The sequence below is a fragment of the Streptomyces sp. NPDC020780 genome, from assembly GCF_044334475.1.
Taxonomy (GTDB): domain Bacteria; phylum Actinomycetota; class Actinomycetes; order Streptomycetales; family Streptomycetaceae; genus Streptomyces.
Window position 1 is genome coordinate 1 of record NZ_JBIRTB010000010.1, and the last position, 56,680, is coordinate 56,680.

Consider the following 56,680-nt stretch of genomic DNA (forward strand, 5'->3'; position numbering starts at 1 on the left):
AAGCAGGCCGGGGTATCAACATATCTGGCGTTGACTTTTGGCACGCTGTTGAGTTCTCAAGGAACGGACGCTTCCTTCGGTCCCGTTTCACCGGGGCCCTCCGGGCGCTTCCCTTCGTTCTTGCGTTTCCGACTCTATCAGACTCTTTCGTGTCCGATTCCCGGTCGAAGCGGGTGTGCTTTCCAGTTCTTCGCTTTCGCGTTTCCCTTTCCGGCGATTCCGACTCTACCAGAATCTCTTCGTTCCGTTTCCGGTTCGAATTCGATTCCAGCGACCTACGGAGGGTCTTTGCCTTCCGGCTGATTCGACTTTATCAGAAGCGATTCATCCGAACCTAATCGGCTGATTGCTTGAATGAGAAGAATCGATCGGCTCTGCCGGGGTCTTGCCCTCAGCACGAGCGAGATGAACTTAGCCGTTCCCGACTGGACGTGTCCAGTCCGTTGGAACCGTTAAAATCTACCTCCCCACGCGAACCGTGTCAACAGTTTTCTGTGGGCGAGGAGAGACTAGCAGCTCAGCGGCGCCCGACGCACATCCGTCACGGGCAGCGGGGGCCTGTCGGAAGCGGTCGGGCGTGTCAGGTCGCGGAGGGAAGGCGGGCGCTCTGTTCGTCCACGTCGACGTCCCCCGTCTCGCCGGCCCGGGCCGCCCGCCCTCCCAGGACGTAGACGTACCCGAGGAAGGCCGACTCGGCGACGATGCCGATAGTGATCCGGCCCCAGGTCGGCAGGCCGGACGGGGTGACGAAGCCTTCTATGACACCGGAGACGAACAGGACCAGTGCCAGACCGATGGCCATGCCCAGGGCAGCGCGGCCCTCCTGTGCCAGTGCGTCCCTGCGGGTCCGTGGCCCCGGGTCCACGACCGTCCAGCCGAGGCGGAGACCGGTCCCGGCCGCGACGAAGACGGCGGTGAGTTCGAGCAGGCCGTGCGGCAGGACGAGCCCGAGGAAGGTGTCCAGACGGCCCGCCGACGACATCAAGCCGATGCCCACACCGAGGTTGAGGACGTTGACGAAGAGGATCCAGATCACCGGAACACAGAGGAAGGCGCCCAGCACCAGGCACATCGCGGCTGCCTGGGCGTTGTTCGTCCAGACCTGGGCGGCGAACGAGGCAGCGGGATGACTGGAGTAGTAGGTCTCGTACTCCCCGCCGGGCCGCGTCATGCTGCGGAGGTCCTCGGGGGCACCGATCGCCGCCTGGACCTCCGGGTGCGTGCCGATCCACCAGCCGATGACGGCTGCCAGCAGGGTGGAGAGGACAGCCGTCGGGACCCACCAGTGGCGCGAGCGGTAGACGGCGGCGGGAAAACCCGTGCTCAGGAAGCGGGCCACGTCGCGCCACGAAGCGCGGCGGGTGCCCGTCACGGTGGCACGGGCCCGCGCCACCAGCTGCGTGAGACGGACGGTCAACGAGGGATCCGGGGCGCTGGACCGGATCAACGACAGATGCGTGGCGGTGCGCTGGTACAGGTCGACGAGTTCGTCCGCCTCCGCGCCGGTCAGACCGCGGCCGCGGTGCAGGAGGTGGTCGAGGCGGTCCCACTCGGCGCGGTGGGTGGTCACGAAGACGTCGAGATCCATGGTCGGCTGCTGCTCCAGGCATGGGTGTGTACGGGTCCGTACTACGGCGCGCTGCCGGTCAGCTTGGCAGACTGATGGTCAGAGGGGCAGGTAGGGCCGGCGATGGGTGGGGTGGCCATGGATGAGCTCGTGACCGGGGACGCGGTCGTACTGGGATTGCAGCCGGCCAGGCTGCCGAGCCGGGCGTTGGCGATCGCCATCGATCTCGCGGTGGTTCTGACCACGTTCGTACTCGTGTCGGTCGGTCTGGCGGTTGCGAGCCTGACGCTCGACGAGGCCGCGACTGCGGCGATCGCGGTCGCCGCGCTCCTGCTGGTGCTCGTGGGAGGGCCGGTCGCGGTCGAGACGCTCAGCCACGGCCGTTCCCTGGGGAAACTGGCCTGCGGGCTGCGCGTGGTGCGGGACGACGGCGGACCGATCAGGTTCCGGCACTCGCTCGTCCGGGGGGCGATGGGAGTCGTGGAGATCCTGGGGACGTTCGGCATCGTCGCCTGCGTCTCGTCCCTGGCGTCGGCACGTGGGCGGCGGCTAGGTGACGTGTTCGCGGGAACGATCGTCGTACGTGAGCGCGTACCGGCCGGGCGGGCCGCCGCCGTGCCCCCGCCCCCGCCGTGGCTCGTCGGCCGCTTCGCACAGCTGGACCTGTCGGCCGTCCCGGACGGCCTCTGGCTGGCGACACGGCAGTACCTGACGCGGATGCACGAGCTCGAAGCCGAAGTGGGGCGGTCGATGGCCGAGCGGCTGTCCTCGGATCTCGCGGCCCGTACGGGCGCCCCGGTGCCGCAGGGGGTGCCCGCGCCGGCCTACCTCGCGGCCGTGGTGAACGAGCGGCAGGCGCGGGATGTCCGGCGGGTGGTCGCCGCCGAGGGCCGCGGCGCACCCACGCCCGGGAGCGCGGCTGCGCCCGGTGGGATGCAGCCGGTACAGCGGACCGGGACCGTGCCCGCCGGCGTCCCTGCCGGTCGGGCCACGCCCTCCCCCGCCGCGTCGGCGGCTGCGACGGCCGGGCCGCCCGCGCACGCGCCGCAGGGCACGTCGGGCGGCTCCGTGAGCGCCGGGACCGGATTCGCCCCGCCTGCCTAACGCCCTGAGCCCGACGGCGGGGATTCCAGGTCTTCGAGCTCGATCCCAGGGGCCGCCAGGACCACGTCACCGGCGATGTGGACGGTGTGCCGATCGCCGGTGTCCAACGCGTCGACCTGGTACTCGTCCACGATCAGGGAGCCGTTGTCAGTGGCGTGCGCTTCACTCTTCACCAAGACCCACGACTGGTCGACGGTACGGGGGGCGAGCACCGGGTCGGTGAAGGTGACCAGCCGTACCCGGGTCGCGGGGGAATCGGGGGTGAGGCGCAGGAGCCGGGCTGTGGCGACGAAGAAGGCGGGGGATGTGCCGGAGAAGGTGTGGGCGCGGACGTTGCCCTCCGCGGCGTGGGCCCCGGTCGGATCGGTGCGCACCCAGGTGACCCCGTCGAGTGCGGCGCCGCGGACCTGCCAGCTCGCGGCGTGCAGTTCGAGGCGGATGGGGCGGCCGAGCTCGTCCAGGGCCAGATCGACGGAGCCCAGGTGGTCTCCGGTGGGGGCCGTGGTCCGGGAGACGTAGCGCCAGCCGGAAGGGCCGGGGGCGCACTGGAAGTGTTCTTCGCCGAGGGGGGTGTGGTCGTGGAGATCGTGGAGCGAATAACGGCCGCGGGGCATGGGGTCCTTCGGGTTCCTCGCGCTGTGCGGGTGCGATAACGGGGCAGGCCCCCGGCACGGGGGTGCGGGGGCCTGCGCTCGGATCTGCTGCTGTGAGGGCGCGCCGGCCGGTGGCCGGCGGGCGGCTCAGTAGCGGTAGAGGTCGGACTTGTACGGGCCGTCCACGGAGACACCGATGTAGTCGGCCTGCTCGGGCCGCAGGGTCGTGAGCTTCACGCCCAGCGCGTCGAGGTGGAGGCGGGCGACCTTCTCGTCCAGGTGCTTCGGCAGCACGTAGACGTCGGTGGGGTACTCCTCGGGCTTGGTGTACAGCTCGATCTGGGCCAGGGTCTGGTCCGCGAACGAGTTGGACATGACGAACGAGGGGTGACCGGTGGCGTTGCCGAGGTTCAGCAGTCGGCCCTCGGACAGCACGATGAGGACCTTGCCTTCGGGGAACGTCCAGGTGTGGACCTGAGGCTTGACCTCGTCCTTGACGATGCCGTCGATCTTGGCCAGACCGGCCATGTCGATCTCGTTGTCGAAGTGGCCGATGTTCCCGACGATGGCCTGGTGCTTCATCCGGGCCATGTCACTGGCCATGATGATGTCCTTGTTGCCCGTCGTCGTGATGAAGATGTCCGCGGTCTCCACGACGTCGTCGAGGGTGGTGACCTGGTATCCGTCCATCGCGGCCTGCAGGGCGCAGATCGGGTCGATCTCCGTGATGATCACCCGGGCGCCCTGTCCCCGAAGGGACTCCGCGCAGCCCTTGCCCACGTCGCCGTAACCGCAGACGACGGCGGTCTTGCCGCCCATCAGGACGTCGGTGGCGCGGTTGATGCCGTCGATCAGCGAGTGGCGGCAGCCGTACTTGTTGTCGAACTTCGACTTGGTGACCGCGTCGTTGACGTTGATCGCCGGGAAAAGGAGGGTGCCGTCGCGGTGCATCTCGTAGAGCCGGTGCACACCGGTGGTCGTCTCCTCGGTCACACCGCGGATCTCGGACGCCAGCTGGGTCCACTTCTGCGGGGACTCACCGAGGGTCCGGTTCAGCAGGGTGAGGATGTGGGCGTACTCCTCGCTGTCCGCGGTGGAGGGGTCCGGGGCCGAGCCGGCCTTCTCGAACTCGACGCCCTTGTGGACGAGGAGGGTGGCGTCGCCACCGTCGTCGAGGATCATGTTCGGGCCGCCGGTGGGGGTGTTGGGCCAGGTCAGAGCCTGCTCCGTGCACCACCAGTACTCCTCCAGGGACTCGCCCTTCCAGGCGAAGACCGGGACTCCGGCGGGCGCCTCCGGGGTGCCGTTCGGGCCGACCGCGATGGCGGCCGCGGCGTGGTCCTGCGTGGAGAAGATGTTGCAGGACGCCCAGCGGACCTCGGCGCCCAGGGCGACGAGGGTCTCGATGAGCACGGCGGTCTGCACCGTCATGTGCAGCGAGCCGGTGATGCGGGCGCCGGCCAGCGGCTGCGTGGCGGCGTACTCCTTGCGGATCGACATCAGGCCGGGCATCTCGTGCTCGGCGAGGGTGATCTCCTTGCGCCCGAAGGCGGCCAGGGAGAGGTCGGCGACCTTGAAGTCCTGGCGATTGGCGGCCGTCGTCATAACGGGCTGCTCCTCGTGATGGGTCGAGGGTGGGCTGGCTGGCTGCGGCGGCACGGGCATACGAATGCCCGGGCGATCACAGTGCAGTCCGTCGGAGGCCCTCTCTCCCTCGGCCGGCCCGCAACCGCGGACCGATCGACCGCCATCAGCAGCGACGTCTGGTACTGAGACGAATCTACACCGAACGGCCCAGCGAGCCCCAGCCCATCCGGGCATCGGGAAGCGTCGCGGGGCCGTCCGGGACTCATCTCCGACGGTCAGTGGCCGGATTCGGTCGGTTCGGTCGGTTCGGAAGACGAGGAAGGCGAGGAAGGAGCAGATGGAGCGGAAGCTGCCGAGGGGGCGGAAGGAGAGGCCGGGCCGGCCGATGCCGGTCCGCCGGGCGTCTTACCCGGGTTGCTCCCCGCAGCGGCCGCTTCCTCGTTGTAGATGTCGGGCTCGAGGTAGATGACCCGGGCGATCGGGACGGCCGCCCGGATGCGGGCCTCCGCGGCGTTGATGGCCTCTGCGACCTCGGCGGCGGACTCGTCGTGCCGCACCGCGATCTTGGCGGCGACCAGCAGTTCCTCCGGGCCGAGGTGGAGCGTCCGCATGTGGATGATGCGGGTGACGGTCTCCCCGTCGACCACGGCGGCCTTGATCTTCTCGACGTCCTCGACGCCGGCCGCCTCACCGAGCAGCAGCGACTTCGTCTCGGCGGCCAGCACGATGGCGATGACGATCAGCAGGACGCCGATGCAGAGGGTGCCGATGCCGTCCCACACGCCGTTGCCGGTGCCCAGGGCCAGGCCGACGCCCCCGAGGGCCAGCAGTAGACCGACGAGCGCGCCGAGGTCCTCGAGGAGGACCACCGGGAGCTCGGGGGCCTTGGCGCGGCGCACGAACTGCGTCCAGGAGAGCGCGCCGCGGGTCAGGTTGGACTCGGCGATGGCCGTACGGAAGGAGAAGCCCTCCGCGATGATCGCGAAGACGAGCACGCCGACCGGCCAGTACCAGGCCTCGATCTCGTGCGGGTGCTTGATCTTCTCGTAGCCCTCGTAGATGGCGAACATGCCACCGACCGAGAACAGCACGATCGAGACGAGGAAGGCGTAGATGTACCGCTCGCGCCCGTAACCGAAGGGGTGCTGGGGGGTCGCCTCGCGCTGCGCCTTCTTGCCGCCGAGCAGCAGGAGCCCCTGGTTGCCCGAGTCCGCGAGCGAGTGGACGCTCTCCGCGAGCATCGACGAGGAGCCACTGAACAGGAACGCCACGAATTTGGCCACCGCGATCGCGAGGTTGGCGGCGAGTGCCGCCACGATCGCCTTGGTTCCGCCTGACGCGCTCATGGGTGCCTGGTGTCCCTTCCTCGGTTGCTGCGGCACGGGCGCCGCGGTACGGCCCGACATTGTTGCAGCCGCTGGTGCGGACGGTACGTCAGACCACCACGGTTGCACGGAACAGTGTTCCGTTACCGGATACTTCGACCGGTTCGTCCGCCGGGACGAAGACCGATTCCCCAGCCGCGAGCGTCAACTCGCCCACCACCGGCGCGCCCGCCGTGCACAGCAGGATCTGCGCAGTGGCCGCAGTCAGGCCGACGGGAGCCCCGCCCGTGGGCAGGACGTAGCGCGAGAGACGGAACTCGTCGACGGGCGTCTCGTACAGCTCCTCCCCGGAGGGCGCAGCCTCGGGCCGCAGGATGCCGGGCTCGGTGGGCTCGAAGCGGACGATGCGCAGGAGTTCGGCCACGTCCACGTGCTTGGGGGTCAGGCCGCAGCGCAGCACGTTGTCGGAGTTGGCCATGATCTCGACCCCGAGGCCCCCCAGGTAGGCGTGGGGCACACCGGCTCCGAGGAACATCGCCTCCCCGGGCTGCAGCTGTACGTAGTTGAGGAGCATGGCCGCGATGACGCCCGGGTCGCCGGGGTAGTGGTGGGCGATCTGCGCGTACGGGGCGTGGGCACCGCCGAGCCGGCCGGCGGCCTCCGCCGCCTCGCCGACCGTGCCGGCCGTCTCCGCGGGGTCGGCCGTGAGGACGGCCGTCAGCACCTCTCGCAGCGCCGCCTCCTCGGGGCGGGCACGCAGCAGGTCGACGTACGGCTTCAGGGAGTCGACGCCGAGTGCGGCCATCACGTCCGCGGCCTCGGCCGGCCTGCGGAAGCCGCAGAGTCCGTCGAAGGGCGTGAGCGCGCAGATCAGCTCGGGCTTGTGATTGGCGTCCTTGTACGTGCGCTGCGGCGCGTCGATCGGGACGCCCCGGCGCTCTTCGTCGGCATACCCCGCCTGCGCCTGCGCGAGGTCGGGGTGGACCTGGAGGGAGAGCGGGGCTCCCGCCGCGAGCAGCTTGAGCAGGAAGGGGAGGCGTGGGCCGAAGGCGCGCACGGCCGCCGGGCCGAGTTCGCGTTCGGGATCGGCCGCGATGACCTCGGTGAGGGCCTGTTCCGCACCGGCATCCGAGGGGCGGGTGAGGCGGGAGGGTGCTCCCGGGTGGGCGCCCATCCACATCTCGGCCTGCGGTTCGCCGGTGGGGGCCTTGCCGAGCAGCTCAGGAAGGGCCGTGGTGGAGCCCCAGGCGTAGGGGCGCACGGTGTTGGAGAGCCGGTCCATGGAGATTCGTCCTCATCGGATGTGGGTGACAGGGCCGGAGGGTGCCCAGAGGGGTGCGTGGGAGGTACGGGCGGGGCGCAGGGCGCGGGTCGGGCACAGCAGCGGGAACGGCCAGGAGGTCCCGCACCGGCCGAAGGGCTCGGCGCGTGCCCTGGCCCCGGACGCGTACGGCGGTGACGGGGCTCGGAAGGAGCCCGTCACCGCCGGTTGTCGGAGGCGAGAGCGAGGTAGACGGCGGCGAAGTCGGTGATCGCGAGGAGCTCGGCGAGGGCTTCGAGCGCACCGCCCTCCTCGGGTTCGATCTCGCTGATGGCCGTGTCGTGGCCGAGGGCCAGCTCCCGTGCCGCAGGCGCCGCGGTGAGCCCACCGGCCGGCCGGTCGCGGAGCAGGACGACGCGGGCCCGCATCGCTTCGGGCTCGTCCACCCGGTCACGGAAGAAGTCGTCGGGGTCGGCCCCCGCCGCGAACGCTCCGGCGAGCAGGGCCCCGTGGGAGGGAAGCGCCTCGGGAAGCTCCGCCACGAGTGCCGGGCGGCCGGCCAGCTCGGCCAGTACCGCGGCGAAGCGGCGCCCGGCCGGTCCGGCGTTCTCACCCTCGGTCCAGACGAGCGGCAGGCTGTCGGCCAGTTCCGCGGCCAGGGTCTTGGCCGGGTTGCTGTACGTGGCGATGGCCGGGCCGCAGCGTTCGGCGGTGCGGTCGAGCCGGTCGGCGACCTTCTGCAGCTCGTCGGCGGAGGCGTCGACCAGGCCCACCCGGTCCAGCAGGGCCAGCAGCGGTGTGAGCAGGGCCCAGAGCGTTCCCGGGCCGGCGGCCGACGTCTCGGCGTCGTACTCCCCGTGCGGGGCGGCGGCCATCGGCACGACCAGTCCGTGGACGCCGTCGACGGCCTCGCGCAGCGGCGACCGGTCGGGGGCCACGGCGACGACCGTGCAGCCGCGGCGGTACGCCTGCTCGGCGAGGAGGGAGAGGCCGGGCTCCGATCCGTCCGCCGTGGCGATCAGCAGCAGGTCCACCGGCCCTGTCCAGCCGGGCAGCGCCCAGCGCAGGGCTCCGGCGGCGGCGGCGACCCCGGTGGGGCGGATCTGGGTGACGGGCGCGGCGGCGCCCGCGAGGGCGCCGATCAGGTCGGCGACACCACGTGCGGCGGTACCGGGGCCCGCGACGAGGACTGCGCGCGGCCGCCCTTCGGGAGCGAGGCTCCCGATGCCCGCCTCCGAGGCGTGCCGGGCGGCGGTGCGGACCCGGGCACCGGCCTCGGCCGCTCCGCGGAGCAGACCGCGCCGGTCTGCCCGGGCCAGGGCTTCCGGGGCGTCGAGCAACGACTCGTCGAGCATGGCGGTGGGCCTCCGATCACCGTGCTGATCAGGTACGGACGCGATACGCGCGTCCCGTCGTCAGGCGGGGCGGCGGGCCTCGTCGACGAGCAGGACCGGGATGCCGTCGCGTACCGGGTAGGCCAGGCCGCAGTCCGTGCCGGTGCAGACTAGCTCGGGGTCGTCGGCTGCGGACCGGTCGTCGAGCGCGGCGTGGCAGGCCGGGCAGGCGAGGATCTCCAGAAGGCCGGCTTCGAGCGGCATGGGGTGGGTCCCTTCGAGCATGCGGTGAGGATCGGCGCGGGCCGTGCGGGTCCACGCCGGTACGGATCGGGGGCGGACCGGTCGGGGTCCGCGCGCGGGGGCGTCGTCAGCCTACCGCCGGGCCGGGAGGGATGCGGCCCGGCAGGTCCTTGGCCGGCCGCGCATCCGCCGGTGAGGGCGGACGCGGGGCGGCTCGGCAGGCGGCTCCAGGGGCCGGCCGAGGGGACGGCGCCCCGGAGCTCCCGCCGGAGGGCGCTTCGGGGCGCGGCGTCCCTGGCCTGGACGACCTGCGGGCTGCCGTCCGCGCCGCTACGAGAACGCTGCCGCCACCATCCAGGAGCGCCTGCCGCTCGCACCGCCGAAACACCGCTCCCGCCACCCTCCGGGAGTGCCCGCGGCTCGCACCGCCACGGTGCGGGAGGCGAGCCCTCAGGCGCGGACCAGGGCCAGGACCTCGTCGCGTACCGCCGTCATCGACCTCGCGTCACGGGCCTCGACGTTCAGGCGCAGCAGCGGTTCCGTGTTCGAGGCACGGAGGTTGAACCACCAGTCGGTGCTCGTCACGGTGAGGCCGTCGAGGTCGTCGAGGGTCACGTCGTCGCGGCTCCCGTACGCCTCCCTGATCGCCGCCAGCCGCCCCGCCTGGTCGGCGACGGTGGAGTTGATCTCGCCGGAGCCCGCGTAGCGGTCGTAGCGGTCGACGAGCCCGGAGAGGGGCCCCTCCTGGCCACCGAGGGCGGCCAGGACGTGGAGGGCGGCCAGCATGCCCGTGTCGGCGTTCCAGAAGTCGCGGAAGTAGTAGTGGGCGGAGTGCTCACCGCCGAAGATCGCCCCGTGCTCGGCCATCTCCGCCTTGATGAAGGAGTGGCCGACACGGGTACGGACGGGCTTGCCGCCGTTCTCGCGCACGACCTCGGGGACCGACCAGGAGGTGATCAGGTTGTGGATGACCGTGCCCGTGCCGCCGTTGCGCGCGAGCTCCCGCGCGGCGACCAGGGCGGTGATCGCCGAGGGCGGGACGCCCTCGCCTCGCTCGTCGACGACGAAACAGCGGTCGGCGTCGCCGTCGAAGGCCAGGCCGAGGTCGGCGCCCTCGGCGAGCACGCGGGCCTGGAGGTCGACGATGTTCCTGGGGTCGAGCGGGTTGGCCTCGTGGTGGGGGAAGGTGCCGTCCAGTTCGAAGTACATCGGGACGAGGTCGAGCGGGAGGCCGGCGAACACGGTCGGGACGGTGTGTCCGCCCATGCCGTTGCCCGCGTCCACGACGACCTTGAGGGGGCGGATCCCGGCGAGGTCGACGAGGCCCCGCAGGTGCGCCGCGTAGTCGGCGAGGGTGTCGCGCTCGGTGACCGTGCCCGGGGCGGCGGCCGTCACGGGGGCGCCGTGCTGCGACCAGTCCTCGACGAGCGTGCGGATCTCGGTCAGGCCGGTGTCCTGGCCGACGGGGGCGGCTCCGGCGCGGCACATCTTGATGCCGTTGTACTGCGCCGGGTTGTGCGAGGCCGTGAACATCGCCCCGGGCAGGTCCAGCGCTCCTGAGGCGTAGTACAGCTGGTCGGTCGAGCAGAGCCCGATGAGGGTCACGTCGGCTCCGCGTGCCGTCGCGCCGCGGGCGAAGGCGCCGGCCAGACCGGGCGAGGAGGGCCGCATGTCGTGGCCGATGACGATAGCGTCCGCGTCGGTGACCTGGACGAAGGCAGCGCCGAACAGTTCGGCGAGCGACTCGTCCCACTGGTCGGGCACCACTCCGCGCACGTCGTACGCCTTCACGAGCTGCGACAGGTCAGCAACCACGGCCGGTCCTCCTGGGGTCTTTACGGACCGCCCAAACTACCCGTCGGCCCCGTACCGTCCGTCAGGGGAGCGTCCCGCGCCGCACCATGGACGACGGGTCGGTGGTGCGCCCGCACGGGAAGGGCGGAGGATTCCCGGCCTCGGCGACCGGGTGGGAGACGCCGGATGGTCCCGGGCGTCAGGGTTCCGGGGAGCGCAGCACCCGGAGATGACCGCGGCGCGCGACCTCGACCGGGTCGGCCGCACGGGGCCCCCGCCCGCCTGTCTGGGGCGCACGGTCATGGGGCCGGGCCGCTTCCCGTACGGCGTTGGCGAGCGCCTCCAGGTCGTCACCGCTGGGGTGGCTGGGCCCGGAGGGGTCGGTGAGCCGGACGACTTCCCAGCCCCGCGGCGCGGTGAGCCGCTCACCGTGCTCGGCACAGAGGTCGTAGCAGTGGGGCTCGGCATAGGTGGCGAGCGGGCCGAGGACCGCGGTCGAGTCGGCATAGACGTACGTCAGTGTCGCGACGGCGGGACGGCCGCACGCGGTTCGCGAACAGCGACGTACAGGGCTCACGATGTTGGACGGTACCGCACTCTTGAGCGGGCTGCGACGACTCTCCCTCAGGTTGCCTCAACGTGTCGCCCGGTGACGCACAGCCCGAATCGTTTCTGCACGGCTGCCCCGACCTGCGCGGCAGCCGGCCGGGGCGGAGGCGGGACGCGTCTCCGCCGGTCGCCGGGGCCCACATGAGCAGCCGTTCGGCGAAGGTTCGGCGATCGGACGAGAGTCCGGAACCGAACTCATTACTGGCCGGAATGTTCAGGTGTGGACACAGGTACGGTCTGCGGAGCAGCCGTGATCCGCCGGGCCGCAGGAGAGTTACGCTGCGTCGGTGATGGACAGTCCCGTACCCTCCCACCCGTCCGAGCCACGCCCCCGCCGCCGAGACCGTCACGGCCGCGGCATGCGCGGGCCGGTCGCCCCTCCCCAGGTGCCGCTGTCCGTCAGCAGGGCGGAGAGTTTCCGGGACCTGGTCCAGGATTCCGTGGAGCGGCTGGAGCGGCGCTGGCCCCAGCTGACGGACGTCGACTTCCTGGTACTCGACGTGCCGGGGTCGCTGGAGGACACCGTGCCGCTCGGCCGGGCGGTGTCCGCCGTGAAGGGGCAGCCCGCGCAGATCGTCATCTACCGGCGCCCCGTCGAGATCCGCGCGAAGGGCCGCGACGAGCGCGCCCTGCTCGTGCACGAGATCGTGGTGGAGCAGGTCGCCGAACTGCTCGGCCTCTCCCCCGAGTCGGTCGACCCGCGCTACGGGCAGGACTGACCCCGCCCGCTGCGGGCGGGACGCCGCCGCCGGGGGTCGCCCCGGCCGCGCTCACCGGACGCCCCGGTTCTCCGCAGGCCCTCGCGGATGTCCGGGGAACCGTGGCGGCCGGGAGCTCCGCAACTGTCCGGAGCACCCCCGCCGCGGTCCACGGACCCCCGCGACGGGGAGGACGCTCAGCGGTCCAGGACCGACAGGTCCTGCTCCGCGGCGGGCACCGCGACCGTGCCCCTGTCGTCCGGCATCGTCTGCACGGTGAACATGTCGATGCCGTTCTCCGCGACGGTGAGCGTGCGGGCCGCGTGGACGGGACCGCCCGACTCCGGCTCCACGGTCAGCGCGTAGGCGCCCTTGAGCCCGGACGGAACCTCGGGGGTGACTTCGAGGGTCGTCCCCGCCTTGACGGTGTACGTCGTGACGGTGCTCTCACCGCCCTCGCTGCCCGCGGACGCCGTCACCTTGACCTTCGCCGTCGCACCCGGCGCGGTCAGGGACAGCACCGATCCCTTCGCCCGGTTGTCGGCGACGCTCGCCCGGGGACCCACGGGCCCGGTCGCCGGGATGTACGCGATCTCCTGCTTCGCACCGCTGCCGCGCACCACGCGCAGCGCGGCGACGATCGGTGTCCCGCTGCCGCTCTCGGGAGTCAGCCGGAGCGAGCCGGGCTCCTTCCGGGTGACGTCCTTGAGGTCGACGCTCGCGGTCATCCGCGACTTGATGTGCAGGGTGTCGTTACCGGCCGGCGAGAACGTCGCGTTCTTGCCGAGGAGTTGCACCTTCACATCGGCGTCGGCCTCGCCCGGCGCGAAGGCCACCAGGCGTACGGAGGTGGCGTCGGAGGGAATGCCGGGCAGGACCAGGGTGCCCGCCGGATCGGCGGAGGCGGCCAGCCAGTCACTGCCCGCCTTCTCGTCGCCGACCCTGACGACCGCGCCGACGCGGCCGGCCCGGGTGGTCACGTGGACCGTCACGTCGTCGGCGGCCTCGGTGGTGAGCGTGGAGACCAGCAGCGGGACGCTCCCCCCGGGCGGGACCGTGATGCCTTCGGCGGCATCGGACTTGAGGGGCCCCTCGGGTCCGTACAGCTCGATGTCGGCCACGGCGGCGGTGTCGTCCGGGTTGGTCAGGTGGACGTAGTCCTGGCGGCCCTCCGACGTGCTGGCGCCCGGGAACCAGAAGTCCGTGTCCGGGGCGGTGCAGCTGACGCCGAGGAGACCGCGTGCGTCGCCCGCCGAGGTCATGGTCGTCTGCTGGGCGGTCCAGCCCGGGGCCAGCCGGCCGGTCGCCGTACCGATCAGGGCGGGGGCGTCGGACGCGGAGGTCTCGGCGGTGGCCGGCCTGCCTGACTCCTTCAGTGCGACGACGGGCTTGGCTGACTCCTTCTTCGCCTTCTCGGAGTCCTTCTCCTTCTCCTTGTCCGCCGGCTTCTCGTCCTCGTCCGCCGGGAGCGGCACGGAGCGTTTCAGTTCGGCCGTGCCGGCCTCCCCGCCGCCTTCCCCCGCCGGGGTGAAGGACGTGTAGGTGGTCTCCGCCAGCTCCGAACTGCTGGGCGCCGGGCAGAGCAGGCTGGAGCGCTCCACGGGCAGCCGTGCGGCGGCCTTCGCCTCCGGTGCGCCCGTGTCGCCGGGCGCGTTGAGCGCGGCGAACCCGGTGACGGCGGCGAGGGCGACGGCTCCCGCGATGAGGGACAGGGGGGTGGACTTCACTCGGACTCGCCTCGCGATGCGTTGCCGTGCGGCCAGGGACCCTGGCCCGGGGCTGGGTTCTCGTCGTGCCCGTCGTACGGGGTGGTGTTCTCCTGCCCGTCGTACGGGGCGCCCTCGCCGCCCGTTCCCGGGGCGTAGGGCTGCTGGGCGTAGCCGTACGGGTCGTAGGCGCCCTGCTGTTGGTACGGGTCCTGCTGGTACGGCTCCTGGGGGTACGCCCCTTGCTGGTACTGATCGGTCTGGTAGTACGGGCCGGCCTGGTACGGGTCGGCCTGGCCGCCCTGGTACTGGTCGTAGCCGGCGCCCTGGTACTGCTGGGCCTCCCACCCGCCGTCCCCGTAGCCGGGCTGTCCGACCGCCGCGTACGTACCGGTGCCGTCCTGGCCGGCCGTGTCCGTGTCCGTCCCCGCGGGGTACGGATCGGTGCTCTGCTGCGCCGGGATGTAGCCCTCCTGGGCCGGCTCGGCCGCGTCCGGGGCGGTGTCACCGTGCGGGTCCTGCGGGGCCCCGTACGCGACGGCTGCCTCCCCGGCCTCACCGAGCGCACCGGACTCGTCGGCCTCACCGTTCTCACCGGTCGTGGCGGCCTCCGCCTGGGCGGCGGCCCGCAGCCTGCGCGCCCGGCGTCCCTCGCCCGCGACCGGTTCGGCCGCGACGGCCACGGTCTCCTCGGGGAGGTCGTCGTCGATCTCCCGGCGGCGGCCCGGCAGCGCCAGGACCACCAGCACGACGCCGAGCGCGACCTGGGCCCAGACCCAGGCGGTGTGCGCGAGCGGTGTCTCGTAGGTGAGGTCCAGCCTGCCGCCCTCGGCGGGGAGCGCGAAGCCCTGCGCCCAGCCGTCCACCGTCTTCGGCTCCAGGGTCCGGCCGTTCAGCGTGGCCTGCCAGCCCGGATCGGCCCCGTCGGCGATCCGCAGCACCCGGCCGGCCTCGCCGGCGGGGATCTCGGAGTGCGCCTCGACGGGCAGTGACCCGACGGTCACCGGCTCGGCGCCCTCACCCGCCGGGACGATCATGACGCGGGATACCTGGCGGTCGACCCTCCACAGGGCGCTGCCGTCCAGCTGGCTGAGCCGGCTCAGCCCCGGGGTGGCGTCGAGCACCCGGTTCATCTCCCGGGGCGCCCCGTCCCGTACGAGGACGTACCGGACCGCGAAGCCGCTGAGCTGGCTGCCCTGGTCCGCGCCGGAACCCGCGACGAGATTGGCGACGACCTTGTCCAGGTGGGCGTTGCCGCCGCCCGCCTCGGTGAGCTCGGCGTCACCGAGCCGGGCGCCCGAGCCCCGGACCAGGCTGTACGAGACGGCCGCGGGCGACGAGCCCGCGAGGACCAGGGTCCGTGGCTGGTCCCGGGTGGTGCTCTCCTCCGCGACGAAGGCGGGCACCTGGACCGGGTCGCGGCGCTCCAGCGGACCGGCGGCGCCGCCGATCATCCAGCCCGCCGCGGCCAGCACGGGAGCGATCCCGGCGGCCAGCGCGATCAGCGCGGCGACCGGCTGGCGCCAGCCGAAGCTGAGTTCGGCGACCCTCACCCGGGCACCGTCGGCGCCGACGAGCGCGGCGGCGATCAGCGCGCTGCCGTAGACGAGGGTGGCGGGGCCCGCCCAGGTGGAACCGTTGGAGAGGCCGGCGAAGAACAGCCCGACGAGCGCGGTGGCCCAGGCGGCACGGACGGCGAACTGCCGCTCACCGCGCAGGAGCGCGGCCAGTGCGGCCAGGACGATGCCCAGGAGCAGGACGCCGCCCGCGGCCTTGGGTCCGCCGGGGCTGATGCCGAGCAGGTCGAGGGCGGTCGCCGTTCCCGTGCCCAGGTCCTGGCCGGCCTCCTCGAGGAAGCCGGACGGGCTGGTCAGCAGCGACAGCGACCAGGGGGCGAGGACCAGCAGCGGCGTTCCCACCGTGGCCAGGAAGCGCAGCCCGTACGCGATGACGTCGCCCCGGCGCAGGATCAGGACCCCGAGCCCGAGGACCACCGCGAGCGGCCAGACGACCGGTGTGAAGGCCATCGAGACGGTGAGCAGCAGGGTGTACGCCCAGGTGGCGCGCCAACTGCCGCGCGTGGTGCCGTCGCCGCGCATCCCGTGCGCCGCGACGGCGGCGCGGGCGATCAGGGGCAGCAGCACGGCCAGTACGGCGGTGCCGATGCGGCCCGTGGCCAGCGCCCCCGTAGCGGCGGGCAGGAAGGCGTAGGCGACGCTCGCCCAGGCCCGCAGCAGCCGGGACTCCAGCAGCGGCCGGGAGGCGAAGTACGCGGTGAGCCCGGCGAGCGGGACGGAGCAGACCAGCAGCACGGTGAGCGCGAAGCCCGTGGAGCCGAAGAACAGGGCCGACAGGGCGGCGACCAGCGCGAGGTAGGGCGGAGCGGTCTGGGTGCCGCCGGTGCCGACCGTGTGCCAGGCGTCCGCGTACCGCCCCCAGAGGTCGGAGACGTCCGCCGGGGCCGGGAGCAGTGCGCCGCCCGCGAGGGCGCCGCCGCTGAGGAGACCGCGGCAGGCGACCAGGGAGACCAGGAGGAGGAGTGCGAAGAGTACGGGGCCCGGCTTGCGCACGACGCGCTTGACCCGGGCGAACTGTTCGATCTCCAGGAAGTCGGCGTCGTCGCCGCCGGGCCCGGATTCGACGGCTCCGTGCCGTGAACCGCCGGAGTCGGCGTCGGTGCGGCTGCCGAAGTTGCCCGCGACCTGTTCGACGGTGGCGCGGACGGTCGCACCGGGCGGCGGGAAGAGCGACCGCAGCTCGGCGGCGTCCACCCCGCCCTTGCCGCGTGCGCGGCGCGCGGCGAGGATCCGCCCGGGCCGCAACAGGGTGCCCAGGAGCCCGGCGACCTCGTCGAGCGCCTGCCCGGGCACCTTGCCTACGAGGTAGGCCAGGGTGCGGAGCAGGGTGCCGAGGACGAGGCGGACCAGCGCCCACGGCAGCTGCCTGCCCCGTGCGTTGGCGAGCATCGTGTAGACGGCGCCGGCCTTGTCGACGCGGTGGGGACTGGCGACGGACCGTCCGGCGCAGTCGATGGGGCGGCGTTCCCTGGCGGAGGCCTCGGCGTGCCGCAGGACCGCGTCGGGCGCCACGAGGACGCGGTGGCCGGCCATGTGGGCCCGCCAGCAGAGGTCCACGTCGTCACGCATGAGCGGCAGCCTGCGGTCGAAGCCGCCGAGTTCGTCCCAGACGTCGCGGCGCACGAGCATGCCGGCGGAGGAGACGGAGAGCACGGTGCGTACCTGGTCGTGCTGACCCTGGTCCTGCTCGCGCCGGTCGAGTCCGGTCCAGCGGCGTCCGCTGTTGGCGATGGAGACGCCGACTTCGAGGAGCTGCTTGCGGTCGTACCAGCCACGCAGCTTGGGTCCGACGATCGCGGCGTGCTTGTCCTGGTCGGCGACGCGCAGCATCTCGGCGAGCGCGTCCGGCTCGGGCGCGCTGTCGTCGTGGAGCAGCCAGAGCCACTGGACGGGCTCGCCGTGCGGGAGGTCCGGCAGGTCGTAGGCGTCGTCGCGCCAGCTCCGGCTGACCGGGTCCCAGCCGCTGGGGCGCTTGAGGTAGGGCAGGTCGTCGGGGGTGAGGACGCCGGCCGTGCGGGTCGCCTCCTCGACGGCGGTGCCGAAGCTCGTACGGCGTGCGAGGTGCAGGACGCGTTCACCGCCGAGCGCCTCCGCGACCAGGCGCGCGGAGTCGTCGGCGCTTCCCGTGTCGGCGGCGACGACGTTCTGTACGGGGCGTTCCTGCCCGAGCAGCCCGGTCAGCACATCGGGCAGCCAGCGTGCGCCGTCGTGGGAGACGAGCACGGCGGTGACGACGTGCCGGGGGAACTCTGGGGCGGCGGCGGCCGGATTCGGCGCCGCCGGGTGGCTGTGCACGGACATCGAGGTACGGGCCCTCCGGCCGGGTCCGGAGGGGCGTCCCCCCGGGGGCTGCATCGGTGTACACGCGCGCCCCGACGGGGCGTTGGCGCGTCTCTCGGACGGGGCCCCACACTAACGGTAGGCACGTGCGCCCCGCGCCGAGCGGTTGACCGGCGGGGAGGGAGGCGCCCGGGCAGCCGGGCGCGCGGTGTGTCAGATGGCGGCCTTCTTCAGGCGCCGCCGCTCACGCTCGGACAGGCCGCCCCAGATACCGAACCGTTCGTCGTTGTTGAGGGCGTACTCGAGGCACTCGGATCGGACCTCACAGGCGAGGCAGACCTTCTTGGCCTCGCGGGTCGACCCGCCCTTCTCGGGAAAGAAGGACTCGGGGTCGGTCTGGGCGCACAGCGCGCGCTCCTGCCAGCCGAGTTCTTCGTCCGCGTCCTCGACCAGCAGTTGCTGGAACAGCTCGGTCATGTGCGCCCCTCGTCTGTCTCTTGCGTCCCCGTGCTGCGGCCGTTACGTGAGGCCGAACAACACGAGTGAAATTACAAGTGTGTATCTCTGAGCCAGTCAAGCGAAGATCTGCTATTGGCCCCGGTATTCACTCTGCGGAACCAAGCGTATGCAGAAAGTGTGCAAATCACCAAAAACCTGACATCTGTCGCAGGCCTTCCCGGCACGGCTTCTCACCGTGCGAGACGACCCGCGCCACCTCGGTGTTTCGATTCGATCACCGAAGCGACCAAGATCACATTCGGGTCACGGTCGCCCTGCCGCGTTCGAGGAGACGGCTGTTGCGCCACCTTGCCTCTCCTGGCCCTGCTAAAACCTTTCTTCTTCCTCGCCGACCGGATGAGGTGAAAGATTGCCGCCACATCGGGCACCGGGTTGACAGGACACCTGCCCAACCGGTCTCCTTGGCCGTATGCCAGCGACCGCAGCGATGTACCCGGCCCACATCCGTGGGTTCCGTACGGCTGTCCAGGCCCGCTGTTGCTGTTCCAGCTGTCACAGCTGTTGAGCCCGACGCTCCAGCTCTGACCCGGTTCCTCCTGCGACCCGGTCCCTTGCCGAGCCTTCCCGGTCCCCGCGACACCCGCGCCCCCGCCCGCCACCCGCGTCCGCGCGGCAGGCACCCGCGACGCCTCCCCCGCACGCGCCTCCCCACGCCGAGGAATCCCCGCACCCATGAACAGCGACAGCGATCTCCAGATCGCCGGCGACATCCTCGAGGTCCAGCACCTCCTCCAGCCGCCCCGCCCCCATCCCTCCACCGTGGCCGAGTTCGCCGGACTCGCCCGCACCATCGCGGCCGACCGCGCCCGGTGGGCCCCGCTCGTCCGGTACGACACCACCACCCGCTGGTACCACCGGCTGGAAACGCTCCCCCCGGCCCCCGGCTCCGGCCCGGCAGGACAGACCCCGGCCGGCTACGAGGTATGGCTGCTCAGCTGGGTCCCCGGCCAGGGCAGCGGACTCCACGACCACGGCCCGTCCTCCGGAGTACTGACAGTCCTGGAAGGCCGGTTGACGGAACACACCGGGCGCGGGACACACGCGCTCGACGCCGGCTCACAGCGCGTCTTCGCCCCCGGCTACGTCCACGAAGTCGTCAACCGCTCGCTCGAACCGGCCGTCAGCCTCCACATCTACCACCCGGGCCTCACCGACATGCCCATGCACGCGACCCAGTGCGCCCAGCACACCCTGACCACCTGACAGCCCACCCGTCGCCCACCACCACCCCCACAACGCCAGGCTCCGCCTGACAGACTGTCTGTATGCGCATTGTGGTTCTGGCCGGCGGTATCGGTGGTGCTCGTTTTCTGCGTGGCCTCAAGCAGGCCGCCCCGGACGCGGACATCACCGTCATCGGCAACACCGGTGACGACATCCATCTGTTCGGGCTGAAGGTCTGCCCCGACCTGGACACCGTGATGTACACCCTCGGCGGTGGCATCAACGAGGAACAGGGCTGGGGGCGCACCGACGAGAGCTTCCAGGTCAAGGACGAGCTCGCGGCGTACGGCGTGGGGCCAGACTGGTTCGGGCTCGGCGACCGCGACTTCGCGACCCACATCGTCCGTACGCAGATGCTCGCCGCGGGCTACCCGCTGAGCGCCGTCACCGAGGCGCTCTGCGCCCGCTGGAAACCGGGCGTCAGGCTCCTCCCGATGTCCAACGACCGCGTGGAGACCCATGTGGCGGTCGACGTCGACGGCGAACGCAAGGCCATCCACTTCCAGGAGTACTGGGTGAAGCTGCGCGCCTCCGTCACGGCGCACGCCGTCGTCCCGGTCGGCGCCGAACAGGCCGAGCCCGCGCCGGGCGTCCTCGAGGCCATCGCCGGATCCGACGTCATCGTCTTCCCGCCGTCCAACCCGGTCGTGTCCGTCGGGACCATCCTCGCCGTACCCGGCATCCGGGAAGCCATCGCCGATGCCGGGGTGCCGGTCGTCGGCCTCTCCCCCATCGTCGGGAACGCCCCCGTCCGCGGCATGGCCGACAAGGTACTGGCCGCGGTCGGCGTCGAGTCGACGGCCTCCGCCGTCGCCCGGCACTACGGGTCCGGACTGCTCGACGGCTGGCTCGTCGACACCGTGGACGCCGGAGCCGTCGACGAGGTGGAGGCCGCCGGTATCCGCTGCCGTGCCGTCCCGCTGATGATGACGGACGTGGACGCCACCGCCGAGATGGCACGGCAGGCGCTCGCGCTGGCCGAGGAGGTCCGGGCATGAGCGACGGAACGCCCTCGTACCGGGTGTGGGCCCTGCCCGGGATGCCCGAGGTCCGGGAGGGCGACGACCTGGCCAAGCTCATCGCCGCCACCGAGCCCGGCCTCGCCGACGGTGACGTGCTGTTGGTCACCTCGAAGATCGTCTCCAAGGCGGAGGGCCGGATCGTCGAGGCCGCCGACCGTGAGGCCGCGATCGACGCCGAGACCGTCCGGGTCGTCGCCCGGCGCGGGGCACTCCGGATCGTGGAGAACCGGCAGGGGCTCGTCATGGCCGCCGCGGGCGTCGACGCGTCGAACACCCCGGCCGGGACGGTGCTGCTGCTCCCCGAGGACCCGGACGCCTCTGCCCGGTCGATCCGGGACGGGCTGCGGGACACGCTCGGCGTCGAGGTCGGTGTCGTCGTCACCGACACCTTCGGGCGCCCGTGGCGCAACGGGCTGACCGATGTGGCGATCGGTGCCGCGGGGGTCCGGGTACTGGACGACCTGCGGGGCGGCACGGACACCTACGGCAATCCGCTGAGCGCCACCGTCGTCGCCACGGCCGACGAACTGGCCTCGGCCGGTGACCTGGTGAAGGGCAAGGCGTCCGGCCTGCCGGTCGCCGTGGTGCGGGGGCTCGCCCACCTGGTGGCCGGCCCCGGACCCGAGGACGGCCCGGAGGACGGCGCCAGGGCGATGGTGCGGGTCGCGGCCGACGACATGTTCCGGCTGGGGACCTCCGAGGCGGTCCGTGAGGCGCTCCGACTGCGCCGTACCGTGCGGGAGTTCACGGACGAACCGGTGGACCCCGGTGCCGTCCGGCGGGCGGTCGCGGCCGCGGTGACGGCCCCGGCGCCGCACCACACGACGCCGTGGCGGTTCGTCCTGCTGGAGTCCGCACGGTCGCGCACCCGGCTCCTCGACGCCATGCGGGACGCGTGGATCGCGGACCTGCGCCGCGACGGCCGGAGCGAGGAGTCGATCACCAGGCGGGTGCGTCGCGGCGACGTCCTGCGTAACGCCCCCTACCTCGCGGTGCCCTGCCTGGTGATGGACGGTTCGCACACCTACGGGGACGAGCGCCGGGACACGGCGGAGCGCGAGATGTTCGTGGTCGCCGCGGGCGCCGGCGTACAGAACTTCCTGGTGGCACTCGCGGGTGAGCGGCTCGGCTCGGCGTGGGTCTCCTCGACGATGTTCTGCCGGGACGTGGTGCGTGAGGTGCTCGACCTGCCGGCCGGCTGGGACCCGCTGGGCGCGGTGGCCGTGGGCCACGCGAAGACGGCTCCGCCGGCCCGGGGTGCCCGGGACGCGGGGGCGTTCATCACCGTCCGGTAGGCGGGACGTACGGGCCCCGTCGGCATGCCAGGGCGTGTGCGAAAGCCCCCGCCTGTCACAGAGGGGCGATGTCCCGCGGCGTCATGCGGGGGGCCCGACGGGGCGGGATGCGGCCGGAGAGAAGGATCAGGCGGGTCGCGCGGTGGCGCTGGCCCGCGTACGGCTCCAGCAGGGCGAGCATGGCCTCGTCGTCGGCGTTCCGGTCGTCCGCCAGGGCGTGGCCGACGATCCCCGGCAGGTGGAGGTCGCCGACCGTGACCGCGTCGGACGCGCCGTTGGAGCGCTGCAGGGTCTCCGCCGCGGTCCAGGGGCCGATGCCCGGGATCAGCTGCAGCCGTGCCATGGCCTCCGGGAGCTCCATCGACGCCGCCTCCTCCATACGGCGGGCGACCCGTACCGCGCGCAGGATCGTCGCCGACCGCTTGGCGTCCACGCCCGCGCGGTGCCACTCCCAGGACGGGATCGTCGCCCAGGTACGGGCGTCCGGCAGGACGTACAACCCGTACGTGCCGAAGTCCGGGTCCGCCGGGCCGGGGGCCGGGGTGCCGTAGGTGCGGACGAGCAGGCGCCAGGCGCGGTAGGCCTCGTCGGTGGTGACCTTCTGTTCCAGGATCGAGGGAATCAGCGACTCCATCACCAGCCCCGTGCGCAGCAGGCGCAGGCCGGGCCGCCGGTGGTGGGTCAGGGCGAGCAGCCGGTGGCGGGGGCGGAAGGCGTCGGGTGCGTCGCCCTCGCCGAGCAGCGCGGGCAGCTGGTCCAGGAGCCACTGGGCCCCGGGGCCCCAGGCCGCCGCCGAGATCCGGCCGTCCCGGGTCGCCGAGACGCGGAGGGTGCCGGGGCCGGCCGGGGTGCGAGTGGCCCGCCAGAACGAGCCGTCGGACAGCGCCCGGTAGGCGGGGTCGGCGGGGCCCCGCCGCAGCGGTCCGAGGACCAGCCGCAGGTCCAGCGGCCACGGCGGCGTCCACGTCCTGGTCAGGTGCGAGGCGGACGCGTCCGCGGCCGCCGGCTGCCGGCGGGGTACGGCGGTGGTGCGGGCTGCGAAGCGTCCTGCCACGGTTGAGGTCCTCGGTCGTCGGGGTGCCTGAGAGCTGTCCCGCAGGTCCCGGTGGATCGGCGGGCGGCGTCGGATGCGGTGCGGAACGGCGGCGGATCGTCCGCATGCACGGGGTACGGGGATGTTCCGACGACGCGGCGAGGTGCCGTAGTCGTTTCGCGCGCCCGCCGGGAACTACGGGACAGCCCTTGTCGAGGGTACGGCCGGAGGAAACCGTTCACCGGCCGCGGGAGACCCCGGCGAAGGCCCGGCCCGCCGCTCGGACGGTACGCGGGCCGGGGCCGTTCACTGGTCGGACGAGAAGCGGACCGAGGCGTCCGGGAGGACCGCACCGCACCAGACGCGTACGCCGTCCCGCAGTTCGTTGTCGGCGCCGACCTGCGCGCCGTCCCCGATCACGGCGCCCGCGAGGACCGTACGGCTGCCGATCCGGGCACCGGCCCCGATCAGTGAGTCGCTGATCACAGCGCCCGGTTCGACGACGGCACCGGCCAGCACGGTGGAACCCGTGATCCTGGCGCCCTCCCCGACGACGGCACCCTCGCCGACGACCGTACCGCCGGTGAGCTTGGCGTCGACGGCCACGGAGGCGGTGGGCAGGACGAGCCGGTCGCCGCAGCGGCCGGGCACCGCAGGGGAGGGTGCGCGCCCCAGGACCAGGTCGGCCGAACCGCGTACGAACGCCTGGGGCGTGCCGAGGTCCAGCCAGTATGTGGAGTCGACCATGCCCTGGAGGTGGGCGCCGGAGGCGAGGAGCCCGGGGAACGTCTCACGCTCCACCGAGACGGGACGGCCGGCCGGGATGGTGTCGATGACGGACCGGCGGAAGATGTACGCCCCCGCGTTGATCTGGTCGGTGACTATCTCCTCGGGCGTCTGCGGCTTCTCCAGGAAGGCCGTCACCCTGCCCGTCGCGTCGGTCGGCACGAGGCCGAAGGCGCGCGGGTCCTCCACCCTGGTGAGGTGGAGGGAGACGTCCGCCCCGGAGGTGGCGTGCGATGCGACCAGGGCCCGGATGTCGAGGCCGGTGAGGATGTCCCCGTTGAAGATCAGTACGGGGTCGTCCGGGCCCGAGACCAGTCGCTCCGCAACGTTACGGATGGCTCCGCCGGTACCGAGCGGTTCGTGCTCGGTGACGTACTCGATGGAGAGGCCGAGCGACGCACCGTCACCGAAGTGCGGTTCGAACACCTCCGCCAGGTAGGAGGTCGCGAGCACGATGTGCTCCACCCCCGCCGCCCTGGCACGCGCCAGTTGGTGCGTGAGGAACGGGACGCCCGCCGCCGGCACCATCGGCTTCGGGGTGTGCACCGTGAGCGGACGCAGCCGGGTGCCTTTGCCCCCGACCAGGAGGATCGCTTCTCTTGCCTCTGTCACAGCACCGTCTCTGCTTCCTGCTGGGGCCGGGCCTCGTATCGGCTGGCCAGTGTATGCAGACCGGTCGGAGCTCTCCCGGTCAGCGGCCCTGCAGGGCGGCCGAAGCGGTCCGGGCCGTGCCGAGCTTCTTGTAGAGACGGCTTCCGGGGCATTCGGTTGCGAAACCGTCGCGATGGCCGGCGATGACGTTGAGCGTGGCCTTCGCGCCCTTCTTGTACTTGCCGCTGCCGCCCGAGACGAGCGTGACCTTGCCCTTCGGGTTACGGCCGAACAGTCCGAGCTTCCAGGCGGTGAGCTTGGCGATCGCGTTCACCGCGGCGGCGGGCGGGTTCTTGGAGCCGTAAGAGCCGAGGACCGCGATGCCCATGCTGTTGGTGTTGAACCCGAGCGTGTGGGCCCCCAGGACCGCCTTCGTCACACCTCCGGCCCGTCCTTCGTAGATGTTCCCGCACTTGTCGACGGCGAAGTTGTAGCCGAAGTCCCGCCAGCCACTGCTCTTGACGTGGTAGCGGTAGATGCTGCGCAGGACCGAGGGTGCCTGTGAGCAGGTGTAGTTGTTGCCGGTGGCACTGTGGTGGACGAAGGCGGCCTTGACCGTGCTCGTGTAGGCGAAGGCGCGTTCGCGCAGGCTTTCGTCGGCGCCCCAGCCCTTGCGGGTGACGATGCGCGGGCGGGGTCCGACGAACGGTTTGGCGCCCGCCGCGACGACCGCCTGCTCCTCGGACTCGGCCTTGCTCAGGGCCGGGATCTCGGCGGCGCCGAGCGGGGCGAGGTCCGCGTTCACCGCGGAGCTCTCGGCCGCGGCCACCGTGAGGCCCGCGGAGTCGGGGAGCGAGCCCGGCTGCGGGGAGACGGCGGGTGTGGCGGCTGAGCTGGAGGAGGTGGCCACGGCCGGGGTGGCGCCCGCGGCCGACGGCTGCTGCGGGTCGTCGCCGGGGTCGACGAGCTCCACCCGCAGGCCTGCGGGGAGCGCGGCGGTGTCGCCCGCTCCGGTGCGCGGCCCGCCGGTCTCGCCGTGCACCCGCACCTCGACACCGTCCGAGTCCCCGACCCAGAGCGGGGCGGTGGAGCCGCGGACCGTGCCGGACTCGCGCTCGGCGCTGCCGGCGTCGGCGGCGTGGTCGGCGTTGTGCGTCTCCAGGTCCTGCCAGCCGGACCACCGGCCGGTGCCCGCCGCTCGGGTGCGGACCTGGACGGTGCCGTGCAGTTCGGTGTCGGCGTCGTCCCAGACCACGCCGACGAGGGAGAAGCGGTGGGGGTCGAGCCGCCGCAGGCCTTGTCCGGCGGGGGACAAGAGTGACGCGGAGCCGGTGGGCTCGCCGGCGGCCCGGGAGGCCGCGCCGGGGAGCGGTCGCAGGGGCAGGGACTGCGTCGAGCCCAGGGGCTCGGCGGGGGCGGCCGCGGGCGCGTGGGCGACCGGGGCGGGAACGGGGACGGCCGGCGCGGGTGCGGCGAGCGGGAGGGTGAGTGCCGCCGCGCAGGTGACGCCGATGGAAGTGGAGAGAAGTGCACGCATACAGGAAATCCTTGGCGGAGTCCGGCATTCCCGGCTACTGGAGTGCATCCGCGGAAACCTGACGGACCGTCTGCCGAACCGGTGTACGCGTCACCCGCCCGCCCGTCCCCGGCGACGTCCCCCGCGTACCCTTGCCCGGATGAACGCACGTGATCGCACCCCAGCCGACCTGCTGCGATCCGCGCTCGCCGCGGATCCCGCCCGCCCCCTCGTCACTTTCTACGACGACGCAACCGGAGAACGGGTCGAACTGTCGGTGGCGACGTTCGCCAATTGGGTGGCCAAGACGGCCAATCTGCTGCAGGGCGACCTGGCCGCGGAGCCCGGGGACCGGCTCGCCCTGCTGCTGCCGGCCCACTGGCAGTCCGCGGTCTGGCTGCTCGCCTGCTCCTCGGTGGGTGTCGTCGCCGATGTCCAGGGCGACCCCGCCGGCGCGGACCTGGTCGTCAGCGGACCGGACACGCTGGAGCGGGCGCGCGCCTGCCGCGGGGAGCGGGTCGCACTGGCCCTGCGCCCCCTGGGCGGCCGTTTCCCGCAGGCTCCGGACGGGTTCGCGGACTACGCGGTGGAGGTACCGGGCCAGGGCGACCGCTTCGCCCCGTACGCGCCGGTGGATCCCGCCGCTCCCGCTCTGGCCGTGGGCGGCGCCGAGCTGACGGCGGACCGGTTGGTGGCCCGGGCCCGGCAGGACGCGGCGGAGCTGGGACTCGCCCCGGGGTCGCGGCTGCTGACGGGACGTACGTACGACACCTGGGACGGGCTCTCCGCCGGGTTGTTCGCGCCGCTGGCCGCGGGCGCCTCGGTGGTCCTGTGCCGTCATCTGGACCGGCTGGACGAGGAGGGTCTGGCCCGGCGCGTGGAGAGCGAGCGGGTCACCGGCAGCGCGGTATGACAAGCGCTCCCAGGGCCACCCGTCCGGCCCAGGGCGGGCCGAGCCCCCGGGACTGAGCACGCACGGCGGTACATGATCGGGCGGTACCTACCACTCCACCCGAAGGCACAACCAAGCGTGAGGTTCAGCCGTCTACTTCTGCGACCGGCGGGCCCCGCGCGCCGCCGAACGTGAAGGATGGACGCAGACGTGACCGACAGTGCCGGCTCTCCGGACCGCCCGGACCCCTCGTCCGGGGACGAGCCCACGGACGGGACGCAGGACGCGTCGGGGACCGCCGAACAGGGCGGCCCCGCCGCCGGGGCGGGCGACGCCGGGGTCGGCACCTGGGCGGAGCGGCCGAAGGCCGGGCCGCCGGGCCGCCGGAGCCACTGGGTCCGCTGGGCGGCCCTCGCCGCGTCGTTCCTGGTGCTGGTGGCCGCCGGGACCGGCTGGTGGCTCTACAAGAAGCTCGACGGAAACATCACGACCGACACGGGCGCCGCCGCCGAGCTCAGGGCGTACGAGAAGGAACGGCCGAGGCCGATCGCCCGGGACGCGCAGAACATCCTGCTCATCGGGTCCGACTCCCGGGCGGGCGACAACCGCAGGTACGGCCGCGACGACGGCGGCAGCCAGCGCTCGGACACCACGATCCTGCTGCACCTCGCCGCCGACCGCAGGAGTGCGACCGCGGTCTCGCTGCCGCGCGACCTGATGGCCGAGATCCCCAGCTGCCGCACGGCCGGCAAGAAGGCCACGAAGAAGCAGTTCGCCCAGTTCAACTGGGCCTTCGAGCTCGGCGGCACGGCCTGCACGATCCGCACCGTCGAGAAGATGACGGGCATTCGCGTCGACCACCACATGGTCATCGACTTCAACGGGTTCAAGGACATGGTCGACGCCGTGGACGGCGTCGAGGTCTGTCTCAAGAAGCCCGTCGACGACGCCGACGCCCACCTGAAGCTCCCGGCCGGGCGCCAGCAGCTCGACGGAGAGCAGGCGCTCGGATACGTACGGGCCCGCAAGTCGATCGGCGACGGCAGTGACACCGAGCGGATGGAACGCCAGCAGCGTTTCCTCGGGGCCCTCGTCCACAAGATGCAGAGCAACGGGGTCCTGCTGAATCCGGGGCGGCTCTACCCGGTGCTGGACGCGGCGACCAAGTCGCTCACCACCGACCCGGGGCTGAGCTCCCTGCGGGACCTGTACGACCTGGTGCGCGGAATGCGGAACGTACCGACGGACAAGGTGCAGTTCCTGACCGTGCCGCGGCAGGCCTACCGCGGGAACGCGAACCGGGACGAGCTGCTCCAGCCCGACGCCGGCCGGCTGTTCGAGCAGCTGCGCGAGGACGACCCCGTCACCGTGGTCCCCGCCGACGAGATCCGCACAGGGGACTCACAGGCGGGTCACAGCTCCGGCGAGACCCCGTCCGGCGTCAGGCCCCCCGCCGCGAGCGGAAGCCCGGCGCCGTCCCCCACCTACTCGGGATCGAGTGCGGCCGACGACCTGTGTGATCCGTAAAGCGATATTCAAGGAAGGAGAGGCAAACGGAACGGAATAGCCGGAATGCCCAGTTGTAAGGGGCGTGGAATACCTCACGCGTGTCTCCGATGGCCGAATCGGCCGGATAGTGTGACGCGATCCGGTGCTTGCGGCCGTCAGGCCGCGCACCGCCGGGGGGACCGATCGAGCGCTTTCCGGGGGAGGCGCCTCGCGTGGCACCGACGAAGGATTCAGGAAGACGTGGACGCGCATAGCCGTGGGCAGGCGGGTGAAATCGATCCCGCCGACCAGTGGGTGCTCAACCCGCGGACGGGCCATTACGAACTGCGACTGAACCACTCCGGAAGGCAGTCGCCCGAATCCCCGGGCACGGCGGACCGCCCTCCCTCCGGCACCGAGGTGCCCGCTCAGCGCGACCGCCGTTCGGCACGGAGCAGCCGCGCCCCGGCACCCCAGACCGGCCGTCGCAAGCGCCCGTCCCCGAGGTCACGGCGGAAGAAAGCCCTGCTGTGGACCGGCGGGGTCATGGCCTTCGTGATCGTCGCCGGTTCGGGCGCAGCGTACGCGCTCTACCAGAAGTTCAACGGCAACCTCGCCACCGTCGACGTCGGTGACGCCGGCAGCAAGGACATCGCCGCCGACGGCCCGCTCAACATCCTGATCATCGGCACGGACAAGCGCACCGGAGAGGGGAACGAGGGCTACGGCGACAAGGGCAGTACCGGCCACGCCGACACCAACATCCTCTTCCACGTCTCCGCGGACCGCACCAACGCCACGGCGATGAGCATCCCCCGCGACCTGATGACGGACGTCCCGGACTGCACCACCAAGCAGCCGGACGGCTCCGAGAAGGTCATACCCGGCTCGCAGAACGTCCGGTTCAACGTCAGCCTCGGCCAGGAAGGGCGCGACCCGGGCTGCACGATGCGTACGGTCAAGGAGCTCACCGGTCTCTCGGTCGACCACTTCATGATGGTCGACTTCAACGCCGTCAAGACACTCTCCACGGCCGTCGGCGGCGTCAAGGTCTGCCTCGCCAAGGCGGTGAAGGACAAGGACTCGCACCTCGACCTGCCGGCGGGCGAGTCCATCGTCGAGGGCGAGGACGCACTGGCCTTCGTCCGCACCCGGCACAGCTTCGGCAACGAGAGCGACCTCGACCGGATCAAGGTCCAGCAGCAGTTCATCGGTTCGATGATCCGGCAGATGAAGTCCGACGACACGCTGACCGATCCCTCCAAGCTCTTCCGCCTCGCCGACGCGGCGACCAAGGCACTCACCGTCGATTCAGGCATCGGCTCGATCAAGAAGCTGACGTCGCTCGCCAAGGAGCTCGGCAGGATCGACACGAAGAACATCACCTTCGTGACGCTGCCCGTGATCGACAACCCGGCCGAGCCGACACCCGTCACCGTCGTCGTGGACCCGCAGAAGTCGCAGCAGTTGTTCGCGGTGATGCGCTCCGACACCTCCCTGACCGAGGTGAAGAAGAAGGAGAAGGCGGCCCGGACCGAGCGGGCGGCGGCACTCGATGGCCCCAAGGCCGCCCCGGCCGACGTACGCGTCGACGTCCTCAACGGCGGCGACACCCCGGGGGCCGCCCAGGCGACGGTCACCTGGCTGCAGAACGAGCAGGGCGTGCTCAAGTCCACCAACAAGGCGAACGCCCCGTCGAAGACCGACCGGACGACCCTGGCGTACGCGCCGAACCAGGCGGACCAGGCCCGCGCCCTGGCGGCGATGATGGGGCTGCCCGCCACGGCGATGAAGCAGGGAACGACCGATGCCGAGGGACTTCAGGCGATGGTCCTGACCCTGGGAGCCGACTTCAAGGGCGCGGGAGTACCCGTCGCCGGTCCGGCCAAGGCGCCGGACGACATACAGAAGGCCAGCGCCGACAAGGCGGAATGCGCGAAGTGACGAGGCGTCGCGGCGCCACAGCGAAAGTCTGAGCAGCAGGGGGGTCCTGGTGGGACGAAGCAGTACGCGCGGGGAGGGGACGCGGTCGCGTGTCCGGCACGAGGGCCCGGCCGACGGAGCCCGCGAGGGCGGGGAGGGGGAGGGGCGCGGCGGGCACGGCCGACGGGAACGGTCGGACGGGCCGGAGGACGGGCATCGCCAGGGAGGACCGGCCCGCCGCTCGAGGCGTGCTCCCAGGAGCGGCAAGCGACGCATACTGCGCTGGACCGCGTCCGTACTCGCCTTCCTGATACTCGGCACCGGCGCCGCCGGTTACCTCTACTACAGGCACCTCAACGGAAACCTCCGCAAGGAGGACCTGACGCTCGGCGACAAGAAGATGGCCGACCACAAGGCCAACGCCGCCGGGCAGACCCCGCTGAACATCCTGATCATCGGCTCGGACGCCCGGGACTCCAAGGAGAACCAGAAGCTGGGCGGCGCCAAGGAGACGTTCGGCGCCGCGCCGCTCGCGGACGTGCAGATGCTGCTCCACCTCTCCGCCGACCGCAGCAACATCTCGGTCGTCAGCATGCCGCGCGACACCATGCTGAAGATGCCGAAGTGCACCGACCCCGAGACGGGCAAGGTGTATTCGGCCAGCACGGGGAACGTGCAGACCAACGAGAGCCTCGGCAGGGGCGGTCCGGGCTGCACCGTGGCCACCTGGTACGAACTCACCGGCATCACGATCGACCACTTTATGATGATCGACTTCTCCGGTGTGGTGTCGATGGCCGACGCGGTCGGCGGCGTGCCGGTCTGCGTCGACGCCAACATCTACTCGCACGGCAGCGACGGCAAGGGCTCCGGTCTGAAGCTGGAGAAGGGCACCACGCCCGTCAAGGGCAAGCAGGCCCTGCAGTGGCTGCGCACCCGGTACGGCTTCGAGGACAACACGGACCTGGGCCGGGCCGAGGCCCAGCACCAGTACCTGAACTCGATGGTGCGCGAACTGCGCAAGGGCACCAAGCTCACCGACCCCGGCAAGCTGATGGACCTCGCCGAGGCGGCCACCAGCGCACTGACGGTCGACAAGGGCCTCGACACGGTCAAGAAGCTGTACGACCTCGCCGAAGAGCTCAAGAAGGCCCCGACCGGGCGCATCACGATGACGACGATGCCGAACGTCTACGGCACGGGCGGTCTCAGCGGCCGGGTGTTCCCCAAGCCGGGCGACGCCGAGCAGCTGTTCCGGATGGTCCGCGAGGACATCCCGCTGGACGGCAAGGCGTCCAAGCGGAAGGCCCCCGTGACCAAGGACCAGGCCGCACCGACCGGTGAGATCGCGGTCAGCGTGCGCAACGCGACCGGCACGGACTCGCTCGCCCCGGCAAAGGGCCGTGCGACGACCGTCAAGGACCTCCTGACGGACGCGGGCTTCGCCCGGGCCACGACCGACTCCCAGAACGTCGAACCCGCCGCCCGTACCGGCCTCCTCTACCCCTCCGCGGACCTGGAGGGCGACGCGCAGGCCGTCGCCAAGGCCCTCGGCATCCCGCTGTCCCAGGTGAAGAAGTCGACCGACGTCTCGGGTGTCACGCTGGCCGTGGGCGCCGACTGGCGCGAGGACGGCAGCTATCCCGCGCCCAGTGCCGAGGAGAAGACCCCCGACACCGCGAAGGCGCTCAACGGTGAGGACGAGGGGGCGTGCATGCACGTCAACCCGAACTACACCTGGTAGAGCCCGTACGGAGCAGGGGGCCCGCCGGCGAACCGGCGGGCCCCCTGCTCCGTACGGCAGCCGTCAGACGGTCTGCTCCCGCACGGCCGGGCGACGGCTGGCGATGACCTTCTTCGCCAGCGAGCGGGGGCTGGTCAGGAAGCCGTACCCCCAGGACATGTGCATGGTGGCCAGTGCCACCGGGATCTGCGCCCGCGCCTTCAGCGGCAGGCCCCTGCCCGCGGGCAGCGACCCGGCCACGATGGCGGCGACGTAGCCGGCCGGGACGAGGAACGCCCACGGGGTCACGACGGCACCCACGACGATGCCCGCGGCGATCGCGCAGACGGCGGTCGGCGGAGCCAGGTACCGCAGGTTGATCGAGCCGGAGTGGTACCGGGCCACGACGTGGCGCCAGCGGCCGTAGTCCTTGTACTGCTTGGCCAGCGCGCGGACGCTGGGGCGCGGGCGGTACCGCACCTTCAGTTCCGGGGAGAACCAGACGACGCCCCCCGCCTCGCGGATGCGGAAGTTCAGCTCCCAGTCCTGGGCCCGGACGAACTCCACGTTGTAACCGTCCGCCCGCTCCAGCGCCTCGCGGCGGAAGACCCCCAGATACACGGTCTCGGCCGGGCCCGCCTCTCCACCGGTGTGGAAGGCGGCGTTGCCGACGCCGATCTTCGACGTCATCGCGGCCGCGACGGCGTCCTCCCAGGCGTTCTCCCCCTCGGCGTGCATGATGCCGCCGACGTTCTGCGCACCGGTCTCCTCCAGGAGCCGGACCGCGGTGGCGATGTAGTTCGGCGAGAGCATGCCGTGGCCGTCGACCCGTACCACGATCGGGTGGTGTGAGGCCTTGATCGCGGCGTTGAGCGCGGCGGGTGTGCGGCCGGTCGGATTGGGCACCGTGTGGACCCGGGAGTCCTCCCGCACCAGTTCGGCGGCGATCTCGTCGGTGCGGTCGGCCGAGGGACCGAGGGCTATCACGACCTCCATCTCACCGGGGTACTCCTGTTCCAGGATGTGCCGGACCGAGTTCCTGAGATGGCGTTCCTCGTTGAGCACCGGCATGATCACGGAGACGGCGGGGTACTGCGCGGCAGACATGTGGTCCTCGGGGGGTCCTCGGGGGTGCCGGGGCTCCGGGGTGCTTCGCACCCCGGAAGGCGGCGTGATTCGGCCGCCACGTTACCGCGAACGGGGGACACGGGCGCGCGCCGCCGGGTCTCGTCCCGGTCTGCAAGTCGTATGGGCCTACCGTGCGAAAGTCCCACCCGAACCGCGGAGGTGTCCCTCGTGCCCACGCCGCACCGATCGCCCCGTCCACCTCGTCCCCGCACCGCCCCCGCGCCGCGCGGAACCGCTCGGCAGGCGGGCGCCACCGGCCGTGGCGGCGGCCGTGGCAGCAGCCGTGCAAACGGCCGGGCGGGCCTGCCGGGCGGCCGGAAGGTGCCGCCCCGGTGGGGCATGCGGGTGGCCACCGGGCTCTCCGTGCTGGTGCTGGGCGCCGGCGGGATCGGCCATGCGGTGGTGAGCGGCCTGGAGACGGGGATCGACCGGGTCGATCCCTTCAAGGACATGAAGAACCGCCCCCAGGGCGGTCACGGCACGAATCTCCTGCTTGTCGGCACCGACGGCCGCGACCGGATCAGCGAGGACGAGAAGAAGAAGTACAGGCTGGGCGGAGCGCCCTGCCACTGCACCGACACCCTCATGCTCGTGCACCTCTCGGCCGACAAGCAGCGGGCGAGCGTCGTCAGCCTGCCGCGCGACAGCTACGCCGAGATCCCGGCGCACACCGACCGCACCACGGGCAAGCAGCACTCCCCCCATCCGGTGAAGCTGAACGCCGCGTACGCCGAGGGCGGCCCGCAGCTGACCGTGCGCACGGTCGAGCAGATGACGGACATCAAGATCGACCACTATCTCGAGGTGGACTTCACCAGCTTCATGAAGACGGTCGACACCGTGGGCGGGGTGGAGATCTGCACCGCCAAGCCGCTCAAGGACTCCTACACCGGTCTCGACCTGAGCGCGGGCCCCCACAAGCTGGACGGCGGCCAGGCGCTGCAGTACGTGCGCTCCCGGCACGTCGACGGGGCCGCGGACCTGGCCCGCATGCAGCGCCAGCAGAAGTTCATGGCCGCGCTGATCAAGCAGGTGACCAGCAGCGGCGTCCTGATGAACCCCGTGAAGTTCCAGCAGGTCGCCTCGTCGATGCTCGACTCGGTCCGCGCCGACAGCGGTTTCGGTACCGGTCAGATGCTGGAGCTCGGCAAGGCCATGCGCCGCTTCACGCCCGCCTCGTCGGAGTTCACCTCCGTACCGCTGGAGGCGGACGGGTACCGGGTCAAGGGCATCGGCGCCACGGTGAAGTGGGACGCGGCCAAGGCGAAGAAGCTGTTCCGGGCGCTGCGGGAGGACAAACCGCTCACCGCGCACCTGCCGAAGCAGCCCAAGGCCACCCTCGTGGCCGTCGCCCCGCAGCAGATCCGGGTGCAGGTCTACAACGGGACGCCACGGGACGGCCTCGGCCAGGAGGTCGACGCGGCCCTGCGCGGCACCGGTTTCAACACCACCCGCCTGCCGCTGAACGACGGCCCGGACGTGCTGAAGCGGACGCTTGTCAGGTACGACCCGCGGTGGGACCGGTCCGCGAGGTCCCTGGCCGCGGCGCTGCCCGGCTGCGAGCTCAAGGCCGTGAAGGGGCAGGGCGCGACGATGAAGGTCACGGCGGGCGCCGACTTCAGCGGGGTGCGGCGGGTGAGGGGCGAGGATCCGCAGCGGGGCGAGTTCGACGCGGTGACGGGTGACCAGGTGGTCTGTCCGTGAGGACGGCGTCGCGTCGTTGTGAGGCCGGGGACGGCGAGTGCGGCGAAATGCCCCGCATTGCCCGTCACCAGTCTCACAGCGACGCGGTTCACTGCTCGTCGATGCCCTCGGCGGCGCGCTTCTCGCGGAGTTCCTTGATCGCGCGGCGGCGGGCCAGGCGGTGCGTGCGCCGGATCTGCGCCTCCTGGTAGCGCCGCTTGTCGCGTTCCGTCTCCGGCACCACCTGCGGGACGGGGCGGGGCTTGCCCTCCTCGTCGACCGCGGCGAACACCAGGTACGCGCTGCCGACCTGCTGGGCGGGGGTCGACTCGTTCCACCGTTCCGCCATGACCCGGACGCCGACCTCCATCGAGGATCGGCCGGTCCAGTTCACCTGGGCGCGGACGTGAACAAGGTCACCGACGCGGACCGGCTCCAGGAAGACCATCTCGTCCATCGAGGCCGTCACCGCGGGGCCGCCCGAGTGCCGGCCGGCGACGGCACCCGCCGCGTCGTCGACCAGCTTCATGATCACGCCTCCGTGGACGGTGCCCAGGAGGTTGGTGTCGTGGCTGGTCATGATGTGGCTGAGGGTGGTCCGGGAGGCCGAGGTCGGCTTGTCCGGAACCCCACTCTCCGGGCGCTGGGCCTGATCTGTCATGCCCTCCACCTTATGCGGGGGCTTGCCCGTGGTTGCATTGCATCAGGTTCGCAACAGCCCCGGTCCGAAATCCGGTACACCCTGTAAGAGCCGTGGGCCGAGACGGCACACTGTTGCCCATGAGCGATTGGCCCGATGGGCGGAACGGCGTACCCGGCGAGCGCTACGGACAGGGCAGTGCGAGCTCCCACCCCGAGAGTGCCCGCGCGATGCCCCATGTCCGGCGCCGCTCCGCTCCGCCGCAGTCCCCGCCCCGCATCCCCCCGCAGCAGGGGCAGGGGTACGACCAGGCCCCCGGCTACGACAGTGGTTACAACACGGGTCAGGTCTACGGAGGCGGCGGCGGGCAGGGCCACGGCGGCGGTGGCGGTTACGGCGGCGGGCCCCGCGGCGGCGACAGCGGCTACGTCCAGCCCCGCCCGCCCGCCGACTGGGGCCGGCGGATCAAGGTCGGCACGCTGTCCCTCGTGGTGGTGCTGCTCGCCGTCTCCATCGGCACGTACTTCTGGGCCGACGGCAAGCTCAAGCGCGAGGTCGACCTCTCCAAGGTCATCGAGCGCCCCGCCGAGGGCGACGGCACGAACTACCTGATCGTCGGCTCCGACAGCCGCGAGGGCATGACGGCCGACGACAAGAAGAAGCTGCACACCGGCTCCGCCGAGGGCAAGCGGACCGACTCGATGATGATCCTGCACGACGGCTCCAACGGCCCGACGCTGGTCTCCCTGCCGCGTGACTCGAACGTCGAGATCCCCTCGTTCGTCGGCTCCGAGTCCGGCAAGAAGTTCGCGGGGACCGGCCGCACGACGAAGCTGAACGCCGCGTACGCGGAGGACGGCCCGGAGCTGCTGGTCCGCACGGTCGAGTTCAACACCGGCCTGCGCATCGACCACTACGTCGAGATCGGCTTCGGCGGCTTCGCCAAGATCGTGGACGCGATCGGCGGGGTGGAGCTGGACATCCCCAAGGCGTTCAAGGACAAGAAGTCCGGCGCCGACTTCCAGGCCGGGAAGCAGACCCTGGACGGTGAGCAGTCGCTGGCCTTCGTCCGTACCCGGTACGCCTTCGCGGGCAGCGACCTGGACCGCACGAAGAACCAGCAGAAGTTCCTCGCGGCACTGGCCTCCCAGACGGCGACCCCGTCCACGATCCTCAACCCGTTCACGCTCTACCCCACGATGGGCGCGGGCCTGGACACGCTGATCGTCGACAAGGACATGTCCCTCTGGTCGCTCGGCAACATGTTCTTCGCGATGAAGGGCGTCACGGGCGGCGAGGGCACGTCGATGAACATCCCACTCTCCGGTCAGAGCGTGAACGGCAACCTGATCTGGGACAAGGCCAAGGTCAAGCAGCTCGTGGAGCAGCTGAAGAACGACGAGAAGGTCACGGTCAAGGGCAGCTGACGTAGCCCATGCCACGGGGCCCGGACGGTTCACCGTCCGGGCCCCGTGGCATGGGCTAGGGCTTCAGCCGCCCCGCCGCCCTGACATCCTCCGAGACGTCTTCACGGGCCGGTGTACCTGATCCGGGCGGGAGACCCCTGCACCGGGTGGCTGCCGCCGGGGGCCCTCCCCCAGACCGTATTGCGAAAGTCCCGCCCGCCCGGCGACGCCCGGCACGCGCACTCGGCGCGTCATCGGGATCATTCCGATACATCCCATATCGGGACGGCCCTCCGCCTTGCGATCGCACGCACCGGATGCCCCCGGACCTGCCCGTCGGGCAGACGACGCCACTTTCGAAACAGGGCCTGGCAACTCCAGCCGGACCTTGCTGTTTCACCTGGTCAACGGGCCGGTACGGCACGCAGCACCTGCAGAAGCAGCCGCGCCGCGCAGGCCGGACGCCCGCGCTCACTCCCCCACGCACCGCGACCGCTCGAACGCTCAGCTTCGCCGCCATGCCTGCGGCAGGCATCTCAGCCGCGGCGCGCAAGATCCTCTCGCGCGTTCCCCTGCCCCGCTCTTCTCCTGCTCCTCGGGCCCTACGCAATCACTAGTACACCGTGCTAGCGTCTTACTGACACGGCGTACTAGTGACAACGTGACCGAAGGGCTCAAGGGGACAGGTGCATGCCATTGAGCGACAGATGGCGTCGAAGCGTTCGATGCCAGGAGACGAACAGGGAACTGCGCCCGTTCCGCCGGCGGCAGCCACCCCTGCCCTCGCTGTTCCGGCTGCATCCGGCCACTGCCGACGGCCACAGCCGGATGTATGCCGTCGACGTGCGGCACGGGGTGCGGCTGGACGACGGCAAGATCTGCGCACGTTTGTTCCAGGACGCAAGACGTCTAGCCGAGGCGAAACTGCCTGCGGCCTTCCCGGTCGAAGGCGGCGTCATCGAGGTGGCGACGACAACGTGACGAGCAACCTCGGGATGAGGCGGCCACTCCTGCCCCACGGCCGGACTACCGCATCAGCCCACTCCCGTCCGGCCTCGGCCGACGGATGGCGAGTCCGCTCCGGCGCCGACCACCCGACGCCGAGCAGGGGGCTCAGCATCGCACCGGTACTGCTGCCTCTGATCGGCGTGGGCCTGAACCTGCCCCAGCCCGCCGAACCCCTCTCAGGAATCCCACAGGTGGCGGAGAGGGGCGGGACGTTCGAAGCGCCCGTCCACCTACCGCTGTGACCGAACATCACCCCTGGCGCCGGAGCCGTGCCGCCAGGCAGGGAGCGCGCCCACCGGCTGCGGTACTCCCCCTGCTCGACGCCGCCAGCCGCTGATCCGTCCAGGAGAAAGGCACTTGAACTCGATGACCACACCCAGCTGGCTCCTCACGCCCGCCCCGCCGCGCAACGTGCGCGGCGTGCCCGGCGGAGTGCCCTACCACCGCGTCCTCGCCGGCGAGAAGCGCCGCATCGGACGCGGCATTCTGGCGATCGTGCTGCTGCTGGCCGGACTCGTCATATTCCCCACCGCCATCGGCAGGGCGCTCGCCCCCATCGACCAGCGGATGGGCGACACCCCGCCCATCATCGGCGGCGACGACTACACCCCGCTCTTCCACGCCGGCTCGATGATTTCACTCGCCCTGCTCATCCCGTGGAGCATGCTCATCCAGCGCTGGCTCTACGGCGTGCCCGGCGCCGCACTGCACTCGGTGACCTCCCGGTTCCGGTTCGACCTGTTCGGCAAGGCTCTTCTCGTGTTCGGCCCCGTCTGGGCCGCCGTGAACCTGATCGGTCTGCTGGCCCCGAGTACCGAGGCGGCCTGGACGCACTCCGACCTCGTCGGCATGTTCGTCGCCACGCTCCTCCTCACACCCCTGCAGACAACGGGAGAGGAATACGGTGTCCGCGGGTTGATCTTCCGCGTCATCGGCAGCTGGACCCGCAGCTCACGAGCGGGACTCGTCGCCGGCGTACTCGTGTCGAGTGTGCTGTTCACGGCTGTGCACGGTTCCACCGACCTCTACATCAACATCTGGTACTTCGTACTGTGGACCTGCCTGGCGGTCATCACCTGGCGCACCGGGGGCCTGGAGATCGCGATCGCCCTCCACGCCATTCTCAATACGGGCGCCCTGCTCGGCGCGTCGCTGCTGCGCGTCGACCTGGGCGGGCAACTCTCCGACCGGTCTTCCGGAGTCGGTTCCCCCACCCTGCTCCTTCCGGCCCTCGCCGTCATCGTCATCACCGCGATCGTCTGGTGGTGCACTCGCAAGACGGGACCCGCGCTGAGCCCGCAGTCCCCCTCAGGAGCACACCGTGAACCGTTCCTGGTTCGGTAGGGATCAAGCTGGCCACGTGGCCAGGCCTGCACGGCCCTGATGCCCCGTGGAACTCCAGCCGGACCTTGCTGTTTTGCCTGATCAGCGGCTTGGGTGTGGGGACCGTAGCGGGGTGGTGCCGGAAGCGGAGCGGGAGGCGCACAGGCCCCTGAACCGCGGGCCCGCTCGACCGAGGTGCCCCGTCACCCGGGCCGGAGTGCACGGGCGGCGTTGTGCGCCCGTGCACTCCGGCCCACCCTGCTGTCGTCAGCAGCCCTTCCAGGCCGTCGTGTGGTCGTGCGGGTAGGTACGGCCGCAGAAGGTCGGCGGATGGGAGACCCACGCGCTTCCCGACCAGTGCTGGGTGGACAGGTGCAGGTGGCAGCCGGAGGACTGTCCCTTGTTGCCGGTGTACCCGAGCAGTGTGGCCGAGCCGACCGACTGTCCGACGTTCACGTTGATCGAGTCCATGTGCATGTACTTGAGGCGCCACTTCACCCCGTTGACGTACTTGGTCATGGTGAGACGGCCGATCGTGCGGTCGACGGTGTCGACGGTCATGCCGTCCCAGATGGGGTAGAGCCGCTTGCCGCACGGCGAACCCTTGAGGGAGAAGTCCAGGCCGTAGTAGTCGCTGTAGTGCTCGCCGTTGTAGTAGTCGACGTGCAGACCCTCTCCGTACCATGAGCCGCTGAGGGTCCACGATTCCGAGTAGTGCCACGGCGATACACCGTTCGGCGACGGGGTGGAGCTGGAGTGCGCGGTCGCCGTCGAGGCGGCTGCAATGCACATGACAAACCCTGCGAATGCGCCCATCAGGCGCAAGGCGTACTTCTTCACCGATTCACCTCGTTGTCCGCGTGAGCGACCGACCGCCCACAGGTGTGGCCAGGGCTCGTCGATGTCGACGACCTGTTCCGATCAACGGGGGCCGCACCGGGGACGCGTACGAGGACGTGCCGTTGCCACCCGGAGCAGGCGAATACCCCCGCCCGACGCTACGAGCACGCGGGCTCCGGCGGGAGTACCGCGCCGCACCTTGACAGGAAACGGCCACTCGGGCGTGGGAGGGATACGACTCCGAGCAAGGCGGGGGCCGAGATACGAGCTGACGGTACGAAGCGGCTCGGCCGGCCGCATCGGGCCGCATGTCCGGCGAGGAACCCCTGGGCTTCCGACGGATCCTGCCCGTATCCGGCAATCGGCCGCCGTGACCGGTGCGGGTCAGTCACGGCTCCGGCTCATCGGCCTGGACCGCGTCACGCTCCTCGACGTCGTACCGCGCGACGCAGGCCGCCCACACAGACCGACGGTGTGCCGCACAGAGGGTGTACGGGGCCGACGCCGTGCACCGGCCGCTGGGTCAGCTTCCACCCGCGTAGCCGACGAACACTGCCCAGGCGCGGGACGTGAAGCCGAGCCGAGGGCCGGACGCGCGCTTGGAGTCACGGACGTGCACCGCGTCCGGAGCGGCGGCGACTTCGACGCAGTCGTTGCCGTCGCCGCTGCTGCTGTAGCTGCTCCTGAACCACTCCAGCTCCACGGAGGTGCCGGCACAGGGCTTGAGGATCATGTCTCTCCCAGCACTTGCTCAATGAAGGCCAATGATTCACGTGGCGCCATCGCCTGGGCCCGGATCATCCCGTAACGCAGCCCGAGGATCCTGAGCTGCCTGGCGTCCGAGACGGGACGGCCGCTGAACGCGCCCTCGGAACGTCCCACCGCAGTGCCGTTGGGGAACCTCAGGACCTCGATCAGGCCACCGGTCCCCGGGTGCTCCTCGCGATGCGTCGGCATGATCTGGATCACCACATTCCTCAACCGGCCCATCTCGAGCAGGTGTTCAAGTTGTCGGCGCATCACCATTGTGCCTCCAACCGGACGGCGAAGGGTTACCTCTTCCTGGACGAAGCTCAGCGAGGGGAGAGGATCCCGGTCGAAAATGGCTCGTCGGGCCATGCGGGCGGCCACCACCCGCTCCAGATCGTCCGATGTGTAGGCCGGGAGCCACGACGCGAACAGCGCCCTCATGTGTTCCTCGGTCTGCAGCAGACCGTTGATGTTGTGGTGGTGGTAGGCCTCCAACTCGACGGCAGTGGCCTCCAACTTCGCGAGGTCCCGCACCTTCTTCGGGTACCGGACCTCCACCACGTCCCGTTTCATCGCGGCGAGCTTTCCGCCGGCGTCCAGGACCCGGTCCGCCCTGTCCAGGAACTCCGGCCGGGGGATGCGCCTGCCGCCCTCGACCTTGTAGACCAGGTCCTCGCCGTAACCGATCGCCGCCCCGAACTCGCCTGCCCGTAGCCCGGCCGCCTCCCGCCACGCCTTGATCTGGCGCCCCACCGCAGCGACCACGGCCGCCCCCGACTCGTCGTCGGGATCGACGTCCCAGCCGGGCTCGTCCGCTTCGCCGCACACGCGTCCCGTACCGGCTTCGTCCACGCTCATCCGTGCCCCACTTCCGCCGTACATGCCGTTCCCGCTCAACTCCGGTCGTCCCCGGCACGTCACCCCGGACAGCCGGGACAACGCTGGACAAGCGCTGGACAATCACCGTACGTAGCGGAGCGATCGCTGTTCACGGTACGCAGGCGAGGCCACGCTGAGTGACGTGGGAACCAGGAATCACCCGAACCGAACATTCCGCTCCCGTCCGGGAGTTCGCCCAGCTGCTGTCCCCCACCCGCCGGGGCGCGCGTCTCGCACGTCTCCTCACCCCGCAGGACCGGCCGGGCGGGTCTCCGCCTCGTACGGTGACCCGCCGGCGTAGGAACCACACACGTCACTCGCACGGGTGAGTCAGAGCAACTCGGCCGCATATGGAAGGGGTTGCCCGGCATATGCTCGCCCGGACGACCTCGGCGCCGGATCACCGCCTTCCCATGCCAGCGCCCATGACCCGTACCGCGTCGCTGCGACCGTGCTTCCCCCGGAGAGCGGCCTGACCCGGCACACCGCCCGCAACCCGAACGGACCTCCATGGTCAGCGCACCCCACGAGGCGATGCACCGCGTCTTCCAGGAGTACCCGAGGCTCTTCTCCCGGGTCTCCGAAGTGCTCGGAGTCGCCTTCCCGCCTGTCACTTCCGCGGAAGTGATGACCACCGACCTCACCGAGGCGCGGCCTGTCGAGCGCCGGGTGGACACGCTCCTGCGTATCGAAACGGAGCGCGACGGGGCCTTCCTCCTCGCTGTCGAGGCCCAGGGCAAGAAGGACCCCGACAAACCGACGAGCTGGGCGTACTACGTCTCCTACCTGCTCGAGAAGTACCGGCTGCCGACGACGTTGCTGGTGGTCTGCCAGGACCGCGCCACCGCCGCATGGGCAGCCCGCCCGGTGCCGCTCGGCGCACCTCAGTGGCCGGTACTCACCCTTCACCCGCTCGTGGCGGGCCCGCACAACATCCCGGCCGTCACCGACGTGGCCGAAGCGCGCAAGGACCTGGCCCTCGCCACGCTGTCCGCCATCACACACGCGGGCGACCCGGACGTCGGTGCCATACTGAAATCGCTGTCCGGAGCGCTGCGTGACGTCCCGGAATCGATCGCCGCACCCATCGTCGAACTCACCGCACAAGGCCTGGGCAATCGCCCCGCCGCACAACAGTGGAGGAAACTGGTGGCCGTGGACCTCTCCTTCTACACCTCACCCCTTTCGGAAGAAATCCGCACCGAAGGCCGTACCGAAGGCCGTACCGAAGGCCTGCTGCTGCTCCTCGAAGCCCGCGGCATCGCCCTCACCGACGAACACCGGGACCGGATCAGCCACTGCCAGGACCCCGAACTCCTGCGCCGATGGCTCCGCCGAGCCACCACCGCCGACTCGGCCGAGGAGACGTTCGCCGAGGCGGATCCCGCTCCGGGAGCAGGGCGCGCGGTGTGACGTGTGCGGGAGTGTTCACCGCTCCCGTACGCGCACGGCGGGCAACGTCGGCCTACGGCCGGTTCAGGCGCCCCCGGGTACCGCGGGCTGGTAGACGCCGTTCGGTCCGGGTCCTCCTCGCCGATCCGGCGCGCGACCTCCCCTTCGGCCCCACCCCCGGGCACACACGCGCGGCCCCCGGCGGGGTGCCGGGGGCCGCGGGTGTGTGGTGAGGGGTCGCCGTTACGGCAGGTTGCGGGCCATGACGATCCGCTGGACCTGGTTGGTGCCCTCGTAGATCTGGGTGATCTTGGCGTCGCGCATCATGCGCTCCACCGGGTAGTCGCGGGTGTAGCCGTAGCCGCCGAGGAGCTGGACGGCGTCGGTGGTGACCTCCATGGCGACGTCGGAGGCGAAGCACTTGGCCGCGGCTCCGAAGAAGGTGAGGTCTCCGTCGAGGCGCTCGGACTTGGCCGCCGCCGCGTAGGTGAGCTGGCGGGCCGCCTCCAGCTTCATCGCCATGTCGGCGAGCATGAACTGGATACCCTGGAAGTCGGCGATCGGCTTGCCGAACTGCTTGCGCTCCTGGACGTAGCCCTTGGCGTAGTCGAGGGCACCCTGGGCGATGCCGATGGCCTGCGCGGCGATGGTGATGCGGGTGTGGTCCAGGGTCTTCATCGCCGTGGCGAAGCCGGTGCCCTCCTCGCCGATCATGCGGTCGGCGGGGATACGGACGTTGTCGAGGTAGACCTCGCGCGTCGGGGAGCCCTTGATGCCGAGCTTCTTCTCCGGGGCACCGAAGGTGACACCCGGGTCGGACTTCTCGACGACGAACGCCGAGATGCCCTTCGAGCGCTTCTCCGGGTCGGTCACGGCCATCACCGTGTAGTACTCGGAGACGCCCGCGTTGGTGATCCAGCGCTTCACGCCGTTGAGGACCCAGAAGTCGCCGTCGCGCACCGCCTTGGTCTTCATGCCCGCCGCGTCGGATCCGGCGTCCGGCTCGGACAGGGCGTACGAGAACATCGCGTCGCCCTTGGCGAGCGGGCCCAGGTACTTCTTCTTCAGCTCCTCGGAGCCGGACAGGATGACCGGGAGCGAGCCCAGCTTGTTCACGGCCGGGATGAGGGAGGAGGACGCGCAGGCGCGGGCCACCTCCTCGATCACGATGACCGTGGCCAGGGCGTCGGCGCCCGCGCCGCCGTACTCCTCCGGGACGTGGACCGCGTGCAGGTCCGAGGCGACCAGGGCGTCCAGGGCCTCCTGCGGGAAGCGGCCCTCCTCGTCCACCGCGGCGGCGTGCGGGGCGATCTTCGCCTCGGCCAGCGAACGGATCGTCTCGCGGAGCATGTCGTGCTCCTCGGCCGGACGGTACAGATCGAAGTCGGTCGAACCCGCCAAGACGTTCACTCCCCAGGGATGCTAACTACCGTTAAGTAACCCAATTTTAGTTCCAGGTCCTCACTCCGGCATACGGGCGGGACACGTGAGCTTGCCGACAGCCCCGGGGCCGCCGGAAAACCGGTCCCCGGACGGCCCGGATATGCTCGGCTCCGCACGTCTGTCCGCATCGTTCAGGAGCACCCATGGCCCTCAGGATCACCGTGATCGGCACCGGCTATCTCGGCGCCACCCATGCCGCGGCCATGGCGGAGCTCGGCTTCGAGGTCCTCGGCCTCGACGTCGTGCCGGAGAAGATCGAGATGCTCTCGGCGGGCAAGGTCCCGATGTACGAACCGGGGCTCGAGGAGCTCCTGCGGAAGCACGTGGCCGGCATCGAGGGGTCGTCCGGGCGGCTGCGGTTCACCACCTCCTGGGAGGAGATCGGCGCCTTCGGCGATGTGCACTTCGTCTGCGTGAACACTCCCCAGAAGCACGGCGAGTACGCCTGCGACATGAGCTATGTGGACAGCGCCTTCGAGTCCCTGGCCCCCCAGCTCACCCGGCCGGCGCTGGTGGTGGGCAAGTCCACCGTGCCGGTGGGCTCCGCGGCCCGCCTGGCGGCCCGGCTGACCGAACTCGCCCCGGTGGGCACGGACGCGGAGCTGGCCTGGAACCCGGAGTTCCTGCGCGAGGGCTTCGCGGTGAACGACACGCTGCACCCGGACCGGATCGTCGTCGGGGTGGAGAGCGAGCGGGCCGAGAAGCTGCTGCGCGAGGTGTACGCCGGTCCGGTCGGTGAGGGCTCGCCGTTCGTGGTGACGGACTTCCCGACGGCGGAGCTGGTCAAGACCTCGGCGAACTCGTTCCTGGCGACCAAGATCTCGTTCATCAACGCGATGGCGGAGGTCTGCGAGGCGGCCGACGGCGATGTGGTGAAGCTCGCTGAGGCCCTCGGTCACGACGAGCGGATCGGGAAGAAGTTCCTGCGGGCCGGGGTCGGTTTCGGCGGGGGCTGCCTGCCCAAGGACATCCGGGCCTTCATGGCGCGCGCCGGTGAGCTGGGCGCCGACCAGGCGCTGACCTTCCTGCGGGAGGTCGACTCCATCAACATGCGGCGTCGCGGCCACATGGTGGAGCTCGCCCGGGAGGCCGTGGGCGGCGGGTCGTTCCTGGGCACCCGCGTCGCGGTGCTGGGCGCGACCTTCAAGCCGGACTCGGACGACGTACGCGACTCGCCGGCCCTGAACGTGGCCGGGCAGATCCACCTGCAGGGCGGGCAGGTCACCGTCTTCGACCCCAAGGGGATGGACAACGCCCGGCGGCTGTTCCCCACGCTCGGCTACGCGGACACGGCGCTGGACGCGGTGCGCGGGGCGGACGTGGTCCTGCACCTGACGGAGTGGCGCGAGTTCCGCGAGCTGGACGTCGCGGCGCTGGGCGAGGTGGCCGCGCGGCGCACCGTCCTGGACGGGCGCAACGCGCTCGACCCGCTGGTGTGGCGCGAGGCCGGGTGGACGTACCGGGCGATGGGCCGGCCGAAGGCCTGAGGGCCGTACCACCCCGCAGGACGCGGGGCGGTACGACTCCGCCCGGCGACCTGCCGGCGGGTGGTCAGCGCAGCGGGCCGTCCAGTTGCTCGATCGTGGCGTGGGACGGGCCCAGCCGGACACTCAGGTCCCGGGCCACCGCTTCCGCGTCACGCAGGACCCGCACCGCGTTCTGCCACGTCAGCTTGGCGATGTCCTGGTCCGACCAGCCGCGGGCGAGCAGCTCCGCGATCAGGTACGGGTAGCCGGAGACGTCCTCCATGCCTTGCGGGAGGAACGCCGTGCCGTCGTAGTCGCCGCCGATCCCGATGTGGTCGACACCGGCGATCTCGCGCATGTGGTCGAGGTGGTCGGCGATCGTCGCGACGGTGGCCGGCGGGCGGGGGTGGACCGCCTCGAAGTCCGCGTGGACCCGCATGGCGGCCGGCGTCGTGTCCAGGTGGTGCAGGCCGTGCTCCCGCATGTTGCGGTCGGCGGCCAGCGTCCACTCGACGGCCGCCGGGAGGACGAACTTCGGTACGAAGGTGGCCATGGCCACCCCGCCGTTGGCCGCGAGCATCCGCAGCACGTCGTCGGGGACGTTGCGCGGGTGGTCGCAGACGGCGCGGGCGGAGGAGTGCGAGAAGATCACGGGCGCGACCGAGACGGCGAGCGCGTCCCGCATGGTGGTGGCCGCCACGTGGGAGAGGTCGACCAGCATGCCGACGCGGTTCATCTCCCGTACGACCTCGCGGCCGAACTCCGAGAGTCCGCCGGTGCGCGGGGAGTCGGTCGCCGAGTCCGCCCAGTCGGTGTTGTCGTTGTGCGTCAGCGTCATGTACCGCACGCCGAGGGTGTGCAGCGCCCGCAGGGTGCCCAGGGAGTTGTTGATGGAGTGGCCGCCCTCGGCGCCCATCAGGGAGGCGATGCGGCCTTCGGCGCGGGCCTTCTCCATGTCGTCGGCGGTCAGCGCGCGCCGCAGGTCCGCCGGGTGGCGCTCCAGCAGTTCGGCGACCACGTCGATCTGTTCCAGCGTGGCGCTGACCGCGTCGTCGCCGGCGAGGTGGGTGGAGACGTAGACGGACCAGAACTGCGCGCCGACGCCGCCCGCCCGCAGCCGCGGGATGTCGGTGTGCAGGACGCCGGTCTGGTCGGTGGCGATGTCGCGGGCGTCCAGGTCGTAGCCGACCTGTTCGCGCAGCGCCCAGGGGAGGTCGTTGTGGCCGTCGACGACGGGGTGGTCGACGAGGAGGCGGCGTGCCCGGTCCAGGTGGTACGCGCTGCTCATCGCTTCCCTACTTCCCGAAGCCGAAGGAGTCGGCGCCCTCGACCTTGGCGCGCAGTCGCTTGCCCTTCTCCGTGGCCTGGTCGTTGAGCTCCTGCTGGAAGTCCTTCATGCGTGCCAGCAGCTCCGTGTCGTGCGCGGCGAGGATGCGGGCGGCGAGCAGGCCGGCGTTGCGCGCGCCGCCGACCGAGACGGTGGCGACGGGGACTCCGGCGGGCATCTGCACGATGGAGAGCAGGCTGTCCATGCCGTCGAGGTACTTCAGCGGCACCGGTACGCCGATCACGGGCAGCGGGGTCACCGAGGCCAGCATGCCCGGCAGGTGCGCGGCCCCGCCCGCCCCGGCGATGACCGCCTTGAGCCCACGGTCCGCGGCGGACTCGCCGTACGCGATCATCTCGCGGGGCATGCGGTGTGCGGAGACGACGTCGACCTCGTAGGGGATCTCGAACTCGTCGAGGACCTTGGCCGCAGCCTCCATGACGGGCCAGTCGGAGTCCGAGCCCATGACGATGCCGACGACGGGGCTGGGTGCGGTACCGGAAGAGGTCATTCGGTGATCGTTCCTCGCAGGTAGTCGGCCGCGTGCCGGGCGCGCTCCCGCACGTCCGCCAGGTCGTCGCCGTAGGTGTTGACATGGCCGACCTTGCGGCCGGGCTTCACGTCCTTGCCGTACATGTGGATCTTGAGCTGCGGGTCGCGGGCCATGCAGTGCAGGTAGGCCTGGTACATGTCCGGGTAGTCGCCGCCCAGGACGTTGCACATGACGGTCCAGGTGGCGCGGGGCCGCGGGTCGCCCAGCGGCAGGTCCAGGACGGCCCGGACGTGGTTGGCGAACTGCGAGGTGACGGCGCCGTCCTGGGTCCAGTGCCCGGAGTTGTGGGGGCGCATGGCCAGCTCGTTGACGAGAATGCCGGGGGTCCCGTCGTCGTTACGGGTCTCGAACAGCTCGACCGCGAGGTGGCCGACCACACCGAGCTCGGCGGCGATCCGCAGGGCGAGCTGCTGGGCCTCGCCGGCCAGCCGCTCGTCCAGCTCGGGGGCCGGCGCGATGACCGTGTCGCAGACGCCGTCGACCTGGACGGACTCGACGACCGGGTAAGCCACGGCCTGGCCGTGCGGCGAGCGGACGATGTTCGCCGCCAGCTCCCGTACGAAGTCGACCTTCTCCTCGGCGAGCACGGGGACACCGGCCCGGAAGGGCTCGGCGGCGTCCGCCTCGGAGCGGACCACCCAGACGCCCTTGCCGTCATAGCCGCCGCGGACCGTCTTCAGTATGACGGGGAAGCCACCGGTCTCCTCGGCGAAGGCCGCGGCGTCGGCCGGGTCCTTCACGAGGCGGTGGCGGGGGCAGGGCGCGCCGATCTCGGTGAGCTTCGCGCGCATCACCCCCTTGTCCTGGGCGTGCACCAGGGCGTCGGGCCCGGGGCGGACGGGGATACCGTCCGCCTCCAGGGCGCGCAGGTGCTCGGTCGGCACGTGCTCGTGATCGAAGGTGATCACGTCGCAGCCGCGCGCGAAGGCGCGCAGCGTCTCCAGGTCGCGGTAGTCGCCGACGACGACTTCGCTCACCACCTGGGCGGCCGAATCCTGAGGGGTGTCACTGAGCAGCTTGAACTTCAGCCCGAGGGGGATGCCCGCCTCGTGGGTCATACGGGCGAGCTGACCGCCGCCGACCATACCGACTACCGGGAACGTCACGGCTCCAGGGTATCCGGCGTGCGGAACGTCCTTCGACCCTCCTGCGGCGGGGGGTCCTCCCGTTGCGGCGGGGGACCGCTGCGCCGCGCGGGGCCGGTGGCTGCCACGGGCCCTGCGGGCGCCGGGCGGGCAGCCCGCGCGGCGGGGAACCCGCTCCTCACCGCGGGGGTGGCCGTTAGCATGGCCGCGTTGACGAAACCGACCGGACGGGGCTGAGCGACCACATGAGCGAACGGGGCGCACTGCGGACCCGGCTTGATCTGCTGGCCCGGGAGGTCGCCAAGTTCGGCGCGGTCGGCGCCTTCGGGCTGGTCGTGAACATCGCCGTCTCCAACCTGATCTGGCGCACGACGGACATTCCGGTGGTGCGGGCCGGGCTGATGGGGACGATCGTCGCCATCCTGTTCAACTACGTCGGCTTCCGCTACTGGACCTACCGGGAACGCGACAAGACCGGCCGGGCCCGCGAGCTGGCACTGTTCCTGCTGTTCAGCGCCGTCGGGGCGGTGATCGAGACGGGTGTGCTGTACATCGCGACGTACGGCTTCGGCTGGAACAGCCCCGTCCAGAGCAACGTCTTCAAGATCCTCGGCATCTCCCTCGCGACCCTGTTCCGCTTCTGGTCCTACCGCACCTGGGTGTTCAAGGCCCTTCCCGCCAAGGAGGCCGTGCTGAACGCGGAACGATTTCTGGAACAGCGACGACCCGCCGACGACGTAGCGCGCGGCCCCGTGCCCCGCTGACGGGGCCGCCCCGGGCCCTCAGCGCACCGGGCGTTCGGCTTCCTCGTGGGCCGGTGCGACCCGGCTGAGGAAGAGCGCGAACACGGGGGGCTGCTGCTGGAGCAGTTCGAGCCGGCCGCCGTCCGCCTCCGCGAGGTCCCGGGCGACCGCGAGCCCGATGCCGGTGGAGTTGCGGCCGCTGATGGTCCGCTCGAAGATCCGCGCCCCGAGATCGGCCGGTACGCCGGGGCCCTCGTCCGTGACCTCGATGACGACCTGGTTCCCCGTGACCCGCGTGCGCAGCGCGACCGTGCCCCCGCCGTGCATCAGCGAGTTCTCGATCAGCGCGGCGAGCACCTGGGCGACGGCACCCGGGGTGCCCACGGCCCTCAGCCCGTGTTTGCCGGAGCAGACGACCGCGCGGCCCGCGCTGCGGTAGGCGGGGCGCCACTCCTCGATCTGCTGCTTGACGACCTCGTCGAGGTCGAAGAAGACGGCGGAGCCGGTGCGCGGGTCGCGGGAGTTGGTCAGCAGCCGCTCCACGACGTCCGTGAGCCGCTCCACCTGGGTGAGGGCGATGTTCGCCTCCTCCTTCACCGTCTCCGGGTCGTCGGTGACGGAGATCTCCTCGATCCTCATCGACAGTGCGGTCAGCGGGGTACGGAGCTGGTGCGAGGCGTCGGCGGCGAGACGCCGCTCGGCGGTGAGCATCCGGGCGATCCGCTCGGCGGAGGCGTCCAGGACATCGGCCACCCGGTCCAGCTCCGCCACGCCGTACCGCTTGTGCCGGGGGCGCGGGTCGCCGGAGCCGAGACGCTCGGCGGTCTCGGCGAGGTCGGTGAGCGGCGAGGTCAGCCGGTTGGCCTGGCGTACGGCCAGGAGTACGGCGGAGACGATCGCGAGGAGCGCCACCGCCCCGATGATCAGCAGTGTCCGGCCGACCTCGCGGGTCACGGCCGAGCGGGATTCCTCGACGGTGACCTTCTCCCCCTCCTCCCCCGTCTCCGTACTGCGCAGGACGCTGTCCGTGGGGCGTTCGCCGACCTCGATGGGGGCGCGTCCGGGGATCTCGACGCGTGCGTACCGGCTCGGGTCGACCTGTTCGGACAGGACGCCGGGAGTGATCCGCTCCGCGCCGAGCAGGCGGCTCTCCACGACACTGATCAGCCGCAGCGCCTCGGAGTCGACGCTCTCCTGCGCGCTGTTGCTGATGGTGCGGGTCTCGACGATGACGAGGGAGACGCCGAAGACGGCGATCACGACGAGAACCACGGCGAGCGTGGAGTTGATCAGTCGGCGGCGCATGACTGTCTCTGTACGTCAGCTCTTCTCGAACCGGAAGCCGACGCCCCGCACGGTGGCGATGTAACGGGGGTTGGCCGCGTCGTCACCGAGCTTCTTGCGGAGCCAGGAGATGTGCATGTCGAGGGTCTTCGTGGAGGACCACCAGGTGGTGTCCCAGACCTCGCGCATCAGCTGGTCGCGGGTGACGACCCGGCCGGCGTCGCGGACGAGGACCCGGAGCAGGTCGAACTCCTTGGCGGTGAGCTGGAGTTCCTCCTCGCCCATCCAGGCGCGGTGCGACTCGACGTCGATCCTGACGCCGTGCGTGGCGGGCTGCGGCGCGGTCTCCGCGGCGCCGCGGCGCAGCAGGGCCCGGACCCGGGCGAGCAGCTCGGCGAGGCGGAAGGGCTTCGTGACGTAGTCGTCGGCTCCGGCGTCGAGGCCGACCACGGTGTCGACCTCGTCGGCCCGGGCGGTCAGCACCAGGATCGGCACGGCGTGGCCGTCGGCCCGCAGCCGTCTGGCGACCTCCAGGCCGTCCATCCCGGGCAGCCCCAGGTCCAGCACCACCAGGTCCACGCCCCCCTGGAGTCCGGCGTCGAGCGCGGTCGGACCGTCCTCGCGGACCTCGACCTCGTAACCCTCACGGCGCAGGGCGCGGGCCAGTGGCTCCGAGATGGACGCGTCGTCCTCGGCGAGCAGTACACGGGTCATGGGGTGATGGTAGTCCGCACCGGGGCCTCGAAGTGAGGCACTCGTCAAGGCCTGCGGTCCAAGGACACGAAACGGTCATGCGCCTTTGAATAGGGGCTTCGGTTCCATCGAAACCTGTGATCCGCGTCTCAAGTCCTTCCATATGCCCGTGTGTCGTGTCGTATGGTGGCTCGACGCCTGTTGCACCACCTGAGGACCTTTGGGCAGCTATTCGCGCCAAGGGTCACTTTTGTGTGTGGGCCGGTTCCCGCCGGCCCTGACCAGTGAATGACCTATGGGCCGGGCCCGGAGCGCGAGGACGCGCCCCGGGCGTGGATCCCGGTGTGGCCGGTCCCCGAGTCCGCCCCCGCTCCCTCCGGAGCCGGTGACCGGATCGAATCCCCTCGAGGCGTCGGGGGTGGGGCGCGGCCGTCCCGGTGCCGGCTACCCCCCACCGGGCGCGTACCGCTCTCGAGGCGACGCGTCCCGACCAGCAAGGATCGACCATGGCGTCCAGCCTGACGAAGGACCCGGCCAGTACTACCGGTGCCGGGAAGACCTTCTTCGGCCACCCCCGCGGCCTGGCCACTCTCTTCATGACGGAGATGTGGGAGCGCTTCAGCTACTACGGCATGCGCGCGCTTCTCCCGCTCTACCTGATCGCTCCCAACGGGCTTCACATGAATCCCGCCACGGCCACGGCGATCTACTCGGTCTACCTGTCGCTGGTGTACCTGCTCGCCATGCCCGGCGGCTGGTTCGGCGACCGTGTCTGGGGCCCCCGCAAGACCGTCGCCATCGCGGGCGGCGTCATCATGCTCGGCCACCTGACGCTGGCGCTGCCCACCCAGGGCACCTTCTTCGCCGGCCTCGGCCTGGTGGCGATCGGCTCCGGTCTGCTGAAGTCCAACATCTCCACGATGGTCGGCCACCTCTACGACGGCCCGGACGACCCGCGCCGTGACGGTGGCTTCACGATCTTCTACATGGGCATCAACATGGGTGCCTTCGCCGCACCGCTGGTCATCGGCACCGTCGGTGAGAACGTCAACTGGCACCTGGGCTTCGCCCTGGCCGCACTCGGCATGGGTCTGGGCGTCGCCCAGTTCCTGATCGGTACCCGCCATCTGAACCCGCGCAGTCTCGTCGTGCCGAAGCCGCTGTCCGCGGACGAGCGCGCGTCCACGCTGCGCAAGGCCATGATCTGGATGGGCGTCGCCGCGGTCTTCTACATCGGCACGGTCGTCACCGGCGTCTACACGCTGAACTGGCTGCTGGTCCCGATCACCGTGGCCGGCCTGGTCATCCCGGTGATGGTCCTGACGCGCATCAAGCGCGACAAGGCACTCAGCGACACCGAGCAGGCCAAGATGTCCGGCTACATCTGGTTCTTCGTGGCCGCCGCCATCTTCTGGATGATCTACGACCAGGGCGGATCGACGCTGGCGATCTTCGCCGACTCCTCGGCGGAGAACTCGGTGCTCGGCTGGGACTTCCCGGTCTCCTGGTACCAGTCGGTCAACCCGGTGCTGATCATGGCGCTGGCCCCGGTCTTCGCCGCCTTCTGGATGGCGCTGAACCGGCGGGGCAAGGAACCGAGCACGATCGTGAAGTTCAGCTCCGGTCTGGTGCTGGTCGGCGCGTCGTTCTTCCTCTTCCTGCTGCCGCTGACCATCGCCGGCGACGGCCACAAGGCCGCCGCGATGTGGCTGGTGGCGATCTACTTCGTGCAGACCGTGGCCGAGCTGACCCTGTCCCCCGTAGGCCTCTCGGTCACCACGAAGATGGCTCCGGCCAAGTACGCGAGCCAGATGATGGGTGTCTGGTTCCTCGCGGTCACCGCGGGCGACTGCACCACGGGTCTGCTGTCCATCGCGGGTGTCGAACTCAACGGCACCGGGGTGGTGGCGCTCCAGGCCACCCTGGCGGTCCTCGCGGGTGTCGCGATCTTCATGTACCGCGGGAAGGTCAAGACGCTCATGGGCAACGTCCGCTGACGCGGAGCCCTTCGCGGGCCCTCACGCGGCCAGGGGCCGTCGTACCGATCCGGTGCGGCGGCCCCTGGCCGTATCCGGCGGGAGCCGTACGGGGCGGGCCGCCCGGAGCGGGCACGCGAAAAAGCGCGCCGGGCGTTCCGGCGCGCCGAGGGTGGAGCGGGGTTACTCGGGCGCCGCAAGCTCCGCCCAGACGGTCTTGCCCGGCATGTCCGGCGTACGGGAGACGCCCCAGTCCAGGCAGAGCCGCTGCACGATGAACATGCCGTGCCCCCCGGGCCGTCCCGCGCGGTGCGGGGTACGGGGGGCGGGCTGCCCCGTGCCGCGGTCGACGACCTCGACCCGGAGCGCCTTGGGCGAGCAGGCGAGACGGAGCTCCTCGGGACCGTCGGCATGCAGGCAGGCGTTGGTCACGAGCTCGGAGACGACCAGCAGTACGTCCTCGGCGGCCGCTCTGCGGTCGGCCCCGGACGCGGGGAGCCAGCCCCAGTCGTGCAGGGCCTGCCGGGCGAAGTCACGGGCCATCGGCACGATGCCCGTCGCCTCCCGCAGCGAGAGGGAGCGCCACTGCCGGTCGGCCGGCGCGGCAGGGGCGGCGCCCGTACCGTCCGGCTCGCGGCCGAGGCCGCCCGGCGGATGCTGCCGGGTGGTGCTCATCAGCGCTTCACCTCACCGATTCACCGTGTTGCCATCGAACAGATACTGGTCAGTTACAGAGTGTGGAGGCCGTTGAAGGCGCCACCGGGGTGTCTCCTGCCCGATCGCCTGGGGACGACACCCCCTTCGGCTACGCCGAAAGCATGACGCGGGCCGGCCGGAAGGCGGCGGGCACCGGAGCAGCGCATGAGACACCGCCGTCAGGAACTCAGGGCGTCTTCGAGGGAGGCGTGGACGGTGAAGACCGCCTCCGCACCCGTGATCTCGAAGACGCGGGCCACCATGGGCTGCATTCCCGCCAGGTGAACCGCTCCCCCGGCCGCCTCGGCCTGGAGGCGGGCACCGAGCAGGACGTTGAGGCCGGTGGAATCACAGAATTCGAGGCGTGAGCAGTCGACCACCAGACGCACCCGCCCTTGCCCGACCGCGCTCTCCAGCGGTTCGCGCAGCAGATCCGCGGTGTGGTGATCGAGCTCACCCACCGGCGTCACGACTTCGCTCAGCCCTTCGGTCCGGACCTCGACCTGTAGCCGACCCCGGTTCGCACTGCCGACCGTCCCGCGGTCCATGCCCGTCCCTCTTCGCCGTCCGACACTGTCCGCGCCGTTTTGCCGCGGCTGTCTCCGCGGCTTACGCCGACGTCCGTGAAACATTACGCGTTTCCCTCACCACACGGTAGTCGAAGAACTCAACAAACCGGACATATATGACTAATTGGCGCTTGTAACTCGTGGCTGGAACCGGGTAAGGGTAGAGGGCACCACATCACCTGGACGCTCGATCGGCTTCGGAGGCGCCGCTTCACCGCAGGAACACGTAGGGGCATCGGCAGCCATATGCCGAGAACGATGGAGGAGACCCATGTCACCCCGGCTCGACGTATCGCGTACCCGCATCGCGACGTCGGCATGTCCTCAGGGACCGACCGATTCAGACTTTCCCGGTGCGCGCGCCGTACCCGGCCCGCGCACCGGCCACAGCACCGGCCCCGCCGCCGGTGACACCACACCCGTCGGCCTTCCGTGCCAGGGCCTCGGCGATCTCCCGGAGATCCCGCCCTACGCCGAGGTCGGCGCCCTCGACGCAAGGGCGTTGTCGAAGACGCTCTTCGCGCGGCTCGAAGTGCTCGAGGAAGGCACCCACGAGTACGCGTACGTCCGTAACACCCTGGTCGAACTCAACCTCGCCCTGGTCAAGTTCGCCGCCTCCCGGTTCCGCACCCGCAGCGAGCCGATGGAGGACATCGTCCAGGTCGGCACCATCGGCCTGATCAAGGCGATCGACCGCTTCGAGCTCAGCCGGGGCGTGGAGTTCCCGACGTTCGCGATGCCCACCGTCATCGGTGAGATCAAGCGGTTCTTCCGGGACACCAGCTGGTCCGTGCGCGTCCCGCGCCGGCTCCAGGAGTTGCGGCTCGACCTCGCAAAGGCGGGCGACGAGCTGGCGCAGCGGCTGGACCGCACGCCCACCGTGGGAGAGCTGGCCGAGCGCCTCGGCATCAGCAACGACGAGGTCGTGGAGGGCATGGCGGCGAGCAACGCGTACACCGCGAGCTCGCTGGACGCCACGTCGGAGGACGACGACAACGAGGGCGCGCTCGCGGACCGTATGGGCTACGAGGACCACGGCATCGAAGGCATCGAGTACATCGAGTCCCTCAAGCCGCTCATCGCCTCACTGCCGCTCCGCGACCGCACGATCCTCTCGCTGCGGTTCGTGGACAACATGACGCAGTCGGAGATCGGCGAGGAGCTGGGCATCTCGCAGATGCACGTGTCCCGGCTGCTCTCCCGGACGCTCGTCAAGCTCAGGAAGGGCCTGACCGTCGAGGAGTGACCCGCCCACGGACGCGCAGGCGCGTCGTCGCGGAAGGACCCGACCCGGCAACGGGCGGGTCCTTCCGCATGTCTGACCGCCTGCCAGGAAAGGGGGCCCGCCGCCACCCGGGCCGCGCACGACGCGCACGACACGCCCCCCGCCGTGCACCGCGATCCGCCGCTACCGGGCCCCCGCGACCCGCTCGCCGCGCCGCCACACGGAGTGGACCAGCGGGACTCCCGGCCGGTAGGCGAGGTGGACGTGACTCGGCGCGTCGAGGAGGACGAGGTCGGCGCGGGCACCCGGCGCGATGCGGCCGACGTCGGTACGGCGCAGTGCGGCGGCGCCCCCGGCGGTGGCCGACCAGAGGGCCTCGTCCGGGGTCATCCCCATGTCCCGTACCGCGAGGGCCACGCAGAACGGCATGGAGGAGGTGAAGGAGGAGCCGGGATTGCAGTCGGTGGACAGGGCGACCGTGGCGCCCGCGTCCAGCAGGCGCCGGGCGTCGGGCCAGTCGGCGCGGGTGGAGAACTCCGCGCCGGGCAGCAGGGTGGCGACCGTGTCCCCCTGGCCGAGCGCGTCGACGTCGGCGTCCGTGAGGTGGGTGCAGTGGTCGGCGGAGGCCGCGCCGAGCTCCACGGCCAGCTGGACCCCGGGGCCGTGGCCGAGCTGGTTGGCGTGGACGCGTGGGCTCAGCCCCCGGGCCAGGCCGGCGGTCAGGATCGTGCGGGCCTGGTCGCCGTCGAAGGCGCCCCGCTCGCAGAAGACGTCGATCCAGCGGGCGTGCGGGGCACAGGCGTCCAGCATCGGCCCGGTCACCAGGTCGACGTACCCGGCGGGGTCGTCGGCGTAGTCGGGGGACACGATGTGGGCGCCGA

At 71.3% G+C, this 56,680-nt stretch carries 47 protein-coding genes and 1 pseudogene (1 of these 48 cut by a window edge); 19 read left to right on the plus strand and 29 right to left on the minus strand.

The window, feature by feature from the left end; genetic code table 11:
• Positions 1-580: 580 nt before the first annotated feature.
• A complete protein-coding gene (locus ACH4VO_RS20250; RefSeq protein ID WP_360998064.1) occupies positions 581-1,588 on the minus strand; it encodes a stage II sporulation protein M in 1,008 nt (335 codons plus the stop codon).
• 117 nt (positions 1,589-1,705) lie between these two features.
• On the opposite strand from ACH4VO_RS20250, the gene ACH4VO_RS20255 reads away from it, so the two are divergent.
• On the plus strand, positions 1,706-2,671 hold the full coding sequence (locus ACH4VO_RS20255; protein WP_360998062.1) for an RDD family protein: 966 nt from the start codon (positions 1,706-1,708) through the stop codon (positions 2,669-2,671).
• On the opposite strand, the gene ACH4VO_RS20260 is transcribed toward ACH4VO_RS20255, so the two are convergent.
• From ACH4VO_RS20260 to ACH4VO_RS20295, 8 genes are all read right to left on the minus strand, one after another.
• Positions 2,668-3,285 carry a hypothetical protein gene (locus ACH4VO_RS20260; protein WP_360998060.1) on the minus strand — a complete coding sequence of 206 codons (618 nt, stop codon included), beginning with the start codon at positions 3,283-3,285 and terminating at the stop codon, positions 2,668-2,670. The genes ACH4VO_RS20255 and ACH4VO_RS20260 overlap by 4 nt on opposite strands.
• A 126-nt stretch (positions 3,286-3,411) precedes the next feature.
• Positions 3,412-4,869 (minus strand): adenosylhomocysteinase, encoded by a 1,458-nt coding sequence (gene ahcY / locus ACH4VO_RS20265; protein WP_360998058.1) that lies wholly within the window; start codon positions 4,867-4,869, stop codon positions 3,412-3,414.
• A gap of 257 nt (positions 4,870-5,126) precedes the next feature.
• Positions 5,127-6,197 (minus strand): cation diffusion facilitator family transporter, encoded by a 1,071-nt coding sequence (locus ACH4VO_RS20270; RefSeq protein ID WP_360998056.1) that lies wholly within the window; start codon positions 6,195-6,197, stop codon positions 5,127-5,129.
• Between the two features lie 88 nt (positions 6,198-6,285).
• Positions 6,286-7,458 carry a mannose-6-phosphate isomerase, class I gene (gene manA / locus ACH4VO_RS20275; RefSeq protein WP_360998055.1) on the minus strand — a complete coding sequence of 391 codons (1,173 nt, stop codon included), beginning with the start codon at positions 7,456-7,458 and terminating at the stop codon, positions 6,286-6,288.
• A gap of 197 nt (positions 7,459-7,655) precedes the next feature.
• Positions 7,656-8,792, minus strand: a complete 1,137-nt coding sequence (locus ACH4VO_RS20280) for an SIS domain-containing protein (RefSeq protein ID WP_360998053.1) — start codon at positions 8,790-8,792, stop codon at positions 7,656-7,658.
• A gap of 60 nt (positions 8,793-8,852) precedes the next feature.
• The gene (locus ACH4VO_RS20285; protein ID WP_360998067.1) at positions 8,853-9,035 is read right to left on the minus strand and encodes a Trm112 family protein; all 183 of its coding nucleotides are present in this window, start codon (positions 9,033-9,035) and stop codon (positions 8,853-8,855) included.
• 429 nt (positions 9,036-9,464) lie between these two features.
• Entirely contained in the window at positions 9,465-10,829 is a 1,365-nt protein-coding gene (locus tag ACH4VO_RS20290) for a phosphomannomutase/phosphoglucomutase (protein ID WP_360998051.1), read from the minus strand.
• Positions 10,830-11,007: 178 nt separating this feature from the next.
• On the minus strand, positions 11,008-11,436 hold the full coding sequence (locus ACH4VO_RS20295; protein WP_360998065.1) for a DUF3499 domain-containing protein: 429 nt from the start codon (positions 11,434-11,436) through the stop codon (positions 11,008-11,010).
• A gap of 271 nt (positions 11,437-11,707) precedes the next feature.
• On the opposite strand from ACH4VO_RS20295, the gene ACH4VO_RS20300 reads away from it, so the two are divergent.
• A complete protein-coding gene (locus ACH4VO_RS20300; protein WP_360998049.1) occupies positions 11,708-12,136 on the plus strand; it encodes a metallopeptidase family protein in 429 nt (142 codons plus the stop codon).
• A 176-nt stretch (positions 12,137-12,312) separates the two neighbouring features.
• On the opposite strand, the gene ACH4VO_RS20305 is transcribed toward ACH4VO_RS20300, so the two are convergent.
• From ACH4VO_RS20305 to ACH4VO_RS20315, 3 genes are all read right to left on the minus strand, one after another.
• Complete coding sequence (locus ACH4VO_RS20305; protein ID WP_360998048.1) at positions 12,313-13,842, minus strand: DUF5719 family protein; 1,530 nt, start codon at positions 13,840-13,842, stop codon at positions 12,313-12,315.
• Complete coding sequence (locus tag ACH4VO_RS20310) at positions 13,839-17,699, minus strand: glycosyltransferase (protein ID WP_360998046.1); 3,861 nt, start codon at positions 17,697-17,699, stop codon at positions 13,839-13,841. The genes ACH4VO_RS20305 and ACH4VO_RS20310 overlap by 4 nt, the downstream gene beginning before the upstream one ends.
• A gap of 192 nt (positions 17,700-17,891) precedes the next feature.
• Complete coding sequence (locus tag ACH4VO_RS20315) at positions 17,892-18,155, minus strand: WhiB family transcriptional regulator (RefSeq protein ID WP_031093859.1); 264 nt, start codon at positions 18,153-18,155, stop codon at positions 17,892-17,894.
• A gap of 714 nt (positions 18,156-18,869) precedes the next feature.
• Here ACH4VO_RS20315 and ACH4VO_RS20320 point away from each other — a divergent pair.
• From ACH4VO_RS20320 to ACH4VO_RS20330, 3 genes are all read left to right on the plus strand, one after another.
• On the plus strand, positions 18,870-19,400 hold the full coding sequence (locus ACH4VO_RS20320) for a cysteine dioxygenase family protein (RefSeq protein ID WP_360998044.1): 531 nt from the start codon (positions 18,870-18,872) through the stop codon (positions 19,398-19,400).
• Positions 19,401-19,462: 62 nt separating this feature from the next.
• Positions 19,463-20,419 carry a 2-phospho-L-lactate transferase gene (gene cofD / locus ACH4VO_RS20325; RefSeq protein ID WP_360998043.1) on the plus strand — a complete coding sequence of 319 codons (957 nt, stop codon included), beginning with the start codon at positions 19,463-19,465 and terminating at the stop codon, positions 20,417-20,419.
• A complete protein-coding gene (locus ACH4VO_RS20330) occupies positions 20,416-21,738 on the plus strand; it encodes a coenzyme F420-0:L-glutamate ligase (RefSeq protein ID WP_360998041.1) in 1,323 nt (440 codons plus the stop codon). Before cofD ends, ACH4VO_RS20330 begins: the two co-directional genes overlap by 4 nt.
• 55 nt (positions 21,739-21,793) lie before the next feature.
• On the opposite strand, the gene ACH4VO_RS20335 is transcribed toward ACH4VO_RS20330, so the two are convergent.
• The 3 genes from ACH4VO_RS20335 to ACH4VO_RS20345 all read right to left on the minus strand — a co-directional run bounded on the left by ACH4VO_RS20335 (position 21,794) and on the right by ACH4VO_RS20345 (position 25,685).
• Positions 21,794-22,792 carry a DNA-3-methyladenine glycosylase 2 family protein gene (locus ACH4VO_RS20335; protein ID WP_360998040.1) on the minus strand — a complete coding sequence of 333 codons (999 nt, stop codon included), beginning with the start codon at positions 22,790-22,792 and terminating at the stop codon, positions 21,794-21,796.
• A gap of 285 nt (positions 22,793-23,077) precedes the next feature.
• The gene (locus ACH4VO_RS20340) at positions 23,078-24,169 is read right to left on the minus strand and encodes an NDP-sugar synthase (protein ID WP_360998038.1); all 1,092 of its coding nucleotides are present in this window, start codon (positions 24,167-24,169) and stop codon (positions 23,078-23,080) included.
• Between the two features lie 79 nt (positions 24,170-24,248).
• Positions 24,249-25,685, minus strand: coding sequence for a peptidoglycan recognition protein (locus tag ACH4VO_RS20345; protein WP_360998036.1), 1,437 nt, complete (start codon positions 25,683-25,685; stop codon positions 24,249-24,251).
• 139 nt (positions 25,686-25,824) lie between these two features.
• On the opposite strand from ACH4VO_RS20345, the gene ACH4VO_RS20350 reads away from it, so the two are divergent.
• The 4 genes from ACH4VO_RS20350 (at position 25,825) to ACH4VO_RS20365 (ending at position 31,711) form a co-directional block, all read left to right on the plus strand.
• The gene (locus ACH4VO_RS20350; protein WP_360998035.1) at positions 25,825-26,577 is read left to right on the plus strand and encodes a TIGR03089 family protein; all 753 of its coding nucleotides are present in this window, start codon (positions 25,825-25,827) and stop codon (positions 26,575-26,577) included.
• Between the two features lie 177 nt (positions 26,578-26,754).
• On the plus strand, positions 26,755-28,083 hold the full coding sequence (locus ACH4VO_RS20355) for an LCP family protein (RefSeq protein ID WP_360998033.1): 1,329 nt from the start codon (positions 26,755-26,757) through the stop codon (positions 28,081-28,083).
• Between the two features lie 222 nt (positions 28,084-28,305).
• Positions 28,306-29,988, plus strand: a complete 1,683-nt coding sequence (locus tag ACH4VO_RS20360) for an LCP family protein (protein ID WP_360998031.1) — start codon at positions 28,306-28,308, stop codon at positions 29,986-29,988.
• A 49-nt stretch (positions 29,989-30,037) separates the two neighbouring features.
• Entirely contained in the window at positions 30,038-31,711 is a 1,674-nt protein-coding gene (locus tag ACH4VO_RS20365; RefSeq protein WP_360998030.1) for an LCP family protein, read from the plus strand.
• Positions 31,712-31,774: 63 nt separating this feature from the next.
• On the opposite strand, the gene ACH4VO_RS20370 is transcribed toward ACH4VO_RS20365, so the two are convergent.
• The gene (locus ACH4VO_RS20370) at positions 31,775-32,797 is read right to left on the minus strand and encodes a glycosyltransferase family 2 protein (RefSeq protein WP_360987366.1); all 1,023 of its coding nucleotides are present in this window, start codon (positions 32,795-32,797) and stop codon (positions 31,775-31,777) included.
• Positions 32,798-33,157: 360 nt separating this feature from the next.
• Here ACH4VO_RS20370 and ACH4VO_RS20375 point away from each other — a divergent pair, with 360 nt between their 5' ends.
• Positions 33,158-34,522, plus strand: coding sequence for an LCP family protein (locus ACH4VO_RS20375; RefSeq protein WP_360987364.1), 1,365 nt, complete (start codon positions 33,158-33,160; stop codon positions 34,520-34,522).
• 88 nt (positions 34,523-34,610) lie between these two features.
• On the opposite strand, the gene ACH4VO_RS20380 is transcribed toward ACH4VO_RS20375, so the two are convergent.
• A complete protein-coding gene (locus tag ACH4VO_RS20380; RefSeq protein WP_360987362.1) occupies positions 34,611-35,162 on the minus strand; it encodes an acyl-CoA thioesterase in 552 nt (183 codons plus the stop codon).
• Between the two features lie 119 nt (positions 35,163-35,281).
• Between ACH4VO_RS20380 and ACH4VO_RS20385 the strand changes: the two genes are divergently transcribed.
• The 3 genes from ACH4VO_RS20385 to ACH4VO_RS20395 all read left to right on the plus strand — a co-directional run bounded on the left by ACH4VO_RS20385 (position 35,282) and on the right by ACH4VO_RS20395 (position 38,899).
• Complete coding sequence (locus ACH4VO_RS20385) at positions 35,282-36,568, plus strand: LCP family protein (RefSeq protein ID WP_360987360.1); 1,287 nt, start codon at positions 35,282-35,284, stop codon at positions 36,566-36,568.
• Positions 36,569-37,237: 669 nt separating this feature from the next.
• Positions 37,238-37,528 carry a hypothetical protein gene (locus ACH4VO_RS20390; protein WP_360987358.1) on the plus strand — a complete coding sequence of 97 codons (291 nt, stop codon included), beginning with the start codon at positions 37,238-37,240 and terminating at the stop codon, positions 37,526-37,528.
• Positions 37,529-37,921: 393 nt separating this feature from the next.
• A complete protein-coding gene (locus ACH4VO_RS20395; RefSeq protein WP_360987409.1) occupies positions 37,922-38,899 on the plus strand; it encodes a type II CAAX endopeptidase family protein in 978 nt (325 codons plus the stop codon).
• 246 nt (positions 38,900-39,145) lie between these two features.
• Here ACH4VO_RS20395 and ACH4VO_RS20400 read toward each other — a convergent pair whose 3' ends face one another.
• The 3 genes from ACH4VO_RS20400 to ACH4VO_RS20410 form a co-directional block, all read right to left on the minus strand.
• The gene (locus ACH4VO_RS20400; RefSeq protein WP_360987356.1) at positions 39,146-39,670 is read right to left on the minus strand and encodes a peptidoglycan DD-metalloendopeptidase family protein; all 525 of its coding nucleotides are present in this window, start codon (positions 39,668-39,670) and stop codon (positions 39,146-39,148) included.
• A gap of 571 nt (positions 39,671-40,241) precedes the next feature.
• Positions 40,242-40,451, minus strand: coding sequence for a DUF397 domain-containing protein (locus tag ACH4VO_RS20405; RefSeq protein ID WP_360987354.1), 210 nt, complete (start codon positions 40,449-40,451; stop codon positions 40,242-40,244).
• Complete coding sequence (locus tag ACH4VO_RS20410; protein ID WP_360987352.1) at positions 40,448-41,326, minus strand: helix-turn-helix transcriptional regulator; 879 nt, start codon at positions 41,324-41,326, stop codon at positions 40,448-40,450. The genes ACH4VO_RS20405 and ACH4VO_RS20410 overlap by 4 nt, the downstream gene beginning before the upstream one ends.
• Before the next feature lie 176 nt (positions 41,327-41,502).
• On the opposite strand from ACH4VO_RS20410, the pseudogene ACH4VO_RS20415 reads away from it, so the two are divergent.
• Positions 41,503-41,595, plus strand: a pseudogene (locus ACH4VO_RS20415) (ATP-binding protein); the annotation flags it as partial.
• A 262-nt stretch (positions 41,596-41,857) separates the two neighbouring features.
• Positions 41,858-42,760, plus strand: a complete 903-nt coding sequence (locus tag ACH4VO_RS20420) for a hypothetical protein (protein WP_360987350.1) — start codon at positions 41,858-41,860, stop codon at positions 42,758-42,760.
• A 222-nt stretch (positions 42,761-42,982) separates the two neighbouring features.
• Here the strand turns inward: ACH4VO_RS20420 and ACH4VO_RS20425 are convergent, their stop codons facing one another.
• The gene (locus ACH4VO_RS20425) at positions 42,983-44,140 is read right to left on the minus strand and encodes an acyl-CoA dehydrogenase (RefSeq protein ID WP_360987348.1); all 1,158 of its coding nucleotides are present in this window, start codon (positions 44,138-44,140) and stop codon (positions 42,983-42,985) included.
• Positions 44,141-44,325: 185 nt separating this feature from the next.
• Between ACH4VO_RS20425 and ACH4VO_RS20430 the strand changes: the two genes are divergently transcribed.
• On the plus strand, positions 44,326-45,669 hold the full coding sequence (locus ACH4VO_RS20430; RefSeq protein WP_360987346.1) for a UDP-glucose/GDP-mannose dehydrogenase family protein: 1,344 nt from the start codon (positions 44,326-44,328) through the stop codon (positions 45,667-45,669).
• A gap of 64 nt (positions 45,670-45,733) precedes the next feature.
• Here ACH4VO_RS20430 and ACH4VO_RS20435 read toward each other — a convergent pair whose 3' ends face one another.
• Genes ACH4VO_RS20435 through ACH4VO_RS20445 form a run of 3 tightly spaced genes read right to left on the minus strand, consistent with a single transcriptional unit; the run spans position 45,734 to position 48,634 of the window.
• Positions 45,734-46,936, minus strand: a complete 1,203-nt coding sequence (locus tag ACH4VO_RS20435; RefSeq protein WP_360987344.1) for a dipeptidase — start codon at positions 46,934-46,936, stop codon at positions 45,734-45,736.
• A gap of 7 nt (positions 46,937-46,943) precedes the next feature.
• The gene (purE, locus tag ACH4VO_RS20440) at positions 46,944-47,486 is read right to left on the minus strand and encodes a 5-(carboxyamino)imidazole ribonucleotide mutase (RefSeq protein ID WP_360987342.1); all 543 of its coding nucleotides are present in this window, start codon (positions 47,484-47,486) and stop codon (positions 46,944-46,946) included.
• The gene (locus ACH4VO_RS20445; protein ID WP_360987340.1) at positions 47,483-48,634 is read right to left on the minus strand and encodes a 5-(carboxyamino)imidazole ribonucleotide synthase; all 1,152 of its coding nucleotides are present in this window, start codon (positions 48,632-48,634) and stop codon (positions 47,483-47,485) included. The genes purE and ACH4VO_RS20445 overlap by 4 nt, the downstream gene beginning before the upstream one ends.
• Positions 48,635-48,858: 224 nt before the next feature.
• Between ACH4VO_RS20445 and ACH4VO_RS20450 the strand changes: the two genes are divergently transcribed.
• A complete protein-coding gene (locus tag ACH4VO_RS20450; RefSeq protein WP_360987338.1) occupies positions 48,859-49,377 on the plus strand; it encodes a GtrA family protein in 519 nt (172 codons plus the stop codon).
• Positions 49,378-49,395: 18 nt separating this feature from the next.
• On the opposite strand, the gene ACH4VO_RS20455 is transcribed toward ACH4VO_RS20450, so the two are convergent.
• Together ACH4VO_RS20455 and ACH4VO_RS20460 are read right to left on the minus strand one after the other, a co-directional pair.
• Positions 49,396-50,661, minus strand: a complete 1,266-nt coding sequence (locus ACH4VO_RS20455; protein ID WP_360987336.1) for an ATP-binding protein — start codon at positions 50,659-50,661, stop codon at positions 49,396-49,398.
• Positions 50,662-50,676: 15 nt separating this feature from the next.
• Complete coding sequence (locus ACH4VO_RS20460; protein WP_360987334.1) at positions 50,677-51,354, minus strand: response regulator transcription factor; 678 nt, start codon at positions 51,352-51,354, stop codon at positions 50,677-50,679.
• 485 nt (positions 51,355-51,839) lie between these two features.
• On the opposite strand from ACH4VO_RS20460, the gene ACH4VO_RS20465 reads away from it, so the two are divergent.
• Complete coding sequence (locus ACH4VO_RS20465; protein WP_360987332.1) at positions 51,840-53,330, plus strand: oligopeptide:H+ symporter; 1,491 nt, start codon at positions 51,840-51,842, stop codon at positions 53,328-53,330.
• 162 nt (positions 53,331-53,492) lie between these two features.
• Here the strand turns inward: ACH4VO_RS20465 and ACH4VO_RS20470 are convergent, their stop codons facing one another.
• Together ACH4VO_RS20470 and ACH4VO_RS20475 are read right to left on the minus strand one after the other, a co-directional pair.
• Complete coding sequence (locus tag ACH4VO_RS20470; protein ID WP_360987330.1) at positions 53,493-53,984, minus strand: ATP-binding protein; 492 nt, start codon at positions 53,982-53,984, stop codon at positions 53,493-53,495.
• 200 nt (positions 53,985-54,184) lie between these two features.
• On the minus strand, positions 54,185-54,553 hold the full coding sequence (locus tag ACH4VO_RS20475) for an STAS domain-containing protein (RefSeq protein ID WP_360987328.1): 369 nt from the start codon (positions 54,551-54,553) through the stop codon (positions 54,185-54,187).
• A 292-nt stretch (positions 54,554-54,845) separates the two neighbouring features.
• Between ACH4VO_RS20475 and ACH4VO_RS20480 the strand changes: the two genes are divergently transcribed.
• A complete protein-coding gene (locus ACH4VO_RS20480; protein ID WP_360987326.1) occupies positions 54,846-55,820 on the plus strand; it encodes an RNA polymerase sigma factor SigF in 975 nt (324 codons plus the stop codon).
• Positions 55,821-55,982: 162 nt separating this feature from the next.
• On the opposite strand, the gene hutI is transcribed toward ACH4VO_RS20480, so the two are convergent.
• A protein-coding gene (gene hutI, locus ACH4VO_RS20485; RefSeq protein WP_360987407.1) for an imidazolonepropionase crosses the window boundary here: on the minus strand, positions 55,983-56,680 show its 3' portion. Its footprint extends 484 nt past the window's final position; only the last 698 of its 1,182 coding nucleotides appear in the window; the start codon falls outside the window, past its right edge — the gene reads right to left on this strand; the stop codon is at positions 55,983-55,985.

Bases quoted from the DNA above. Each gene is read 5' to 3' on its own strand.
- ACH4VO_RS20315 (WP_031093859.1), bottom strand. From the start codon at position 18,155: ATGACCGAGCTGTTCCAGCAACTGCTGGTCGAGGACGCGGACGAAGAA.
- ACH4VO_RS20345 (WP_360998036.1), bottom strand. From the start codon at position 25,685: ATGCGTGCACTTCTCTCCACTTCCATCGGCGTCACCTGCGCGGCGGCA.
- ACH4VO_RS20310 (WP_360998046.1), bottom strand. From the start codon at position 17,699: ATGTCCGTGCACAGCCACCCGGCGGCGCCGAATCCGGCCGCCGCCGCC.
- ACH4VO_RS20420 (WP_360987350.1), top strand. From the start codon at position 41,858: ATGGTCAGCGCACCCCACGAGGCGATGCACCGCGTCTTCCAGGAGTAC.
- ACH4VO_RS20390 (WP_360987358.1), top strand. From the start codon at position 37,238: ATGCCATTGAGCGACAGATGGCGTCGAAGCGTTCGATGCCAGGAGACG.
- ACH4VO_RS20460 (WP_360987334.1), bottom strand. From the start codon at position 51,354: ATGACCCGTGTACTGCTCGCCGAGGACGACGCGTCCATCTCGGAGCCA.
- purE (WP_360987342.1), bottom strand. From the start codon at position 47,486: ATGACCTCTTCCGGTACCGCACCCAGCCCCGTCGTCGGCATCGTCATG.
- ACH4VO_RS20375 (WP_360987364.1), top strand. From the start codon at position 33,158: ATGCGGGTGGCCACCGGGCTCTCCGTGCTGGTGCTGGGCGCCGGCGGG.
- ACH4VO_RS20405 (WP_360987354.1), bottom strand. From the start codon at position 40,451: ATGATCCTCAAGCCCTGTGCCGGCACCTCCGTGGAGCTGGAGTGGTTC.
- ACH4VO_RS20435 (WP_360987344.1), bottom strand. From the start codon at position 46,936: ATGAGCAGCGCGTACCACCTGGACCGGGCACGCCGCCTCCTCGTCGAC.
- manA (WP_360998055.1), bottom strand. From the start codon at position 7,458: ATGGACCGGCTCTCCAACACCGTGCGCCCCTACGCCTGGGGCTCCACC.
- ACH4VO_RS20280 (WP_360998053.1), bottom strand. From the start codon at position 8,792: ATGCTCGACGAGTCGTTGCTCGACGCCCCGGAAGCCCTGGCCCGGGCA.
- ACH4VO_RS20320 (WP_360998044.1), top strand. From the start codon at position 18,870: ATGAACAGCGACAGCGATCTCCAGATCGCCGGCGACATCCTCGAGGTC.
- ACH4VO_RS20470 (WP_360987330.1), bottom strand. From the start codon at position 53,984: ATGAGCACCACCCGGCAGCATCCGCCGGGCGGCCTCGGCCGCGAGCCG.
- ACH4VO_RS20250 (WP_360998064.1), bottom strand. From the start codon at position 1,588: ATGGATCTCGACGTCTTCGTGACCACCCACCGCGCCGAGTGGGACCGC.
- ACH4VO_RS20475 (WP_360987328.1), bottom strand. From the start codon at position 54,553: ATGGACCGCGGGACGGTCGGCAGTGCGAACCGGGGTCGGCTACAGGTC.
- ACH4VO_RS20260 (WP_360998060.1), bottom strand. From the start codon at position 3,285: ATGCCCCGCGGCCGTTATTCGCTCCACGATCTCCACGACCACACCCCC.
- ACH4VO_RS20395 (WP_360987409.1), top strand. From the start codon at position 37,922: ATGACCACACCCAGCTGGCTCCTCACGCCCGCCCCGCCGCGCAACGTG.
- ACH4VO_RS20385 (WP_360987360.1), top strand. From the start codon at position 35,282: ATGAGCGATTGGCCCGATGGGCGGAACGGCGTACCCGGCGAGCGCTAC.
- ACH4VO_RS20380 (WP_360987362.1), bottom strand. From the start codon at position 35,162: ATGACAGATCAGGCCCAGCGCCCGGAGAGTGGGGTTCCGGACAAGCCG.
- ACH4VO_RS20255 (WP_360998062.1), top strand. From the start codon at position 1,706: ATGGATGAGCTCGTGACCGGGGACGCGGTCGTACTGGGATTGCAGCCG.
- ACH4VO_RS20355 (WP_360998033.1), top strand. From the start codon at position 26,755: ATGGACGCAGACGTGACCGACAGTGCCGGCTCTCCGGACCGCCCGGAC.
- ACH4VO_RS20450 (WP_360987338.1), top strand. From the start codon at position 48,859: ATGAGCGAACGGGGCGCACTGCGGACCCGGCTTGATCTGCTGGCCCGG.
- ACH4VO_RS20270 (WP_360998056.1), bottom strand. From the start codon at position 6,197: ATGAGCGCGTCAGGCGGAACCAAGGCGATCGTGGCGGCACTCGCCGCC.
- ACH4VO_RS20480 (WP_360987326.1), top strand. From the start codon at position 54,846: ATGTCACCCCGGCTCGACGTATCGCGTACCCGCATCGCGACGTCGGCA.
- ACH4VO_RS20400 (WP_360987356.1), bottom strand. From the start codon at position 39,670: ATGTGCATTGCAGCCGCCTCGACGGCGACCGCGCACTCCAGCTCCACC.
- cofD (WP_360998043.1), top strand. From the start codon at position 19,463: ATGCGCATTGTGGTTCTGGCCGGCGGTATCGGTGGTGCTCGTTTTCTG.
- ahcY (WP_360998058.1), bottom strand. From the start codon at position 4,869: ATGACGACGGCCGCCAATCGCCAGGACTTCAAGGTCGCCGACCTCTCC.
- ACH4VO_RS20370 (WP_360987366.1), bottom strand. From the start codon at position 32,797: ATGTCTGCCGCGCAGTACCCCGCCGTCTCCGTGATCATGCCGGTGCTC.
- ACH4VO_RS20465 (WP_360987332.1), top strand. From the start codon at position 51,840: ATGGCGTCCAGCCTGACGAAGGACCCGGCCAGTACTACCGGTGCCGGG.
- ACH4VO_RS20350 (WP_360998035.1), top strand. From the start codon at position 25,825: ATGAACGCACGTGATCGCACCCCAGCCGACCTGCTGCGATCCGCGCTC.
- ACH4VO_RS20455 (WP_360987336.1), bottom strand. From the start codon at position 50,661: ATGCGCCGCCGACTGATCAACTCCACGCTCGCCGTGGTTCTCGTCGTG.
- ACH4VO_RS20330 (WP_360998041.1), top strand. From the start codon at position 20,416: ATGAGCGACGGAACGCCCTCGTACCGGGTGTGGGCCCTGCCCGGGATG.
- ACH4VO_RS20430 (WP_360987346.1), top strand. From the start codon at position 44,326: ATGGCCCTCAGGATCACCGTGATCGGCACCGGCTATCTCGGCGCCACC.
- ACH4VO_RS20410 (WP_360987352.1), bottom strand. From the start codon at position 41,326: ATGAGCGTGGACGAAGCCGGTACGGGACGCGTGTGCGGCGAAGCGGAC.
- ACH4VO_RS20300 (WP_360998049.1), top strand. From the start codon at position 11,708: ATGGACAGTCCCGTACCCTCCCACCCGTCCGAGCCACGCCCCCGCCGC.
- ACH4VO_RS20285 (WP_360998067.1), bottom strand. From the start codon at position 9,035: ATGCCGCTCGAAGCCGGCCTTCTGGAGATCCTCGCCTGCCCGGCCTGC.